The 57,671-nt window shown below is 72.2% G+C and carries 48 protein-coding genes and 2 pseudogenes (1 of these 50 running past the window's edge); 25 read left to right on the top strand and 25 right to left on the bottom strand.

All coding sequences use genetic code 11. The features are described from left to right. From ABZX40_RS18645 to ABZX40_RS18635, 3 genes are all read right to left on the bottom strand, one after another. Positions 1 to 78, bottom strand: partial view of an FAD:protein FMN transferase gene (locus ABZX40_RS18645; RefSeq protein ID WP_355740025.1) — the beginning only. Its footprint begins 645 nt before the window's first position; the window shows 78 of its 723 coding nt (coding positions 1-78); it begins with the start codon at positions 76 to 78; its stop codon lies beyond the left edge, outside the window. 1 nt (position 79) lies between these two features. Beyond that, positions 80 to 826, bottom strand: coding sequence for an FMN-binding protein (locus ABZX40_RS18640; RefSeq protein ID WP_355740027.1), 747 nt, complete (start codon positions 824 to 826; stop codon positions 80 to 82). Positions 827 to 909: 83 nt separating this feature from the next. Continuing rightward, entirely contained in the window at positions 910 to 2,247 is a 1,338-nt protein-coding gene (locus ABZX40_RS18635) for a ferredoxin reductase family protein (RefSeq protein ID WP_355740029.1), read from the bottom strand. Between the two features lie 151 nt (positions 2,248 to 2,398). On the opposite strand from ABZX40_RS18635, the gene ABZX40_RS18630 reads away from it, so the two are divergent. Beyond that, positions 2,399 to 3,091, top strand: coding sequence for a response regulator transcription factor (locus tag ABZX40_RS18630; protein WP_355740031.1), 693 nt, complete (start codon positions 2,399 to 2,401; stop codon positions 3,089 to 3,091). Next, positions 3,088 to 4,524, top strand: a pseudogene (locus tag ABZX40_RS18625) (HAMP domain-containing sensor histidine kinase); the annotation flags it as partial. The gene ABZX40_RS18630 and the pseudogene ABZX40_RS18625, both read left to right, overlap by 4 nt. A gap of 633 nt (positions 4,525 to 5,157) precedes the next feature. On the opposite strand, the gene ABZX40_RS18620 reads toward ABZX40_RS18625, so the two are convergent. Next, positions 5,158 to 6,294, bottom strand: a complete 1,137-nt coding sequence (locus ABZX40_RS18620) for a PP2C family protein-serine/threonine phosphatase (RefSeq protein WP_355740033.1) — start codon at positions 6,292 to 6,294, stop codon at positions 5,158 to 5,160. A 468-nt stretch (positions 6,295 to 6,762) separates the two neighbouring features. Here ABZX40_RS18620 and ABZX40_RS18615 point away from each other — a divergent pair, with 468 nt between their 5' ends. Continuing rightward, positions 6,763 to 7,794, top strand: coding sequence for a lysylphosphatidylglycerol synthase domain-containing protein (locus ABZX40_RS18615; RefSeq protein WP_355740035.1), 1,032 nt, complete (start codon positions 6,763 to 6,765; stop codon positions 7,792 to 7,794). A gap of 164 nt (positions 7,795 to 7,958) precedes the next feature. Here ABZX40_RS18615 and ABZX40_RS18610 read toward each other — a convergent pair whose 3' ends face one another. The 5 genes from ABZX40_RS18610 to ABZX40_RS18590 form a co-directional block, all read right to left on the bottom strand. Continuing rightward, a complete protein-coding gene (locus tag ABZX40_RS18610) occupies positions 7,959 to 9,194 on the bottom strand; it encodes a PP2C family protein-serine/threonine phosphatase (protein WP_355740037.1) in 1,236 nt (411 codons plus the stop codon). Positions 9,195 to 9,310: 116 nt separating this feature from the next. Then, a complete protein-coding gene (gene msrB / locus ABZX40_RS18605) occupies positions 9,311 to 9,715 on the bottom strand; it encodes a peptide-methionine (R)-S-oxide reductase MsrB (RefSeq protein WP_355740038.1) in 405 nt (134 codons plus the stop codon). Positions 9,716 to 9,746: 31 nt separating this feature from the next. Further along, positions 9,747 to 11,138, bottom strand: coding sequence for a UDP-N-acetylmuramate--L-alanine ligase (gene murC / locus ABZX40_RS18600; protein ID WP_355740040.1), 1,392 nt, complete (start codon positions 11,136 to 11,138; stop codon positions 9,747 to 9,749). A gap of 173 nt (positions 11,139 to 11,311) precedes the next feature. After that, a complete protein-coding gene (locus tag ABZX40_RS18595; protein ID WP_355740042.1) occupies positions 11,312 to 11,785 on the bottom strand; it encodes an indole-3-glycerol phosphate synthase in 474 nt (157 codons plus the stop codon). Positions 11,786 to 11,935: 150 nt separating this feature from the next. Then, entirely contained in the window at positions 11,936 to 12,895 is a 960-nt protein-coding gene (locus tag ABZX40_RS18590) for a pyrimidine reductase family protein (RefSeq protein WP_355740044.1), read from the bottom strand. Between the two features lie 37 nt (positions 12,896 to 12,932). Here ABZX40_RS18590 and zapE point away from each other — a divergent pair, with 37 nt between their 5' ends. From zapE to ABZX40_RS18550, 8 genes and pseudogenes are all read left to right on the top strand, one after another. Beyond that, a complete protein-coding gene (zapE, locus tag ABZX40_RS18585; protein ID WP_355740046.1) occupies positions 12,933 to 14,114 on the top strand; it encodes a cell division protein ZapE in 1,182 nt (393 codons plus the stop codon). Positions 14,115 to 14,796: 682 nt separating this feature from the next. Further along, positions 14,797 to 15,378: a carbonic anhydrase gene (locus ABZX40_RS18580; protein ID WP_355740048.1), complete on the top strand. Its 582-nt coding sequence runs from the start codon at positions 14,797 to 14,799 to the stop codon at positions 15,376 to 15,378. An 8-nt stretch (positions 15,379 to 15,386) separates the two neighbouring features. Then, positions 15,387 to 16,895 carry a SulP family inorganic anion transporter gene (locus tag ABZX40_RS18575; protein WP_355740050.1) on the top strand — a complete coding sequence of 503 codons (1,509 nt, stop codon included), beginning with the start codon at positions 15,387 to 15,389 and terminating at the stop codon, positions 16,893 to 16,895. 289 nt (positions 16,896 to 17,184) lie between these two features. Next, positions 17,185 to 18,054, top strand: a complete 870-nt coding sequence (locus ABZX40_RS18570) for a slipin family protein (protein WP_355740052.1) — start codon at positions 17,185 to 17,187, stop codon at positions 18,052 to 18,054. Then, a pseudogene (locus ABZX40_RS18565) lies at positions 18,000 to 18,158 on the top strand (hypothetical protein); the annotation flags it as partial. The gene ABZX40_RS18570 and the pseudogene ABZX40_RS18565, both read left to right, overlap by 55 nt. Before the next feature lie 15 nt (positions 18,159 to 18,173). Next, the gene (locus ABZX40_RS18560) at positions 18,174 to 19,043 is read left to right on the top strand and encodes a polysaccharide deacetylase family protein (RefSeq protein ID WP_355740054.1); all 870 of its coding nucleotides are present in this window, start codon (positions 18,174 to 18,176) and stop codon (positions 19,041 to 19,043) included. 18 nt (positions 19,044 to 19,061) lie between these two features. Further along, the gene (locus ABZX40_RS18555) at positions 19,062 to 19,262 is read left to right on the top strand and encodes a hypothetical protein (protein ID WP_355740056.1); all 201 of its coding nucleotides are present in this window, start codon (positions 19,062 to 19,064) and stop codon (positions 19,260 to 19,262) included. 39 nt (positions 19,263 to 19,301) lie between these two features. Beyond that, positions 19,302 to 20,015: a peptidyl-tRNA hydrolase gene (locus ABZX40_RS18550; RefSeq protein ID WP_355740058.1), complete on the top strand. Its 714-nt coding sequence runs from the start codon at positions 19,302 to 19,304 to the stop codon at positions 20,013 to 20,015. A 149-nt stretch (positions 20,016 to 20,164) separates the two neighbouring features. Here the strand turns inward: ABZX40_RS18550 and ABZX40_RS18545 are convergent, their stop codons facing one another. Then, on the bottom strand, positions 20,165 to 21,256 hold the full coding sequence (locus ABZX40_RS18545; RefSeq protein WP_355740060.1) for a phosphotransferase: 1,092 nt from the start codon (positions 21,254 to 21,256) through the stop codon (positions 20,165 to 20,167). Between the two features lie 139 nt (positions 21,257 to 21,395). Here ABZX40_RS18545 and ABZX40_RS18540 point away from each other — a divergent pair, with 139 nt between their 5' ends. The 4 genes from ABZX40_RS18540 to ABZX40_RS18525 all read left to right on the top strand — a co-directional run bounded on the left by ABZX40_RS18540 (position 21,396) and on the right by ABZX40_RS18525 (position 25,839). Further along, complete coding sequence (locus tag ABZX40_RS18540) at positions 21,396 to 22,745, top strand: DUF692 domain-containing protein (RefSeq protein WP_355740061.1); 1,350 nt, start codon at positions 21,396 to 21,398, stop codon at positions 22,743 to 22,745. Between the two features lie 121 nt (positions 22,746 to 22,866). After that, positions 22,867 to 23,220, top strand: coding sequence for a hypothetical protein (locus ABZX40_RS18535; RefSeq protein WP_355740063.1), 354 nt, complete (start codon positions 22,867 to 22,869; stop codon positions 23,218 to 23,220). Positions 23,221 to 23,341: 121 nt separating this feature from the next. After that, positions 23,342 to 24,133 carry a TIGR04222 domain-containing membrane protein gene (locus ABZX40_RS18530; protein ID WP_355740064.1) on the top strand — a complete coding sequence of 264 codons (792 nt, stop codon included), beginning with the start codon at positions 23,342 to 23,344 and terminating at the stop codon, positions 24,131 to 24,133. 119 nt (positions 24,134 to 24,252) lie between these two features. Further along, the gene (locus ABZX40_RS18525; protein ID WP_355740066.1) at positions 24,253 to 25,839 is read left to right on the top strand and encodes an alpha/beta hydrolase; all 1,587 of its coding nucleotides are present in this window, start codon (positions 24,253 to 24,255) and stop codon (positions 25,837 to 25,839) included. Positions 25,840 to 25,870: 31 nt separating this feature from the next. On the opposite strand, the gene hemQ is transcribed toward ABZX40_RS18525, so the two are convergent. Both hemQ and hemG read right to left on the bottom strand, forming a co-directional pair. After that, entirely contained in the window at positions 25,871 to 26,596 is a 726-nt protein-coding gene (gene hemQ / locus ABZX40_RS18520) for a hydrogen peroxide-dependent heme synthase (RefSeq protein ID WP_355740068.1), read from the bottom strand. A 4-nt stretch (positions 26,597 to 26,600) separates the two neighbouring features. Next, positions 26,601 to 28,055, bottom strand: coding sequence for a protoporphyrinogen oxidase (hemG, locus tag ABZX40_RS18515; protein ID WP_355740070.1), 1,455 nt, complete (start codon positions 28,053 to 28,055; stop codon positions 26,601 to 26,603). 179 nt (positions 28,056 to 28,234) lie between these two features. On the opposite strand from hemG, the gene ABZX40_RS18510 reads away from it, so the two are divergent. Continuing rightward, a complete protein-coding gene (locus ABZX40_RS18510; protein ID WP_355740072.1) occupies positions 28,235 to 29,323 on the top strand; it encodes a DUF4349 domain-containing protein in 1,089 nt (362 codons plus the stop codon). Positions 29,324 to 29,369: 46 nt separating this feature from the next. Further along, positions 29,370 to 30,767 (top strand): FAD-dependent oxidoreductase, encoded by a 1,398-nt coding sequence (locus tag ABZX40_RS18505; RefSeq protein ID WP_355740074.1) that lies wholly within the window; start codon positions 29,370 to 29,372, stop codon positions 30,765 to 30,767. A 375-nt stretch (positions 30,768 to 31,142) separates the two neighbouring features. Here ABZX40_RS18505 and hemE read toward each other — a convergent pair whose 3' ends face one another. Next, a complete protein-coding gene (gene hemE / locus ABZX40_RS18500) occupies positions 31,143 to 32,228 on the bottom strand; it encodes a uroporphyrinogen decarboxylase (RefSeq protein ID WP_355740076.1) in 1,086 nt (361 codons plus the stop codon). Between the two features lie 130 nt (positions 32,229 to 32,358). Between hemE and ABZX40_RS18495 the strand changes: the two genes are divergently transcribed. From ABZX40_RS18495 to ABZX40_RS18475, 5 genes are all read left to right on the top strand, one after another. After that, complete coding sequence (locus ABZX40_RS18495; protein ID WP_355740078.1) at positions 32,359 to 33,036, top strand: DUF3000 domain-containing protein; 678 nt, start codon at positions 32,359 to 32,361, stop codon at positions 33,034 to 33,036. 397 nt (positions 33,037 to 33,433) lie between these two features. Further along, a complete protein-coding gene (locus ABZX40_RS18490; RefSeq protein ID WP_003972894.1) occupies positions 33,434 to 34,096 on the top strand; it encodes a response regulator transcription factor in 663 nt (220 codons plus the stop codon). 166 nt (positions 34,097 to 34,262) lie between these two features. Further along, positions 34,263 to 35,594 carry a ribonuclease D gene (locus tag ABZX40_RS18485; RefSeq protein ID WP_355740080.1) on the top strand — a complete coding sequence of 444 codons (1,332 nt, stop codon included), beginning with the start codon at positions 34,263 to 34,265 and terminating at the stop codon, positions 35,592 to 35,594. Between the two features lie 343 nt (positions 35,595 to 35,937). Further along, positions 35,938 to 37,155, top strand: a complete 1,218-nt coding sequence (locus ABZX40_RS18480; protein ID WP_355750780.1) for an acetyl-CoA C-acyltransferase — start codon at positions 35,938 to 35,940, stop codon at positions 37,153 to 37,155. After that, positions 37,152 to 39,287: a 3-hydroxyacyl-CoA dehydrogenase NAD-binding domain-containing protein gene (locus ABZX40_RS18475; protein WP_355750777.1), complete on the top strand. Its 2,136-nt coding sequence runs from the start codon at positions 37,152 to 37,154 to the stop codon at positions 39,285 to 39,287. The genes ABZX40_RS18480 and ABZX40_RS18475 overlap by 4 nt, the downstream gene beginning before the upstream one ends. A 189-nt stretch (positions 39,288 to 39,476) precedes the next feature. On the opposite strand, the gene ABZX40_RS18470 is transcribed toward ABZX40_RS18475, so the two are convergent. Next, on the bottom strand, positions 39,477 to 40,505 hold the full coding sequence (locus ABZX40_RS18470) for a hypothetical protein (RefSeq protein ID WP_355750774.1): 1,029 nt from the start codon (positions 40,503 to 40,505) through the stop codon (positions 39,477 to 39,479). A 65-nt stretch (positions 40,506 to 40,570) separates the two neighbouring features. On the opposite strand from ABZX40_RS18470, the gene ABZX40_RS18465 reads away from it, so the two are divergent. Then, positions 40,571 to 40,936, top strand: a complete 366-nt coding sequence (locus ABZX40_RS18465; protein WP_355750772.1) for an NTP pyrophosphohydrolase — start codon at positions 40,571 to 40,573, stop codon at positions 40,934 to 40,936. Positions 40,937 to 40,970: 34 nt separating this feature from the next. On the opposite strand, the gene ABZX40_RS18460 is transcribed toward ABZX40_RS18465, so the two are convergent. From ABZX40_RS18460 to ngcE, 10 genes are all read right to left on the bottom strand, one after another. Then, positions 40,971 to 42,476 carry a glycosyltransferase family 39 protein gene (locus ABZX40_RS18460; protein ID WP_355750769.1) on the bottom strand — a complete coding sequence of 502 codons (1,506 nt, stop codon included), beginning with the start codon at positions 42,474 to 42,476 and terminating at the stop codon, positions 40,971 to 40,973. Between the two features lie 39 nt (positions 42,477 to 42,515). Continuing rightward, entirely contained in the window at positions 42,516 to 44,027 is a 1,512-nt protein-coding gene (locus ABZX40_RS18455) for an amino acid permease (protein ID WP_355750766.1), read from the bottom strand. 221 nt (positions 44,028 to 44,248) lie between these two features. Beyond that, positions 44,249 to 46,168 carry a 1-deoxy-D-xylulose-5-phosphate synthase gene (gene dxs, locus ABZX40_RS18450; protein ID WP_355750763.1) on the bottom strand — a complete coding sequence of 640 codons (1,920 nt, stop codon included), beginning with the start codon at positions 46,166 to 46,168 and terminating at the stop codon, positions 44,249 to 44,251. A gap of 243 nt (positions 46,169 to 46,411) precedes the next feature. Further along, complete coding sequence (locus ABZX40_RS18445; RefSeq protein WP_355750760.1) at positions 46,412 to 47,704, bottom strand: sugar ABC transporter permease; 1,293 nt, start codon at positions 47,702 to 47,704, stop codon at positions 46,412 to 46,414. Further along, positions 47,701 to 48,492, bottom strand: a complete 792-nt coding sequence (locus ABZX40_RS18440) for an ATP-binding cassette domain-containing protein (protein WP_355750757.1) — start codon at positions 48,490 to 48,492, stop codon at positions 47,701 to 47,703. Before ABZX40_RS18440 ends, ABZX40_RS18445 begins: the two co-directional genes overlap by 4 nt. Positions 48,493 to 48,624: 132 nt before the next feature. Continuing rightward, entirely contained in the window at positions 48,625 to 49,731 is a 1,107-nt protein-coding gene (locus ABZX40_RS18435; protein ID WP_355750783.1) for a substrate-binding domain-containing protein, read from the bottom strand. Positions 49,732 to 49,864: 133 nt separating this feature from the next. After that, positions 49,865 to 51,064, bottom strand: a complete 1,200-nt coding sequence (locus ABZX40_RS18430; protein ID WP_355750754.1) for an ROK family transcriptional regulator — start codon at positions 51,062 to 51,064, stop codon at positions 49,865 to 49,867. Positions 51,065 to 51,271: 207 nt separating this feature from the next. Then, positions 51,272 to 52,222: a carbohydrate ABC transporter permease gene (locus ABZX40_RS18425; protein ID WP_355750752.1), complete on the bottom strand. Its 951-nt coding sequence runs from the start codon at positions 52,220 to 52,222 to the stop codon at positions 51,272 to 51,274. Between the two features lie 5 nt (positions 52,223 to 52,227). Beyond that, the gene (locus ABZX40_RS18420; RefSeq protein WP_355750749.1) at positions 52,228 to 53,154 is read right to left on the bottom strand and encodes a sugar ABC transporter permease; all 927 of its coding nucleotides are present in this window, start codon (positions 53,152 to 53,154) and stop codon (positions 52,228 to 52,230) included. Positions 53,155 to 53,222: 68 nt separating this feature from the next. Next, positions 53,223 to 54,722: an N-acetylglucosamine/diacetylchitobiose ABC transporter substrate-binding protein gene (gene ngcE, locus ABZX40_RS18415; protein WP_355750746.1), complete on the bottom strand. Its 1,500-nt coding sequence runs from the start codon at positions 54,720 to 54,722 to the stop codon at positions 53,223 to 53,225. A gap of 751 nt (positions 54,723 to 55,473) precedes the next feature. On the opposite strand from ngcE, the gene ABZX40_RS18410 reads away from it, so the two are divergent. Both ABZX40_RS18410 and ABZX40_RS18405 read left to right on the top strand, forming a co-directional pair. After that, complete coding sequence (locus ABZX40_RS18410; protein WP_355750743.1) at positions 55,474 to 56,601, top strand: alpha/beta hydrolase; 1,128 nt, start codon at positions 55,474 to 55,476, stop codon at positions 56,599 to 56,601. Between the two features lie 146 nt (positions 56,602 to 56,747). Beyond that, positions 56,748 to 57,191 carry an ALF repeat-containing protein gene (locus ABZX40_RS18405; RefSeq protein WP_355750740.1) on the top strand — a complete coding sequence of 148 codons (444 nt, stop codon included), beginning with the start codon at positions 56,748 to 56,750 and terminating at the stop codon, positions 57,189 to 57,191. Positions 57,192 to 57,422: 231 nt separating this feature from the next. Here ABZX40_RS18405 and ABZX40_RS18400 read toward each other — a convergent pair. Continuing rightward, the coding region (locus ABZX40_RS18400) for a hypothetical protein (RefSeq protein ID WP_355741705.1) at positions 57,423 to 57,671 on the bottom strand (249 nt) is incomplete at its 5' end.

Below are 57,671 nucleotides of genomic sequence, written 5' to 3'. Positions count from 1 at the left end.
GCCGAGCCCGTCCGGCACGCTCTCGTCGTCGATCCGCAGCGAGACCGGGAAGCCCATCACCTGCTCGACCCGGTGCATGTCAGACGCCCTTCGCGTCGAGCACGGCCTGGAGGGACTGCTTGTAGGCGTCGCTGGTGATGGTCGCGCCGGAGACGGTGTCGATGTCGGCGCCCTGCGCGGAGAGGGTGTCCTCGATCAGCTGCGGCACGGCGGCCGTGGTCTGCGGGTGGTTGGGCTGCTGGAGCATCCGCACGGCGCTGATGGTGTCCCCGTCGAAGGTCACCTCGACCTGGACCGGGCCCTTCTCGGTGTTGACCGTCGGCCCGGCGAGCGTCTCACTGACGGGCTCGGCGGCCGGTTCGTCGGCGGCGGGTTCATCGGCGGCGGGTTCATCGGCGGCGGGTTCATCGGCCGGTGCGTCCGCCTCCGCGGCCTGCGCGTCCAGGGCGGCCTGCAACGACTCCCGGTAGGCGTCGCTGGTGAGGGTGGCGCCGGAGACGGTGTCGATGTCGGCGCTCTGCGCCGAGAGCGTCTCCTCGATCAGGGTCGGGACGGCCGCCTCGGTCTGCGGATGGTCGGGCTGCTGGAGCATCCGCACGGCGCTGATGGTGTCCCCGTCGAAGGTCACCTCGACCTGGACCGGGCCCTTCTCGGTGTCGACGGTCGGCCCGGTGAACACGGTGCTGCCACCACCCGCCGCGGTCGCGGAGGGGACGGGCGCCGGGGCGGTCACGACGGTGGAGCCGGTGTCATGGGAGGGGGCGTAGCGCCACACCGGGATCAGTCCGGCCACGGTGAGGGCCAGGACGGGCAGTACTCGCTTCACGATCGATCGTTTCCTTGTCGTCGGCTCGGTCGGTGGGGGCGGCCGGGTCGGGCCCGCGCGCTGACGAACCCGCGGGTGGTGGGTCAGCCCGCCAGGCTGAAGCGCTCGAAGTGGACCTGCTGCTTCGGTACGCCCAGGGTCTTGAGATGGCCGATGACGGCCGTGGTCATCCCGGGCGGACCGCAGACGAACACATCACGTCCGGCGATGTCCGGGACGAGCCGGGCGAGGGACTCGGGGGCCAGCGGGTCGGGCCTGACCGGGCCGGTGACCAGGTGCAGCTCGGCACCCCGGTCCAGGGCCAGGCCGCGCAGCTCGTCGTAGAGGACGGCGTCCTTGTCGCTGGCGACCCGGTAGAGGACGACGGCGTGGCCGGGCAGCTCCTCCAGCAGGGCGCGGATCGGGGTGACGCCGACGCCGCCGGCGATCAGGACCGCGTCCGGGCGGGTGCGGTGCAGGGCGGTGAAGGCGCCGTAGGGGCCCTCGGCGAAGACGCGGGTGCCGGGCTTGAGGTGGCGCAGCGAGGCGCTGCCGTCCCCGGCGGCCTTGGCGGTCAGGCGCAGGGTGCGGCCGTCGGGCGCGGCGGACAGGGAGAACGGGTTGGCCTGCCACCAGCGGTCGCGGGTGAGGAACCGCCACAGGAAGAACTGTCCGGCGCGGGCGGGCAGCCGGTCCAGATCGCGGCCGGTCATATAGACGGAGACGACGTTGTCCGACTCGGGGACGACGGCGGTGACGACCAGCCGGTGGCGCCAGTTCCGCCACAGCGGCAGCACCGCCCGGCCGACGACGACCGCGCCGAGCGCGCCGCCCCACAGCAGGTACCAGTAGGCGGTCGCCAGGGACGAGGAGGCGAACGACGTACCGGCGGCGACCTGGTGGGTGAAGGCGAGGACCACCGCGAGATAGGTGTAGAGGTGGATGAAGTGCCAGGTCTCGTAGGCGAGGCGGCGCCGGGCCCAGCGGGCGGAGACCGCGCCGACCAGGATGATCAGGACGAGCGCGACGATCGCCCGCAGCACGCCCTCGACGGTCTCGGCGAGGTCGACGAGCTGGTTGACCGGGTCCAGACCGGCCGGCTGGGCGTAGCCGAGGACGATGAAGACGACGTGCCCGAGCAGCAGCCACAGCAGGGCGAAGCCGGTCCAGCGGTGCCAGGAGGTCAGCCGGTCCATGCCGATCCGGCGGTCCAGCCAGGGCAGCCGGGCCACCAGCAGCAGCTGGAACGCCATCAGCAGGGCGCCGTAGAGGCCGGTGAGGCGGCCCAGCACGATCAGCGCGTTGGAGGCGAATCCGCCCTGGACGAAGAAGTACGCGACGATGGCCGCGTTGGCGGCGAGGGCGGCGTACAGGCCGGTGCGGGCCACGACTTTCGGCCGTACACCCGTGGTGGGGGCGCGATGGGATGCGACGGTCGTCACGGAGGGCAACTCCTTGATCGGGGCTCGGTATCCCGAGCTTGCCGGGCGGGAGCTGTCGATCCCCTGTCGGACCACTTTCAAGTGATTATCGATCGCCGCCGGATCTTCACCGGGGTCTGGCGCGGACGGCCCGGTGCCGCAGTATGGACGCGTGGACAAAGTTCGAGTGCTGGTCGTGGACGACGACCCGCCGATCGCGGACCTGGTGGCGACCGTGGCGCGCTACGAGGGCTGGGACGCGATGACGGCCAACTCCGGCGAGGACGCGCTGCGGCTGGCCGGTGAGTTCCAGCCCGACATCGTGGTGCTGGATCTGATGCTGCCCGATGTGGACGGCTTCGGCGTGCTGGACCGGCTGCGCCGCTCCGGGACGATGGTGCCGGTGGTGTTCCTCACCGCCCGGGACGGCGTCGCCGACCGGGTCGCGGGGCTGACCCGGGGCGGGGACGACTACCTGGTCAAACCGTTCGCGGTGGAGGAGCTGATGGCCCGGCTGCGGACGGTGCTGCGGCGCAGCGCGGGCCCCGGCTTCCAGCGCTCGGTGCTGCGGGTCGGCGATCTGACGATGGACGAGGACACCCGTGAGGTGCGCCGCGGCGAGAAGTCGCTCACCCTCACCCCCACCGAGTACGAGGTGCTGCGCTATCTGATGCGCCGCTCCCCCACGGTTCTCACCAAGGCCCAGATCCTGGACCATGTCTGGGAGTACGGCTTCGGAGGGCGGTCGAACGTGGTGGAACTGGTGGTCAGCAGGCTGCGCCGCAAACTGGACGACGACAGCGGCGACCCGCTGATCCACACGGTCCGCGGCTTCGGGTACGTCATCAAGCAGGCCGCCGAGTGAGCCGCGCACCGGGCGGCCGGCTGCGGCAGGCGTACGACCGGCTGCGCCTGGGCACCCGGCTGGCGCTGGGCCTGGGCGCGCTGTCGCTGGTGGTCTTCGCCGTGGTCGGCACGGTACTGACCACGTACATGCACGACTACCTGGAGACCCAGCTCTCCGGTCAGATGGAGTCGGCGCAGGTGGTGCAGGCCGAGGACGCCGTCAAGCACGGCGCCGTCCAGCGCGAGACGTACATCGGCTGGTACCAGGCGGTGTACGACGTCTCCGGCGGGACCCCCGAGGCGCGCTCGCCCGCCGCCCTCCCGAACGACAGCAGCGCCTTCACCGCGCTGGCGGCCCGCTTCAGCGACGGCGACGTCAAGGACCTCTACGCCACCCGTTCCATCGAGGACCGGGGCAGCTACCGGCTGCGGGCCTGCGAGGTGGAGCCGGGAGTGGTGCTGGTGACGGCGGCGCCGAGGGACGGCATCGAGAACACCGTCACCCGGCTGATCACCGTCCAGGTCATCGCGTTCGCGGTGGCGCTGCTGGCGCTGGTGGTGTTCGGGCGGCGGATGCTGCGGCGCGGGCTGAAGCCGCTGAGCGACATGGCGTCCACCGCGCACGGCATCACCTCGCACGATCTGACCGAGTCCGCGGCCCGGCTGCCGCTGCGCGCGGACCGGCGGGGCGGCGGCCCGGAGGTGGAGGAACTGCGCACCGCGTTCAACACGATGCTGGAGCACATCGACGACTCCCTGGCGGTACGGGCGGAGGCCGAGCAGCGGCTGCGCCGGTTCGTCGCGGACGCCTCGCACGAACTGCGCACCCCGCTGATGTCGGTGCGCGGATACGCGGACCTCTTCCAGTACGCCCCGGCGAACGCGCCGGAGGAACGCGACAAGCATCTCTCCCGGCTGCGCGCCGAGGCCGCCCGGATGGGTGTCCTGCTGGACGATCTGCTGATGCTGGCCCGGCTGGACGCGGCGGAGGTGGAGGCGCCGGTACGGCTGGCGCCGACGGATCTGGTGGAGCTGGTCCGGCAGGCGGCGGACGCGTTCGAGGCGACCCGCCCGGACCATCCGCTCACCGTGACGACCGGCCCGGACCCGGTCCGCCTCCCGGTGGACGCCCAGCGGCTGCGCCAGGTCCTGGACAACCTCCTGGCCAACGCCGCCGTCCACACCCCTGCGGGAACCCGGGTGGCGATCGGGGTGACGGTGACACCCGGCGAGGCCCTGGTGACCGTCACCGACAGCGGCCCGGGAATCCCGGCCGCCGACCGGGAACGGGTCTTCGACCGCTTCTACCGCGTCGACAAGGCCCGCACCCGCGACCGCGGCGGCAGCGGCCTGGGCCTGTCGGTGGCAGCCGCCCTGATCCGGGCCCACGGCGGCAGAATCGAACTGACGAGCACTCCAGGGGAGACGGTTTTCCGGGTACGGCTGCCTTTGCGGGGGGTTGCGCAGGACGGGGCGGCCGGTCCGGACGGTCCGGGGGCGTCGGGCGCTCTTGGGGTGCCGGGTGGGCGGGGTGGTCAGGGCTTGCCGGGTGGGGCGGGTACGCAGGGGGCGCCGGGTACGCAGGGCAGTCGGGGGACGCCGGGCACGCCCGGTATCTCGGGCACGCCGGGTGCGCCCGGCACTCCGAGGGCACCGGGTGCGCCAGTCACTCAGGGTGCGCCGAGCGGTCCGGGCACGCAGGGCGCTCAGGGCACGCCGGGGCCTTCCACGGGGTTGCCGGAGGCGTCCGCACCCGCACACCCACCCACGCGGGCCGAGCGCCCGTTGCCCCAGCACTCGGGCTCGACCTCACGCTGAACGGCGGGCCGGGCACGCCCGGTGAGCCGGGCACGCAGGGGGCGCCGGGCACTCGGGGGGCGCCCGGTACCTCGGGCACGCCGAGTGGGCCGGGTACTCCGAGGGCACCGGGTGCGCCAGTCACTCAGGGTGCGCCCGGCGCCCAGGGCACGCCGGGGTCATCCACGGGGCCCTCGCCGGAGGCGTCCGCACCCGCGCGGGCCGAGCGCCCGTTGCCCCAGCACTCGGGCTCGACCTCACGCTGAACGGTGGGCGGGGCCGGAGCCGTCATGTCTCGGCGCTCCGCCCGCGCAGGCTCGCCGCCAGTAGGGCCACGTCGTCCTCCGCGTGGGCCGCGTCCAGGCGGGTCAGGACGGTGTCCAGGATGGAGTCCACGTCCTCCGTGCCGGTGAAGCGGACCGCGGCCAGGCGGTTCAGGGAGTGGTCGATGTCCTCGTCCCGACGCTCGACCAGCCCGTCGGTGAACAGCAGCAGGGTGCGGGCCGGGTCCAGCGGGTAGGTGACCGCCTCGTAGCCGCCGAGTCCCGTGCCCAGCGGCGGGCCGACCGGCACCTCCAGCAGGGTGGTGCGGCCGTCGCCGCCGATCACGGCGGGCGGCAGATGCCCGGCGCTGGCCAGCGTGATCTGCTCGCGCACCGGATCGACCCGGGCGATCAGACAGGTGGCCGGGCGCCGGTCGGGCTCCCCGGCGGCGATGTCGTCGAGCTGGCGCAGCACCCGGTGCGGGGGCAGATCGGCGGAGGCGATGACCCGCAGGGACTGCCGGTAGGCGGTCATGTCGACGGCGGCCTCCACCCCGTGCCCCATCACGTCCCCGACGACCAGCAGCGTCCGCCCGAAGTGCAGTCGTACCGTCTCGCACCAGTCGCCGCCGACCAGGGCCCGTTTCCCGGCCGGGAGATGGCGGATGGCGACATCGAGGTTGGGGTGCGGGCGGCCCGGCTCGGCGAGCAGCGCCCGCTGGAGGTCGCCGACGACATGGCTGACCCGGTGGTGTTCGCGGGCGTGCCGGATGTGGGAGGCGGCGCGTTCGGCGAGGAGGGCGAGGGCCTCGGCCTCGTGGCGGATGAAGGGCAGGCCGCTGCGGGCGCACACCAGGACGCCGAAGTGCTGCTCGCCGGAGGCCAGCGGCAGGCTGAGCGCGGGCCGGGCGCCCGCCCAGAACGCCCGGTGCCCGTCGCCCCCGGTACCGCGCGCGGCCGTGGCGGCGGCCCAGCGCGTGTCGGGCAGCAGGGACGGGTCGCCGTTGACCGCCTCGTACCCGGGGCCGGTGCCGCTCTCCCCCGGGATCCGCAGGACCGCCGCCGTGCAGCCGATGTGCGCGGCGGCGCCCCGGGTCAGTTCCTCGCAGGTGGTGACCTCGTCCAGGGTGGTCCCGATCCCGGCCATGACCACGCGCAGCACGGCGAGCCGCCCGGCCCCGACGGCACCGGGCGGAGGCGCCCCGCCTCCCGCCCTGTTCCGCCCGGCGGACGGGGGTCTTCGGACCGACCGCAGCCAGCGTGATACACCGCACACACCTAAAGGGTGGCAAATCACTTGGCGGAACGCACAGAATCCCGGCAGACCCGCACCAATGGGCCATCGGGTGGGGTGTGGCACGGCGTGCCCGCGGGGATGACCTCCGTGGCGGACCGGCGCAACGCCACGGCACCCGAGGCCGTGTCGCCCGTCCGCCCGCGCTTCGTCGGCTCCTGGACACCCGTCCGTCACACCGAGCGGGGACCTTTCCCTGGGGTCCCCGGCCCCGCTCCCCACCCGGTCCCCATCCCGGTCCCCCGACCGGGTCGCCCCGTCCCCCGCCTCCCCGCTCGCCTTGCATCCGTCCGCCCCCCTCACTGCCGGGCGTGATGCGGAAGGACGACGAACGCCGTGACGCTGATGCCGCTCGACGGGCTGCCCCAGCCCGCCCCCGCCACGGGCCCGCCCCCGGCCACCCCGCCCGCCCCCACCGGTCTGCGCTCCCCCGCCGTGGCACGGGCCGTCCGGCTCGCGATCAGTGTGCTGCCACTGCTGCTGATCGGTGCCTGGGCGGTGGTCGACTGGCGGTCCATGTACGACGGTGCCGCCCGGCTCGCCTCCGCCGACCCCGCCTGGCTGCTGATCGCCGGTGTCTTCACCGGCCTGGGCTGGGTGGCCGCCGCCTGTGTCCGGCAGGGCGCGCTGCCCGAGCGGCTGCCGCCGGGGCTGCTGCTGGCCTCGCAGTTCGCCGCGGGCGCCGCCAACCACGTCCTCCCGGCGAGCATCGGCGCGCACGCGGTCACCCTGCGTTTCCTCCAGCGCCAGGGCATCCCGCTGGCCCGGGGCACCGCGTCCCTGGCGCTGTACTCGCTGGTCAAGCCGGTCGCCAAGACCGCGGTGCTGCTGGTCTTCCTGATCGCCTTCCCCGACATGCTGCACTTCGGCGAGCTGCTGCCCGACACCTGGACCCTGGTGCTGATAGCGGGCGGGCTCGCGGCGGCCCTGACCACGACCGTCGTCCTCCTCGCGGTCGTCCCGTCGCTGCGCCGCCCGGTGACCGGCTTCCTGGGGACCGCCCTGACCGACGCGCGGGTGCTGCACACCCGGCCGAGCCGCTATCTGCCGCTGTGGCTGGGTGCCGCGGCCACCCCGCTGCTCCAGGGCAGTGTGATCGCCGCGGTCGGCTTCGCGCTGGGGCTGCCGCTGTCCTGGGCGCAGGTGGTGTTCGCGCTGCTGATCGCGAGCACGGCGGTGGGCGCGGTGCCCGCGCCGGGCGGGATCGGCCCGCTGGACGCGGCGATGGTGTTCACCATGACCGCGTTCGGCGCCCCGGTCGGCCTCGCCACCGCCACGATCATCGGCTACCGCGTCCTGACGGTGTGGATCCCGCTGCTGCCGGGGGCGCTGGTGCTGTCGGCGCTGGTGCAGCGGAAGGTGCTGTGAGGCACCACCGCACAGCGCAAGGTGCTGTGCGGCGGTATCGCACAGCGCAAGGTGCCGTACGGCGGTGGCCCGCCCGGAATGCCCAGAACCCGGGATGCCCGGAACCCGGAATGCCCCCAGAACCCGGGAAGCTCAGAACCCGGAATGCCCAGAACCCGGGAAGCTCAGAACCCCGTCCCGCCCGCCCGTGCCCCCAGCCGCGCCGCCAGCACCGCCACGTCGTCCTCCGCCTCGCGGGCGTCGAGGCGGGCCAGGACCGTGTCGAGCATGTCCTCCATGCCCGTGCCGGGCCGGAAGTCCAGCCCGGTGAGCCGGGCCAGGGAGTGGTCGATGTCCTCGTTTCGGCGCTCGATCAACCCGTCGGTGAACAGCAGCAGCGTCTGGCCGGGCGCCAGCCGATGGGTGGCCGGTTCATAGCCGCCGTGGCCGGTGCCGAGCGGCGGGCCGACCGGTACGTCCAGCAGCGAGACCCGGCCGTCGGTGCCGATCAGGGCCGGGGGCGGATGCCCGGCGGAGGCCAGGTTCACCAGCCCCCGCACCGGGTCCGTCCGGGCGATCAGACAGGTTGCCGGACGCAGGTCCGGCTCGCGCGCGGCGAGGTCGTCCAACTGGCGCAGCACCCGGTGCGGCGGCAGATCGGCGGAGGCGATGTAGCGCAGTGAGGAGCGGTACGCCGCCATGTCCACGGCCGCTTCCAGGCCGTGCCCCATGACATCGCCGACGACCAGCAGTGTCCGCCCGAAGTGCAGCCGTACCGTCTCGCACCAGTCGCCGCCCACCAGGGCCCGTCGGCCCACCGGCAGATAGCGCAGGGCGACCTCCAGGTTGGGGTGGGGGCGGCCGGGCTCGGCGAGCAGGGCGCGCTGGAGCCGGCCGACGACGGCGCCGACGGCGTCGTACTCGCGCGCGTGCCGGAGCGTCGCGGCGGCGCGCTCGGCGAGGAAGGCGGCCACCTCGGTATCGGCGTGGCCGAAAGCCGCCCCCTCACCGGCCTCCCGGGCGCAGACCAGCAGCCCGTAGCGGTGTCCGTGCGCGGCGAGCGGGACGACCAGGACGGGCCGGGGGCCGGTGCCCGGGGTCAGGGCCTCGCCGGGGGCGTGTCGCGCGGCCGGGAGGACGGCACCGGGCCCGGGGAGCAGGTCGGCGTTGCCGCCGACGGCCGTGTACGCGGGCCCGGAATCCTCGTGGGTGCGCAGCACCCCGGCGGCGGCGCCCAGCAGCGCGGCGGTCTCCCGGGCCAGTTCGGCGCAGGTGGTCGCCGCGTCGAGGGTGGTGCCGATCCGTGCCACGACCGGGCTCAGCAGGCTCAGCGGGGGAGGTGCGCCGCCGTCCCGGGACGCACCGGCACCGGTCGGGCCCACCGTGGCCGGCCCCTGCAACGATTCGAACGATCGCGCCACGCGCACCACTGTAGGAGGAGGGCGCGCGGACGCGGGTAACGCGGGGGTTACCTGGTTCCCGTCGATCGGTATCGATCACTCACGAAGGGCCGGCGCCCTCACACCTCCGCCCGCCCTCACACCTCCGGCGTCAGCCGCAGCGAGATGCTGTTGATGCAGTACCGCTGGTCCGTCGGGGTCGGATACCCCTCACCCTCGAACACATGCCCGAGATGCGAGCCGCAGCGCGCACAGCGCACCTCGGTCCGCACCATCCCGTGCGAACGGTCGGCGATCAGCTCCACGGCGTCCGTGTCCTTCGGATCGAAGAAACTCGGCCAGCCGCAGTGCGACTCGAACTTGGTGGCGGAGGTGAACAGCTCGGCCCCGCAGGCGCGACAGGAGTAGACACCCTGGGTCTTGGTGTCGGTGTACTCACCGGTGAACGCGGGCTCGGTACCGGCCTGGCGCAGCACCGCGTACTCCGCCGGGCTCAGCTCCGCGCGCCACTCCTCGTCCGGCTTCTCGACGTCGTACGACATGACCTTCAGCCCCTTACCTCGACTACCTCGGCTATTTCGACAGGTGGTCCAGCACGATCGGGCCCAGGTCGGTGACATCGCCCGCGCCCATGGTGAGAACGAGATCGCCGGGCTTCGCCATTCCCGCGATCACGGCCGGGGCCTCGCCCTTGTCGTGCACGGCGGTGACCTCGGCACCGGCCGCGCGGGCGGCCTCGATGATCAGCTCGCTGGTGACCCCGGGGAGCGGGTCCTCGCGGGCCGGGTAGATGTCCAGCACGACGGAGGCGTCGGCGAGCGCGAGGGCGTCGCCCATCTCCTTGCCGAGTTCCTGGGTGCGGGAGAACAGATGCGGCTGGAAGAGGACCAGGATCCGGCCGTCCCCGGCCGCCGCCCGCATGGCCTCCAGATCGGCGGTCATCTCGGTGGGGTGATGGGCGTAGGAGTCGATCACCTGGACGCCCGCCGCCTCGCCCTTGAGCTGGAGGCGCCGCTTGACGCCCGTGTAGGCGCCGAGCGCGGCGGCCAGTTCCCCGGCCGGCACCCCGAGCGCCACCCCCGCGGCCAGCGCGGCGACGGCGTTGTGCGCGTAGTGACGGCCGGGCACGGAGACCGTGAAGGTCAGCTCGGCCCCGTCGATCACCACCGTGACCTCGCTGGTCAGCCCCTGCGCCACGATCGAGGTGATCCGCACGGCGGCGTCCGCGGACTCCCCGTACGTCACCACCCGCAGATCCCGCCCGGCCAGCCGGCGGGTCAGTTCCCGGGCGCCCTCCTGGTCGGCCGCGATCACCAGGGTGCCGCCCTCGGTGATCCGGTCGGCGAAGGTGACGAAGGAGTCGTGGATCTCCTCCATCGAGGCGTAGTTCGCGTGATGGTCCAGCTCGACATTGAGGACGATGGCGACCTCGGGGGCGTACTTGTGGAAGCTGCGGTCGCTCTCGTCCGCCTCGGCCACGAAGATCTCGCCGTCGCCGTGCAGCGCGTTCGAGCCGGGCGCGTCCAGGTCCCCGCCGATCGCGTACGACGGCTTCAGCCCCAGCTCGGTCAGGGAGACGGCCAGCATCGAGGTGGTGGTGGTCTTGCCGTGCGTCCCGGCGACCGCGATCGGGCGCAGCCCGGTCATCAGCGCGGCCAGCGCGTCCGACCGGTGCACCACGGGGATGCCCAGCTCGGCCGCGCGCACCAGCTCCGGGTTGTCCGCCCGGATCGCCGACGACACCACGACACCGCTGGCGTCGTCCGCGAGATGCCCGGCCGCGTGCCCGATGTGCACCACGGCCCCGAACCCGCGCAGCGCCTCGGCGGTCGCCGACTCCTTGGCATCACTCCCGGCGACGGCGGCCCCGCGCTGCGCGAGGATCTTCGCGATCCCGGACATCCCGGCCCCGCCGATCCCGATGAAGTGGGGCCGCTCCATGGCCTGGGGGATACCGGGTGCCATGCGTGTACTCCTCGTGCAGTTACGTGCAGTTACGGGTTACGGGTGCGGAAATCGCGTTCAGCCTATCCAGCTGGGGGCGCCCCTGATGCCGCCAGGGGCGTGGGGAACTGCGCGACCAGCCACAAACCACCTGAACCCGGCGAACAACCCCAGAACCCCCATTCACCCGCCCCCTACACCTTGCTGTGCGAGAACAGCTTCAGCACCGGCACCCCCACCTTGTGCCGCGCCCGGGACGCCCAGTCCCGGTGGAAGAACTCCTCCACATAGTGGGGATCGGTCAGCACGATCACCTCGTCCGCCCCGATCTCCTCCACCAGCCGCTTCAGCTCGTCCAGCGGATGGTTCTCGATCAGTCGCCCCTCCGCCGCGCTCCCCGACGTCCGCAGCGCCTGGAGGGAGACATCCAGCGCCTGCTGCCCCTCGCCCCGCGCCTGCGCCCCCTCCGGGGTCTCCCGCTCCCGCGCCGCCTCGTCGAGTTCGCCGAGCGCGAGGTCGTCGATGGCCCGCAGCAGCCGGTCCGCCTGATCCCCCCGCGGCTGGAGAAGGACGTGGAAGGCGACCGACTCGTCCCCGTGCAGGGTCGTGACGAACTCCACGTCGGCGGACGTCAGGGCCTTCTCGATCATCAAAACGCTTGTGAACACCAGACGCCCCTTCTGTTCGAGGGCTCGAAGCCCTCCGTCCTGCGTGGGCCGCTCAGGGCCCTGCGGAAACCATCCTGCCCCGTGATCGCACGGGTACTGCCTGTCTAGTGTGCCCACCGGAAGGTAAACGGAACGGCAGATTCCGCTGATTTACGGCCGACGGTAACGACCGAACAAAAACCCGGCCTCCTCCAGCAGGGACACCAGTTCGAAACGGGCCGGTACGGTCACCCCGGGCCCCCCGGCGATCCGCTGCGCGTCCCCCGCGGTGAGCAGCGGCGCCACCGTGAGGCACAGCTCGTCCAGCACCCCGGCCGCCACGAACTGCCCCAGCAGCCGCGGCCCGCCCTCGGTCAGCAGCCGCCGGTACCCCCGCTCGCCCAGCGCCGCCACGGCCCGCGCGGGGTCCACCCCGGCACCGTCCCCGGCGATCACCACCAGGGCCCCGGCCCGCTCGGCCGCCGCGATCCGCTCCGCCGGTGCGGCGGCCCCGGTGAGCACCAGCGTGGGCACCAGCGGCGAGGTGAACAGCGGCAGCGAGAAGTCCAGGTCGAGACTGGCCGAGACCACGGCGATGGCGGGCACCGGCGCCTGTCCGGCGGCGGCACGCCGGGCCGCGAACTCGGTCCGCGCGCGGGCCGGGCGGTACTGCTCCTGGCGTACCGTTTCTGCGCCGACGACCACGGCATCCGCCAGCGCCCGCAGGGTGCCGAAGACGCGCATGTCCGCGGGATGGGAGATCGGCTGCGACCGGCCCTCGTGCTGGGCGGCGCCGTCGAGGGTGGAGACCATGTTGGCCCGCAGCCAGACGGAGGGTGCCGGGACCGCGGGGGGCTCCGAGCCCTCCGGATGCTCCGGGCCCTCCCGATGCTCCGAGCCCTCCCGATGCTTCGGGCCCTCCGGGCGTTCGGGGCCCTCAGAGTGCTCGGCGCGCTCCAGGCGCTCGGCGGGCTCCAGGCGCTCAGCGCGCTCCAGGCCCCCCGGATAGGCATACGCGTCGGCGAGGGCGTCGAGGCTCCACTCGCCGGTCCCTCCGTCCACCCCCTCCCCGGGGGCACCGCCCCGCGCGGCGGTCGGTGTCTGGTCGGTCACAGGGAACAGGCGTCGCATGCCGAGCAGTGTTCCACGCCGCCTACCATGGTGAACCGTGTCGTCCTCCCCCGCCGCCCCCGCCCCCGGCCCCGGTCCGATAGCCGACGCGGCCCCGCTGTCCCTGTGCGCCCGTGAGCCGCGCGTCCCCGCGGACCGGCTGGTCGCCGAGATGGTCCCGCCGCCCCGCTTCGACTCGGTGCGGTTCGCGACCTACCTCCCCGACCCGGACCAGCCCAGCCAGACCGAGGCCGTCCAGGTGCTGGAGCGGTTCGCGGCCGGGCTCACCGGAACCCCCGGATCGGTCGGTGCCCGCCGCGGCTTCCTCGGCTTCGGCCGGGCGAGGGCGGCGAGCGGCGGCGGAAGGACGGGCGGCGGCGCGAAGGCGAACGGTAGGGCGAAGGGTGCCCGGCAGTCGGCCACCGCCGGTGGCAGCCCCCTCGGGGTCTATCTCGACGGCGGCTACGGCGTCGGCAAGACCCATCTCCTGGCCTCCCTCTGGCACGCCACCCCGGCCGAGCCCGACCGCAAGGCGTTCGGCACGTTCGTGGAGCTGACGAACCTGGTGGGCGCCCTGGGCTTCCAGCAGACCGTGCAGACGCTCTCCGGCCATCGGCTGCTCTGCATCGACGAGTTCGAGCTCGACGACCCGGGCGACACCGTCCTGGTCTCCACCCTGCTGGGCAAGCTGGTGGACGCGGGTGTCGCGCTCGCCGCCACCTCCAACACCCTGCCCGGCAAGCTCGGTGAGGGCCGGTTCGCCGCCGCCGACTTCCTGCGCGAGATCCAGGGCCTGTCCGCGCACTTCCGCGCCCTGCGCATCGACGGCGAGGACTACCGCCACCGCGGTCTGCCCGAGGCCCCGGCGCCGTACTCCGACGAGGTCGTCACCAAGACGGCGTACACCACGCCCGGCGCCTCCCTCGACGCCTTCCCCGCTCTGCTGGAGCATCTGGCCCGGGTGCACCCCAGCCGCTACGGGGCGCTGACGGACGGGGTGGCGGTGGTCTGTCTGACGGATGTCCGGCCGGTTCCCGACCAGTCGACGGCGCTGCGCCTGGTGGTCCTCGCCGACCGGCTGTACGACCGGGAGGTGCCGGTGCTGGCGTCGGGGCTGCCGTTCGACCGGCTGTTCAACGACGAGATGCTCAACGGCGGTTACCGCAAGAAGTACTTCCGGGCGATCTCCCGCCTCACCGCGCTGGCCCGCGACGGCCGCGCCCTCACCACGGCTGGTTGACGCCCCTTCCCCCGCATCCTCGCCCCCTCCGGCCGAACCCTGATCTCCCCCCCTCCGGCCGAACTCTGATCCACCCTCCGGCTGAACTCCCGGTCGTCCGTTCGGGAACCCGCCCGTACCCCGTGCCCAGCGGCGGGTCCGTACCCTCGCGACACGCCGCCGAGGGCGTCGCCGCCCGCCCGCGACACGCGATCAAGGGCAGTATCACGCCAGCCGACCCGCACTTTTGAGGCTCTCTCCCACCCGAAACGCGGAGTTAACCCTGCAAACAACTTCGCAGGGTTAACGTGTTTCTTGACCAGCAATTGACCAACCGTTGGTCTGTGTATGGGGCGCGTAAAGGGGCGTAAGTGCGAGGTAAGACGGGTGATACGGCACAGTCGCCGGGTTCCGTCCTGCCCCGCGCGCCCCGGCTCTCCGCGTTCGCGGTGAGATTCGCGACCGTGCACACGGTCCGTCAAACCGAGGCCAATGCCTGGCCCGGCAATCCACCGAGACGGCCGTCCATACCGAGTTCACCGAACTCACCGAGCCGCTGAGCGGGACCAACCCCGCTCACCGGCCGAGAGGAACCCTCCGCCCTCCCCCTCTCTTTCCGAGGGCGCGGGCGGACATCCCCTCCCCCCGTCCCGTAAGTCCGACGCGCACCCCCCACAGCGCGCGCCAGGAGGAGACACGAACCATGCAGCCCCTCATCGACAACGCCCGTACGTTCGGACAACGCCCTGAGGAGTTCGCCCAGCTGGCCCAAGGCCAGTCCCCCCAGGTGCTGTTCATCACCTGCTCCGATTCCCGGGTCGTCCCGGCCCTGATCACGGGCGCCCGCCCCGGCGAGCTGTTCGAGCTGCGCACCGCGGGCAACATCGTCCCGCCGTACGCCTCCGAGCGGCCCACCGGCGAGGCGGCCACCATCGAGTACGCGGTCCAAGTGCTCGGCGTCCGCGACATCGTGGTGTGCGGCCACTCCCACTGCGGCGCCGTCGGCGCCCTGGTGCGCGGCGACGACCTGGACGCCGTACCCGCCGTGCGCGCCTGGCTCGGGCACGCGGCCGAGGAGCCGCGCTCCGGTGACCCGGCCGATCCCACCGTCGCCGCCGGAGTGCAGCACCATGTGCTGGCCCAGTTGCTGCGGCTGCGCTCCTATCCGTGTGTGGAGACCGGGCTGGCCGAGGGCCGGCTCACCCTGCACGGCTGGTACTACGAGGTGCACACCGGTGCCGTGCGGGCCCACCGTGCGGCCACCGACACCTTCGAGGCCCTGTGAGTCCTGTGATGACCCCCAACCCTCACTCGCAGGACCCCCACCTGTCCCTGCCCCCGTCCCCTGCGGCCAGGTACCCCCACCTCAAGCAGGACTTCGCGGCCTCCCTGGTCGTGTTCCTGGTCGCGCTGCCGCTCTGCGTCGGCGTGGCCGTCGCCTCCGGTGTCCCGGCCGAACTGGGTCTGATCACCGGCATCGTCGGCGGCATCGTCACCGGCATGATGCGGGGCAGCAGCCTCCAGGTGTCCGGCCCCGCGGCCGGTCTGACCGTGCTGGTCTTCGAGGCCGTCCAGGAGTTCGGGCTGGCGGCGCTCGGCGCGATCGTGCTCGCGGCGGGCGCCCTCCAGCTCCTGATGGGCGCCCTGAGGCTGGGGCGCTGGTTCCGGGCCATCTCGGTCTCCGTCGTGGAGGGCATGCTCGCCGGGATCGGCCTGGTGATCATCGCCGGGCAGCTCTACGCGGCGGCCGGGATGCCCGCCCCGGCCTCCGGCCTGGACAAGCTCACCGGCCTCCCGGAGGCCGTCGTCGAGGCCCTGGGCAGCACCAGCGCCCTGATCTCGCTGGCCGTCGGCGCGGGCACGATAGCCGTGCTGGTGCTGTGGCGGCGGGTTCCGGCCAGGGCTCGGGCCCTGCCGGGCGCGCTGGCCGCCGTCCTGCTCGCCACGCTGGTCACCCTGGTGCTCGATCTGCCGGTGGCGACGGTCGAGATCCAGGGTCTGCTGGACTCCGTCCAGCCGCCTGGGCTGGACGCGCTCGGCGGGCTGGCCACCCCGGCGGTGCTGGGCACGGTCCTGGCGTTCACCCTGATCGCCTCCGCCGAGAGCCTGTTCAGCGCGGCGGCGGTGGACCGGCTGCACAGCGGGCCGCGCACCCAGTACGACAAGGAGCTGATGGCCCAGGGCGCGGGCAACGCGGTGTGCGGGGCGCTGGGCGCGCTGCCCATGACAGCGGTCATCGTGCGCAGCTCCGCCAATGTCCAGGCGGGCGCCAAGACCAAGGCGTCCCGGGTGCTGCACGGCGTCTGGCTGCTGCTCTTCGCGGCGCTGCTGCCGCAGGCGCTGGCGCTGATCCCCATACCCGCGCTGGCCGGCATCCTGGTCCACGCCGGCTGGAAGCTGATCCCGTTCCGCCAGATCGGCTCGCTGTGGCGGGAGCACCGCGGCGAGGCCCTGATCCTGGTGGTCACGGCGGTGTCGATCGTCGCCGTGAACATGTTCGAGGGGGTGCTGATCGGGCTGGCGCTGTCCGTGGCCAAGACCGCCTGGGAGGCGTCCCACCTCAAGCTGGAGGTGGTCGACAAGGGCGCCGGACCGGTCCAGGCGTATCTGTCGGGCAACGCGACCTTCCTGCGGCTGCCGAAGATCCTCGACAGTCTGGAGGCCCTGCCCCAGGACCGCCCCGTGGAGCTGGACCTCTCCGGGCTGCACCATCTGGACCACGCCTGCCGTACGGCCCTGGAGAACTGGGCGGAACGGCACAGCGCGGCCGGGACGGAACCGGTGAAGGTGACGGCGCAGTGAGCCCGCGCTGACGCCGTCCGGCGATCGGAGTGTCCGGCCCGGGGCCCTCGCGCCTCCGGGCCGGACACGCCTTTGCGTTCATCCTTGGCCGTCCTGATCAGCCCTCCCTGACCAGCCTTCCCTGATCGGCGATCGGCCTTCCTTGATCGGCCTTCCCTGATCACGGAGGGCCGATCACCCCTCCCTCACCCCTCCCTTATCCCTCCCCTCCCTCCTCGGGCATATCGTTGAAGAGACGGCGAAAACGGACCTCTGTACCTCGGTAGCTCCGCACTACGAGGAGGTCGAGATGCTCGAAGCACTCCTGGTGACCCTCGCGACCGTCGGTTCGGTGGGGGCCGTGTACCTCGCCTCTGCCGCCCGGGTCGTCAAGCAGTACGAACGCGGTGTGGTCCTGCGGCTCGGCCGGCTGCGCGGCGGGGTACGGGGGCCGGGGCTGACGATGATCGTCCCGTTCGTGGACCATCTGCACCGGGTGAACATGCAGATCGTGACCATGCCCATCCCCGCCCAGGAGGGCATCACCCGCGACAACGTCACGGTGCGTGTGGACGCGGTGGTGTACTTCAAGGTCGTGGACGCGCCGAACGCGCTCATCACGGTCGAGGACTACAAGTTCGCGGTGTCCCAGATGGCCCAGACCTCCCTGCGGTCGATCATCGGCAAGAGCGAGCTGGACGATCTGCTCTCCAACCGGGAGAAGCTCAACCAGGGCCTGGAGCTGATGATCGACAGCCCGGCCGTCGGCTGGGGGGTGCAGATCGACCGGGTCGAGATCAAGGACGTCTCCCTGCCGGAGACGATGAAGCGCTCCATGGCCCGCCAGGCCGAGGCCGACCGGGAGCGCCGCGCCCGGGTCATCAACGCCGACGCGGAACTCCAGGCGTCCAAGAAGCTCGCCGAGGCCGCCCAGCAGATGGAGGCCACCCCGGCCGCGCTCCAGCTCCGGCTGCTCCAGACGATCGTCGCCGTGGCGGCGGAGAAGAACTCGACGCTGGTCCTGCCGTTCCCGGTGGAACTCCTGCGCTTCCTGGAGAAGGCGCAGCAACCGGCGGACCCGCCGAAGAGCCCACCGCAGAACCCACCGGCGGACCCACCGAAGAACCCACCGCAGAGCCCACCGAAGAACCCGCCGCAGAGCCCGGAAATCTCCCCGTAGCCCTCACCCCTGCCGCCGAGGGCCCGCCCTTAGCCCGATCGGCCCCCGCCCCTCCCCCCACACTCCGCACACCCCTCACAATGCGCAATTTATCGTATTTGTAACGTTACGTTCGTCGGATGATCCTCCCTGCCCGGCGAACGTATCCCCGCCCCCACCGCCCCCTCGCGGCCTGCGTCCTGGCCGCCGCCCTGCTCTCCTCCCTCGCCGCCTGCGGTGACGACTCCGGCGGCGCCGCCCCGAAGGCGCACCCCGCCCCCTCGGCCCCCTCCCGTCCGCCCACCCTGGCCCCCGGCCCCGGCGGGCTGACCCCCGTCTTCCACAGCGCCGCCCGCACCCGGGACAAGACCGTCGCCCTCACCTTCGACGCCGATATGACCGCCGATCAGGGCGACCGGGCGGCCTCCGGCGAGCACTTCGACAACCCGGAACTGGTCGCCACCCTGCGCCGCCTCAAGGTGCCGTCGACGGTGTTCATGACCGGGCGGTGGGCCGAGGAGTACCCGGCGCAGGCCCGCGCGATCGGCCGGGACCCGCTGTTCGAGGTCGCCAACCACTCCTACAGCCACTACGCCTTCACCGGCGACTGCTACGGCCTGCCGACCGTCGCCCCGGACCGGATGGCGGCGGATGTGGAGCGGGCGTTCACGGCGTTCCGCGCGGCCGGGGTGCCCGATCCGATGCCGTACTTCCGTTTCCCGGGCGGCTGCTACGACCGGCGGGCGCTGCGGGCGCTCAGCGCCACCGGGGTCACGGCGGTGCAGTGGGACGTGGTGAGCGGTGACGCGTTCGCGACGGACGCGGACGCGGTGGCCCGGCAGGTGCTGGACGGGGTGCGGCCCGGGTCGGTGGTGGTGCTGCACTGCACGCGCAGCGCGGCGCCGGTGACCGAGGACGCGATCCGGACGATCGTGCCGGAGCTGCGCGCCAAGGGCTACCGGTTCGTGAAGGTGTCCGAGCTGATCGGCTCGGGCACGGCCCGTTCCTGACGGTCCTACGCTTAAGGCATGAGCGAGGACCGCACCGGCGGCGACGACCGCGATTACTGCCTCATCGACGCGGCCCGCCCGCCGAAGGCCGACGGGCCGCCGTTCGCGGAGTGCGTGCTGTGCCGGGAGCCGACCGAGTACCCGGAGTCGTACCGGGGTGTCACGCTGTGCCCGGTGTGCGAGTGGCAGGAGGCGCAGCGGACGGCCTGCTCGGGCTGACCCGGCGGGCGCCGAGGCCGGTCAAGTACCCTGCGGTCCGTGAGTGAGAGCCCCTTCCGGACAGAGCCCGGTGACCGTGACACGGCACGGCAGTTCGTGCTGCCGCTGGTCGTACGGATCGAGCGGGGCGCGCCCCCGCCGCGCACGGACGCGCTGGAGACGGCGGCCCGCGCGGTGCTGGTGATGCTCGCCGACCCGCGCTCGCTGGGCGGCGGGGAGTGGGCCGGGGCCATGCGGGACTGGCAGGACGCCCGGATCCGCAAGGTGGTCCGGCGGGCCCGGGGCGCGGAGTGGCGCCGCGCGGAGGCCCTCCCCGGCATCACGGTGACGGGCAAGGCGGCCGAGGTACGGGTCTTCCCGCCCGTTCCGCTGGACGGCTGGCCCAAGGATCTGGCCCGGCTCCAGGTCTCCGGCACGGATCTGGACGACCCGGAGCCTCCGCCGGGCGCGGACCGGGGGGCGCCGGTGCTGTGGCTGAGCCCCGAGGTGGAGATGTCGGCGGGCAAGGCGATGGCCCAGGCGGGGCATGGCGCCCAACTGGCCTGGTGGGACCTGCCGGACGCGGAGCGCGCCGCCTGGCGGGACGCCGGTTTCCCGCTGGCGGTGCGCACGGCGGACCCGGCGGAGTGGCGGGCCCTGACGACGTCCGGTCTCCCGGTGGTCCGGGACGCCGGTTTCACGGAGATCGCCCCGGGTTCCTGCACGGTGGTGGCGGACCACCCGGCCCTGCGCCGCGCCTCCGACGGCGGCTGACGGCGGCTGAGGATGCCGGGCCCCTACGAGCCTCCGGCCACGCCCAAGGCCCCCCAGGCCCCCCAAAGCTCCCCAAAGCTCCTGGGGCTTCCAGCGCTCCCGGGACTCCCGCACCCTGAACTTCCGGCCACTCCCAAGGCCCCGGGACCCTAAGCCTCCGGCCACTCCCAAGGCTCCCTGAGAAGTTCGCGGAGCGACCCCGCGCTCTGGGCCGGACCCGTCGCCGAGCGGGCGGTGTCCGAGCGGGCGGTGTCCGGGCGGGCGGTGTCCGAGCGGCTCGTGTCCAGGCAGATCGTGTCCGGGCGGGGGAAGAGCCGTCCCCAGGCCGAAGCGCGGCCGAGCGGAGCGAGGCGCGTGGCGGTCCGCAGCGCGTGCCGCAGTTCCGCCGCACCGAACCCGTCCCCGGTGAACGGCTCCAGGTAGGCGTCCCGCAGCCGGGGCAGTACGCCGGGCCCGTAGCGCTGGACGGCCTGGCGGGCGGGGACGAGGAAGCTGCACAGGGGGTGGGTGACGAGGGCGTCGCCCCAGTCGAAGAAGACGAACCGGCCGGGGCGGGGCCGGAACAGCTGGGCCTCGTGGAGGTCGGCGTGGTCGAGGGTGTCGGGGAGGCCGAGGGCGAGGAGTTCGGCGCACCACTCGGTGAGGCAGGGCCGGAGCGCGAGCAGCCGGGAACGGTCCTCGGGCGACAGCGCGGTGTTCGCGGTGACGAGCCGGTCGAAGAGGCCGGTCAGGGCGGTGGTGCGGGCGCCGGGGACACCGAGCCGTTCCAGGGCGTCGGCGTGCGGGGCGAGGGCGCGTTGCAGGGTGGCGTACTGGCGCAGCGGCTCCTCCCAGGCGCGCGGGTCGGCGGGCTCGCGGTCCAGGACCGTACGGAAGTCGTCGCCGCCGTCGGGGAGCAGGGTCCAGCCGTGGGCGGTGTGGACGGCGAGGGGGGTCAGCACCTGGTCCGGCACCCAGTCGGCGAGGGCGCGGCAGAGGGCGGCCTCGAAGGCGCCGGCCGGCGGACTTGCCTTGAACCACATCACCCCGCCGTCGGCGACGGTGAACCGGATGAGCACCGACCAGGGCCGCAGCCGTACCCGCCACTCCCCCGCCGCCGGGCGCCCGGCGGCGGCCAGTTCCCGCCCGGCCCAGGCGAGGGCGTCGGCCCGCCACCCGGGGTCCTCCCACGGAGTGACGGCGTCCGGATAGGCGCCGCGGTCGACGGCGGTGGGCAGGGCGGGGCGGGCATCGGCGGGCATCCGCCCATCCCACCACTGCGCCCGCCCGTCCCGAACCTCAAATATTGCTCTGAACCAGCGACCCACGGGGTTCACCGCGCTCCGGCAGGGCCATACCCCGACTCACCGGGATCGTGAGATGCCGTAGGAGGAGGGGGACATGGGGACAGCACAGGCGGAACGGGCCATCCGGGGAACGGCACTGGTCCTGGGGACGGGGATCGGGTGGCGGCCGGAGATCGCCGGTGCCGTGGAGCGGATGCCGGGGATCGACTGGGTGGAGGTCGTCGCCGAGAACGTGTGTCCCGGGCATCTGCCGGAGTCGCTGGTACGGCTGCGCAAGCGCGGGGTGACGGTGGTGCCGCACGGGGTGGCGCTGGGGCTGGGCGGGGCCGAGCGGCCCGACGCCGGGCGGCTCGCGGCGCTGGCCGAGCGGGTGGCGGCACTGGGGGCGCCGCTGGTCACCGAGCACATCGCGTTCGTCCGGGCGGGCGGGCCGCTCACCGCGTCGCCGCCGCTGGAGGCCGGTCATCTGCTGCCGGTGCCGCGCACCCGGGACGCGCTGGACGTGCTCTGCGCCAACGTCCGGATCGCGCAGGACGCGCTGCCCGTGCCGCTCGCCGTCGAGAACATCGGCGCGCTGCTGTCCTGGCCCGGCGACGAGATGACCGAGGGGCAGTTCCTGTACGACCTCGCGGACCGGACCGGCGTACGGCTGCTGATCGATGTGGCCAATCTGCACACCAACCATGTCAACAGCGGTGCCGATCCGGGCCAGGCGCTGGCCGAACTGCCCCTGGAGGCCCTCGCGTACGTCCATGTGGCCGGGGGCTTCGAGCGGGACGGCGTCTGGCACGACAGCCACGCCCACCCGGTGCCGCGCCCGGTCCTCGACCTGCTCACCGACCTCGCCTCCCGGGTCGCCCCGCCGGGGGTGCTGCTGGAGCGCGACGAGGACTTCCCGGCGGAGGGGGAGCTGGAGCGGGAGGTGGAGAGCATCCGGGCGGCCGTCGCCCAGGGGCGGCGGAAGGGGGCGGCGGCCGTGGCGCCGGTGTGGGGGACGCGGATCGACGAGGAGGCTCCCGGCACCGACGGGGCCCGGCAGCGGGTCGGGCTCGCGCAGACCGCGCTGCTGTCCGCGCTGGTCGCCGGGACGCCCGCGCCGGAGGGGTTCGACCGGGCCCGGCTGCGGGTGCAGTCGCGGGCGCTCGCCGGGAAGCGGGCGGATGTGGTGGCCAAGGTGGCGCCGGAACTGCCGGAGATCCTGGGAAGCGCGTACCGGGGGGCCTTCCTGGCGTACGCCCACCGCCGTCCGATGGCGGGCGGCTACCGGCGGGACGCGCTGGACTTCGTCCGGCATCTGCTGCGGGACGGGGAGGGGGCGCGGGAGTCCCGTGCGTCGCGGGAGTTGCGGGAGTGGCTGCTGGACCGGTCGGGGCCCACACCGAGGGCGACCGGGCGCGGCGCGCGACTCGCGCGAGCCACCCTGCGGGTACTGCCCCGGCGTTGAGGGGGCGGCGGCGAGCGGGCGGGCGGCAGTAACATGCCCATCCCCCATATATCCGCCCCCTCTCCCCTCCCCCCTCTCCCCCAGAAGCGCACTGGCGTGCGGTGCCGCTCCAGGACGCGCCATGCGCCCCCCGGGCCGGGGCATCCTCAACGGCACCGGTCTGATCCTGCTCTGCCTCTCCGCCACCCTGGCCGCGCTGTTCATCCCGCTGTGGTGGTACGACGACGAGTGCGCCGCCGCCGCCGATCCGCTCGCCGCGCAGACGCTGTCCACCCGGTACGGCCCGCTCTCCGCGCAGGACCAGCGGCTGTCGGCCGACCTCGGGGAGGTCCGCCGCTGGGGCCCGGAGGCGGGCCGCCAGGCGCACCACGGACGCCGTACGGGGTGCGGGCGCTGGAGGCGACGGGACACATCGACTACCCGGCACTGGCGGGCGACCCGGGTCCCGGGGAGGTCGTCCCGTTGGCGTCGGTGACCTCCGTGCCCGCCCCGGGCGGCTCCTGAGGCATGACGGGCTCCGTCACATACGCGCGACGCGCTGTCCGGATGATGAACAGGGCATGGCGTTCTCCACCCCTCTGGCATAGAAACGCGGCATGTTCTGGGTGCTTCTGCTGCTTCTGGCCTGGGCCGTCGCCGGTGCGGCGTGCACCCGGCTGTGTCTGTCCGCGGCCCGCGCGGCGGACGCCGGCCCGGACGCCGGGCGGGGGCACGAGCTGACGCTGTACGAGGCGGCGTTCCTGTCCGGCGGCCCCGCGCGGGTCGCCGAACTGACCCTGGTGTCCATGGCCCGCCAGCGCCGGCTGCTGCTCGCCCGCACCGGCTGGGCCACGGTCGTCGATCCGCGCGGACGGGACGAGATGGAGCGCACGGTGATCGGCGCGATCGGCCCCGAGGGGCAGTCGCCGATAGCGCCGGTGCGGACCGCGACGGCCGCCGCCGACCCGGTGCGCGGTCTCGCCGACGGGCTCGTCCGCGCCGGTCTCGCGGTGCCGGACGGCGCCGGGTCCACGGTCGCGGCGGGGGTACGGCAGGTGCGGGGCGCGGCGGTGGTGGTGGCCGCGCTCGGGGCGGTCGCGCTGCTGATGCCGGGGCCGACCGAACTGCCGCGCCATCTGGTGGCGCTGTGGTTCGCGCTGCCGCTGACCCTCACCCTGAGCTGTCTGGCCCTCGCCCGGATCGAGGTCCACCCCTACTCGCACTGGGCCTCCCCGGCCGGGCAGCGTCTCATCGGCACCCTGGCCCGGCGCACCGGCCGCACCGCCGCCACCGGGGACGACCGGGCGTTTCTGACCTCGGTGGCCGTGCTCGGGGTGCACGCGGTGGGCGAGCCGGATCTGCGGGCGGCGTTCGCGCACCGGGAACGCCACCTGGACCCCGGCGACTAGGGCTGTCGGGGGGCGCATCGGCGTGTTGGCCCGCGCCACGCGCCGCCGGTGCTTGCCTTCCCCCCACCTCGCACCAAACATCCCTTCTGTCACCACCGTGCTCCGAAGGGATACCTCGTATGCGAGCCGCCGTGCTCCACTCGGCCGCCGGGGCGCTGCTGCTCGGCGCTCTGACCGCCGCCCCGGCCGGTGCCGCCGCCCCCGGGCTCGCGGGTGCCGCCGAGGCGCACGGCACCCGGGTCGCCGCCGAGCGGGCCCGCGCGGCCGGGGTCACCTTCGGACCCTGCGCGGACGCCCAGGACCTGCCCGGCGCCATGGAGTGCGGCAAGGTCGCCGTCCCGCTCGACTACGCCGACCCCGACGGCACCCGGATCGAGCTGGCCGTCAGCCGGGTCGTCGCCACCGGTACCGATCCCGGCAACAGCAAGCGCAAGGTGCCCCGGCAGGGCGCCCTCGTCTACAACCCGGGCGGCCCCGGCGGCTCGGGCCGCTACTTCCCGCTGATCGGCATGCTCCCCGAGTGGAAGCGCCTCGCCGCCGCCTACGACCTCGTCGGCTACGACCCGCGCGGGGTCGGCGGTTCGGCGCCGCTCTCCTGCCAGGACCCGGCGGGGTTCTTCAAGGGGCCCAGCCAGTCCCCGACGCATCCCTCGGCGGCGTACAAGAAGGAGCGGATCGCGCGGGCGCAGACGTACGCGCGGGGCTGCGCCGAGCGGTCCGGGAGCGCGCTGCGGCACTACCACTCCCTCAACAACGCCCGCGATCTCGACGTCATCCGCGCCGCGCTGGGCGAGGAGAAGCTGACCTTCATGGGGTCGTCGTACGGCACCTACTTCGGCGCGGTGTACGCCACGCTGTTCCCCACGCATGTGCGGCGGATGGTGTTCGATTCGGCGGTCGATCCGGATCCGTCGAGTGTCTGGTACCGCAACAACCTGGCCCAGTCGGCCGCGTTCGAGGGCCGCTGGGCCGACTTCCGGGCCTGGGCCGCCCGGCACGACGCGGTGTACGGGCTCGGTGCGACGGCGGACGCGGTGCAGGCCAGCTACGAGAAGGCGCGGGAGCGGCTGGCCGCCGAACCGGCGGGCGGCGAGGTGGGGCCCGGCCAGCTCCAGGGGATGTTCCTGGAGGCCGGGTACTACGACGACCACTGGCCCTACCGCGCCGAGGCCCTGTCGGCGTACCTCAAGGGCGATCCGCAGCCGCTGATCGACATCGCGGCGCCGGTCGAGGAGGCGGCGGCGGAGGCGGAGAACGCGAGCGCGGTCTACACCGCCGTCGAGTGCAACGACGCGCCCTGGCCGACGGACTTCGCGGTGTGGGACCGGGACAACACCCGGCTGGCCCGGGTGGCACCCTTCGAGACCTGGGACAACGTGTGGATGAATCTGCCGTGCGCCTACTGGGAGGGGCCCCGGCAGACGCCGGTGGATGTGCGGACCGGGCCCGGTGAGCTGCCGCCGACGCTGATCGTGGCCGCCGAGCGGGACGCCGCCGCGCCCTACGAGGGGGCGGTGGAGCTCCAGCGGCGGCTGTCGGGGGCGGTGCTGGTGACCGAGCGGGACGCGGGCTCGCACGGGCTGGTCGGCGGGCCGAACGCCTGCGTCAACGGGTATGTGGACGCGTATCTGCTGGAGGGGCGGCTTCCGGTGCGGCGCGCCGCGTGCGCACCGCACCGTGAGCCGAGCCCCGGCAAGGCGAAGTAGGGCCTGCGCGGTGACGCCTACGAGGTGACGCCTACGCCAGCCCGGCGACCAGGTCGGCGACCGACTTGCGGCGGCCCGTGTAGAACGGGACCTCCTCGCGGACGTGCATCCGGGCCTCGGAGGCGCGCAGATGGCGCATGAGGTCGACGATCCGGTGCAGTTCGTCGGCCTCGAAGGCGAGGATCCACTCGTAGTCGCCGAGGGAGAACGAGGCGACCGTGTTGGCGCGGACATCGGGGTAGCCGCGGGCCATCTTGCCGTGGTCGGCGAGCATCCGGCGGCGGTCCTCGTCGGGCAGCAGATACCAGTCGTAGGAGCGCACGAACGGGTACACGCTGATGTAGTCGCGCGCGGTCTCGTCGGCGAGGAAGGCCGGGATGTGCGAGCGGTTGAACTCGGCGGGGCGGTGCAGCGCCATGTTCGACCAGACCGGCGTCAGCGCGCGGCCGAGCCGGGTGCGGCGGAAGAGGTTGTACGCCTCCTGGAGCTGGTCGGCGGTCTCGGCGTGCCACCAGATCAGCAGATCGGCGTCGGCGCGCAGGCCGGACACGTCATAGGTGCCGCGGACGGTGATGTCCTTGGCGGCGAGCTGGTCGAACAGCTCCTGGACCTCTTCGGCGTACCCCGCGCGGTCCTCGGGCAGGGCGTCCTTCAGCTGGAAGACGGACCACAGGGTGTAGCGGATGACCTCGTTGAGGTCCTTCGCCAGCTTGCCCTTGTTCGGAATCCGGTCGGTGGTGGGGGCGTCGTCACTCATGCGGCTATTCTCCCGCTCCGCCGTGCGGGCTCCGCACCGGGGCCGCCGTGAGGCCATGCACGCCCTCCGGGGCGCCGTCCAGCAGGTCCACCGCCGCGTGGGCGCTCGCGATGCAGGCCGGGACGCCGACCCCGTCGTAGACCGCGCCGCAGACCGCGAGGCCGGGCAGGGCGGCGATCCGCTCGCGGATACGGGCCACGCGCGCGTGGTGGCCGACGGGGTACTGGGGCAGGCCGTCCGTCCAGCGGGTCACCGCCGTGCCGACCGGGTCGGCGGTCAGTTCGGTGGCCGCCCGCAGATCGTGCCGGGCGACGGCGACCAGGTCGGGGTCGGGGCGGCCGAGGATCTCCGTCTCGCCGTACCGCCCGACCGAGGCGCGCAGCACCACCGTGTCCGGGTCCTCGGCGGCGATCCAGGCCCACTTCTGGGAGGCGAACGTGGACGCCTTGATGGTGTGGCCGTCGACCGGCGGGACCAGGAAGCCGCTGCCGCCGGGCAGCCGGACGTCCGCGCGGCGGTAGGCGAGGGTGATCAGCGCCATCGAGGCGTACTCGACGGCCGCGAGGTCGGCCGCGGCGGCGGGTGCCTCGGCGCGCAGCAGCGCGGCGGCGGCCGGGGCGGGCAGGGCCACGACCACGGCGTCCGCGCGCAGCTCCCGCCCGCCGGTGACGACCCGCCAGCCGTCCGCCGCCCGGCGCAGCTCCGTCACGGCGGCGCCGGTGGCGATCTCGCCGCCCCGCGCGCGGACCGCCTCGGCCACCGCGAGCGGCAGGGTGCCCACCCCGCCCTCGATGCCCATGAAGACCGGCCCGGCCGCCGCCGCGCCCGCCGCCTTCGCCTGGATCGCGCGGACCGCCTCCGTCAGCGAGCTGTGGGTCCGGGCCGCCTCGAACAGCTGGGGCACGGCCGAGCGCATCGACAGCCGGTACGCGTCACCCGCGTAGACCCCGCCGAGGAGCGGCTCCACCAGCCGGTCGACGACCTCGCGCCCGACCCGGCGGGCCACGAACTCGCCCACCGCCACATCGTCCCCGACCTCCGTGCGCGGCAGGTCGGCGTCCTGGGCGATCCGCCGCAGGCCGTCCTCGGAGAGCACGCCGGACAGCGCCTGCGCCGTCCCCGGCACGCCCATCACATGTCCCTTGGGCATCGGCCGGAGCGCCCCCCGCGTCCACAGCGACGCGGAGGCGGTGGCGGGCGGCTGGAGCCGGTCGGCGAGGCCCACCTCACGGGCCAGCGCGACGGCCTCGGGGCGCCGGGCGAGCAGCGACTCGGCGCCCAGATCGACCCGGACCCCGGCGATCTCGCCCGCCAGCAGCTTGCCGCCCACCCGGTCCGCCGCCTCCAGGACCGTCACCGAGGCGCCGCGCCCGAGCAGCCGGTGCGCGGCGGCGAGCCCGGCGATCCCGGCCCCGATGACGACGACATGCCTGGTGCGGAGGGCTGTGGTGCTGGTCATGGACCCAGCCTCTCAGACCCCACTGACACTCCGGCCCGCGGACCCCTCAAGGCCAGGCCCCGCCCCGTGCCCGGTCCGAGTCCCGACCGTGACCGCATCGGGACCGGCCGCCCCCAACGTCCCGGGCCGCTCGGGCGTCGAAGGAGCATCTGTTCATCACGATCCCCGGGGGGGCGCACATGCGCACACTGCCCGCACCGCACACCCATCGACCGGACCGGGCCGTACGGCCGTCCGCGCGGCGCCCGGCCCGGCTGCTGGCGGGCGTCCTGCTCGCCGCCGCGCTCGGCCTCGCCGGATGCACCGGTGCCGGCGACACTGCGGACAGCATGGCCGACGGCGGTTCGGGCGACGGCAAGGCGGCGGCCGACGGGGCGGCGCCCGGAAGCCTGGACGCCGGTTCCGGGGAGGCCGACGCGGGTGCCAGAGCCGATGAGGCCCAGGCGTCCGAGAAGTCCGAGGAGTCCGCCCCCGACCTCCCGGCGACCCACGTCATCCGTACCGCGTCACTGACCGTGCAGGTCAAGGATGTGCCCAAGGCGCTGCGCGAGGCCCGGTCGGCGGTCGAGGGCGCGGGCGGCCATGTCGGCGAGGAGCACACCACCCGCGACGAGGACGACGCCGAGTACACCGATGTCACCCTGCGGGTGCCCGCCGAGCGCTACGACGAGATCCTCGGCGATCTGGAGGGCGTCGGCTCGGGCAAGCTCCTGGAACGGTCCACCAAGGCGGAGGACGTCACCGACCAGGTGGTGGACGTCGAGAGCCGGATCCAGTCGCAGCGGGCCAGCGTGACCCGGATCCGGGAGCTGATGGACCGGGCCGAGCGGCTCAGCGATGTCGTCACCCTGGAGGGCGAACTGAGCCGGCGTCAGGCCGACCTGGAGTCCCTGCTCGCCCGTCAGTCCTCCCTGGAGGACCGCACCACCCTGGCGACCATCGCCCTCACCCTCACCGAGACCCCGGTCGACCGGGACGCCAAGGACGACGACCCCGGCTTCCTGGACGCGCTGTCCGGGGGCTGGGACGCGTTCGTCTCGGTGCTGCGCTGGCTGCTGGTCGCGCTGGGCGCGGTCCTGCCGTTCGCGGTGTCGCTGGCGCTGCTGCTCCTGGTCTGGCTGCGGATCGTACGGCCCCGGCTGCCGCGCCGCGCGGAGCCCGCGTCCGCGTCCGCCGTGGCCGCCACGGGCACGCTGCCGCACGCCCGTCCGGTGACGGTGGACGGCAGTGCCGCGAAGGCCCCGGAGACGGGAGCGGAGGAGGAGTGACGGGGCGGCCGGGAACCCCGCCGCCGGGGCCCGTAGCGTGGAGGGCATGAGCAGCAACGGGGCGCGGAGCGCGCGGGAACGACTGGTCGTGATCGGCGGTGACGCCGCGGGGATGTCCGCGGCGTCCCAGGCCCGGCGGCAGAAGGACCCCGACGAACTGGAGATCGTGGCCTTCGAACGGGGCCACTTCAGCTCCTACTCGGCGTGCGGGATCCCCTACTGGGTCGGCGGTGACGTACCCGAGCGGGACGATCTGATCGCCCGCACCCCGCAGGAGCACCGGGACCGGTCCATCGATCTGCGGATGCGCACCGAGGTCACCGAGATCGACGTCCCGGGCGGGCGGGTACGCGCGCGGGACGTGGATTCCGGGGCCGAGTCCTGGACGTCGTACGACAAACTCGTCATCGCCACCGGGGCCCGGCCCGTGCGGCCCGAGCTGCCCGGTATGGACGCGCCCGGTGTCCACGGGGTGCAGACCCTGGACGACGGACAGGCCCTCCTGGACACCCTCGCGGCGACCCGCGGACGGCGTGCCGTGGTCGTCGGTGCCGGGTACATCGGCGTGGAGATGGCCGAGGCGATGATCAACCGCGGGTACGAGGTGACGGTCGTCAACCGGGGCGCCGAGCCGATGGCGACCCTGGACCCCGACATGGGGCGGCTGGTCCACGAGGCCATGGAGGGGCTCGGCGTGACCATGGTCAATGACGCCGAGGTGACCCGGATCCTCACCGGGAACGACGGGCGGGCCCGCGCGGTGGCGACGGCGTCCGCCGAGTACCCGGCGGATGTGGTGGTCCTCGGGATCGGGGTCCGGCCGGAGACCTCGCTCGCCCGCGCGGCCGGGCTGCCGCTCGGCGAGCACGGCGGGCTGCTCACGGATCTCGCGCTGCGGGTGCGCGGGCACGAGAACATCTGGGCCGGCGGGGACTGCGTCGAGGTGCTCGATCTGGTCTCCGGGCAGCAGCGGTACATCCCGCTCGGCACCCACGCCAACAAACACGGGCAGGTCATCGGGGCGAACGTGGGCGGCGGTTACGCCACGTTCCCGGGGGTGGTGGGGACCGCGGTCAGCAAGGTGTGCGATCTGGAGATCGCGCGGACCGGGCTGCGGGAGAAGGACGCGCGGCGGGTGGGGTTGCGGTTCGAGTCGGTGGTGATCGAGTCGACCAGCCGGGCCGGGTACTACCCGGGGGCGTCCCTGATGACGGTGAAGATGCTCGCCGAGCGGCGCACCGGGCGGTTGCTGGGTGTGCAGATCGTGGGGCGGGAAGGGGCGGGGAAGCGGGTGGATGTGGCGGCGGTGGCGTTGACCGCCGGTCTGAGTGTGGAGCAGATGACGATGCTGGATCTGGGGTATGCGCCGCCGTTCTCTCCGGTGTGGGATCCGGTGCTTGTTGCTGCGCGCAAGGCGGTGAGCAGGGTGCGGGGGGTGGGGTGAGGGGTTTGGGGTTTGTGCCGGGTGCGGGTGGGTTGTGGCTGGGTGCGCAGTTCCCCGCGCCCCTGAGGGCGTGGTCGTGGGCGGGGTTTTGAGGGGCGCGTGCATTGGTGTCGGGCGGGTGCGGGTCGGGGGTGGCTGGTCGCGCAGTTCCCCGCGCCCCTTGAGGGGGTTGCTGGGGGCCGGGTTTGAGGGGGCGCATGCCTTGGTGTCGGGCGGGTGCGGGTGGGTTGTGGCTGGTCGCGCAGTTCCCCGCGCCCCTTGAGGGGGTTGCTGGGGGCGGGGTTTTGAGGGGGCGTATGCCTTGGTGTCGGGCTGGTGCGGGTCGGGGGGCTGGTCGCGCGGTTCCTCCCCCAGAGGGGGTACCCCCAGCGACCCTTAAGGGCGTTGGGCTGTTCGGTGTTCTGAGGTGGTGTGGACGTAGTCCACCAGGCGGGTGAGGGCGTCCGGGGGGGTGGAGGGCATCACGCCGTGGCCCAGGTTGAAGATGTGGCCCTCCAGGGTCGTCGCCGTGTCCAGTACCTCGCGTGCCTTGGTCTCGACCGCCTGCTGCGGGGCGAACAGGACCGTCGGGTCCAGGTTGCCCTGGAGCGCCTTGCCAGGGCCGACCCGGCGGGCCGCCTCGTCCAGCGGGACCCGCCAGTCGACGCCGACGACATCCGCTCCGGCCTCGCCCATCAGGCCCAGCAGCTCACCGGTGCCGACGCCGAAGTGGATGCGCGGGACGCCGTAGCCCTCGACCGCGCGGAACACCTTCGCGGAGGCCGGCAGGACCGAGCGACGGTAGTCGGCGGGGGCGAGGGCGCCGGCCCAGGAGTCGAAGAGCTGGACGGCGCTGGCGCCCGCCTCGATCTGCACCTTCAGGAACGCGGCCGTGATCTCCGCGAGCCGGTCCAGCAGATCCGCCCACAGCTCCGGGTCGCCGTACATGATCGACTTGGCGTTCTCGTAGGTGCGCGACGGGCCGCCCTCCACCAGGTAGCTCGCCAGGGTGAACGGGGCCCCGGCGAAGCCGATCAGCGGGGTCGCGCCCAGTTCGGCGGTGAGCAGGCCGATGGCCTCGGTGACGTAGGGGACGTCGTCCGGGGTCAGATCGCGGAGCCGGGCGAGATCGGCGCGGGTGCGGATCGGGCGCTCGACGACCGGGCCGACGCCGGGCTTGATGTCGAGGTCGATGCCGATCGCCTTGAGGGGGACGACGATGTCGCTGAAGTAGATCGCCGCGTCGACGTCATGGCGGCGGACCGGCTGGAGGGTGATCTCCGTGACCAGGTCGGGCCGCATGCACGAGTCCAGCATGGCGACGCCCTCGCGGACCTTGCGGTACTCCGGCAGGGAACGCCCGGCCTGGCGCATGAACCACACCGGGGTGTGCGGCACCGGCTCACGCCTGCACGCCTTCAGGAAGGCGGAGTCGTAGGTGGCTGTCGGGGGCTGGCCCGTGGGGCGTCCGTTGGCACTCACGGGGTCAGTCTCCCACGGGGTGCGGTGGGGGTCCGCCGAGGGGACGCGGGCCGCCGCCGGGCCCGGCGGGGCGGGGTGGCCGGGGTGTCTTGCCCTGCGCGCGGGCCCCGTTCCGCTTAATCTTCCCCGCATGGCTGCGGCTCAGGGACGACTGTCGGACGGCGCTGGCGGAATGGACGAACCGAAGGACAACGGGGAGGGCTCACTGATTCCGGACGGCACGGCCCCGCCGCCCTTCACGGCCGCGGTCGACGCGCTGCGCTCGGCGCGGCTGCGCCCGCAGCTGGAGATCGAGGCGGTCCCGGCACCGAAGCGGCTGGCGCCGTTCGCGTACGCGATGGAGGCCACGGTGGTGGACGGCGAGCAGGATCTCGCCGACGGCCGGCTGGTGCTGCTGCACGATCCCGACGGGCACGACGCCTGGCGCGGCGCGTTCCGGCTGGTGACGCTGGTGCGGGCGGAGCTGGAGCCGGAGATGGCGGTGGATCCGCTGCTGCCGGATGTCTGCTGGTCCTGGCTGACCGGCGCGCTCCAGGCCCGCGGGTTGACGTACGGCGAGGCGAGCGGGACGGTCACGCGCGCCGGTTCGCACTACTTCGGCGGGCTCTCCGCGCGCCCCGCCGTCTCCCAGATCGAGATCCGCGCGTCCTGGACGCCGCGCGAGGGGCTGGGCGGGGTGCCGGACACGGGTGCGCATCTGGCCGCGTGGAGCGATCTGCTGGCGCAGGTGGCGGGGCTGCCGCCGGCCGGTCCGGGGGACGCGTCGGTGGTGACGCTGCCGCAGCGGCGGGGGCCGCAGTCCCGATGAGCGGCGCGGCGCGCTGACGCCACGCCGTCCGGTATCGGTGAGGAGCGTGAGGGGCACGTCCGGTGGACGTGCCCCTCACGCATGTCCCGGCCCCCGTCGGCCGCCCCTCCCCCGCCGCCTCCCCCGCCGTCTCTCCCTCTCGCCCGAACGCCGGGTTTCTATACCGTCACTTTGTCGATTCGGCCACTTTCGGCCACTCAATTGGCCCCGACCGATCCGATTCGATCTTCGGACGATCGACCGCGTGTCCGAATTGCACGGATTGTTACTCACTGGATCGTGATCATTCTCTAAAGGACCACGGGTTTGCTGCCGAAGACCTCAGTGACCTTGAAAGCACGGTTCGTACCGGCTTCATCCCCACGAGCCGGCCCCGTCCCGCACCCCAGGAGGCCTGGTGTCCGTTCTTCTTGAGCAGCCCGCAAGCCTGGTCGCCTACCGTCCGAACAAGCCCACCGCGATGGTGGTCGTGGCCGATCCGCGCGTCCGTTCCACCGTCACCCGGCATCTGTGGGCGCTCGGCGTCCGCGATGTCATCGAGGCGTCGTCGGTGGCCGAGGCGCGGCCCCGGATCGGCAACCCGCGTGACATCTGTGTCGCGGACGTCCACCTGCCGGACGGTTCCGGCCTCACGCTCCTTTCGGAGACCCGCGCCGCGGGCTGGCCCAACGGCCTCGCCCTGTCCGCCGCCGACGACATCGGCGCGGTGCGCAACGCCCTGGCGGGCGGTGTGAAGGGCTATGTCGTCACCGGTACCCGCACCAACGTCGGGCTCCCCACCCGCCCCGGTGCCGCCCCCATCGGAGCCGCCGCCGCCCGGCTGCACCGCCGTCCCCCGGGCGCCCCGAGCCACCCGGGCGGCTACCGCGAACTGTCCGGCCGTGAGGTCGAGGTGCTGCGGCTGGTCGCGGAGGGCCAGTCGAACAAGGCGATCGGCGTCTCCATGGGCCTGTCCGCCCTGACCGTCAAGAGTCACCTCGCCCGGATCGCCCGCAAGCTCGGCACCGGCGACCGCGCCGGGATGGTGGCCGTGGCCCTGCGCACCGGCATCATCCACTGACCCCGCCGCCCCTCCTCCCGTGCACGTGCCCCTGCCCCTGACATCCACCCCCCGCCACCGCCATGAACCCGGCCTTTCACCGACATGACTGGTTTACGACCCTCGCGCGCCCGTCGACGGAACGTTCCGTCGGCGGGCGCCGTCCGTACACGGATACCCTTGACAGGTGACCGACGCCCAAGACACCGCAGCAGCCAGTTCACTGCGAACCACCGGGGGCGCCCCTCCGGACGACGGCGGTACCACTGCTCCTGGGGCGCCGACACCGCTGCTCGAACCGCGTGACGGCATTCCGCCGGTGATCGCGGACGCCGATTCCCTCGCCGCCATGATCGCCGCGTTCGCGGCCGGGTCCGGCCCCGTCGCCGTGGACGCCGAGCGGGCCTCCGGATACCGCTACGGGCAGCGGGCGTATCTGGTGCAGCTGCGCCGTGAGGGCGCGGGCACCGCGCTGATCGATCCGGTCGCCTGTCCGGATCTGTCGGGCCTGGGTGAGGCGCTCTCCGGTGTGGAGTGGGTGCTGCACGCCGCCACCCAGGATCTGCCCTGTCTGCGCGAGATAGGCATGCTGCCCAGCACGCTCTTCGACACCGAGCTGGCCGGGCGGCTCGCCGGGTTCCCCCGGGTGGGGCTCGGCGCGATGGTCGAGAGCGTGCTCGGCTTCGTGCTGGAGAAGGGACACAGCGCGGTCGACTGGTCCACCCGCCCGCTCCCCGAGCCCTGGCTGCGCTACGCGGCGCTGGACGTGGAGCTGCTGGTGGATCTGCGGGACGCGCTGGAGAAGGAGCTGGACCGGCAGGGCAAGCTGGAATGGGCCCGCCAGGAGTTCGCGGCCATCGCCGCCGCGCCGCCCGCCGAACCCCGCAAGGACCCCTGGCGGCGTACGTCCGGGATGCACAAGGTGCGGCGCCGGCGGCAGCTCGCCGTGGTGCGCGAGCTGTGGCAGACCCGGGACCGGATCGCCCAGCGGCGGGACGTCTCACCGGGCAAGGTGCTGTCCGACGCCGCCATCGTGGAGGCCGCGCTCGCGGTGCCGACCACCGTCCAGGCGCTGAGCGCGCTGAACGGCTTCGGGCCGCGGACCGGGCGGCGCCAGCTGGAGCAGTGGCAGGCGGCGGTGGACCGGGCCCGTGCGCTGCCGGAGTCCCGGCTGCCGCAGCCGGGGCAGGCGGTGACGGGGCCGCCGCCGCCGCGGGCCTGGGCGGACAAGGACCCCGAGGCGGCGGCGCGGCTGTCGGCGGCGCGGGCGGGGGTCACGGCGCTGGCGGAGCGGCTGGGGTTGCCGCAGGAGAATCTGATCACGCCGGATACGGTGCGGCGGGTTTGCTGGGAGCCGCCGGCCGCTGCCGCGGATGTCGAGGGTGTGAGTGCGGCTCTGGTGGGGTTGGGGGCTCGGGAGTGGCAGGTTGAGTTGGTGGCGCCGGTTTTGGTGAGTGCGTTTTCCGCCAAAGCGGGGGGTGGGGAGGGCTCCGCCGAAGCGGGGGGTGGGGAGGGGTAGGGGTGGGGGGGTGGGTGCGGGTCGTGGGGGGTTTTGCGCAGTTCCCCGCGCCCCTGAGAGGGGGGTGGGAAGTCCGGACGGGTGGCGGGTGCCGGTCGTGGTGGCTTTTTTGCGCAGTTCCCCGCGCCCCTGAGAGGGGGGTGGGAAGTCCGGACGGGTGGCGGGTGCGGGTTGTGGTCGCTTTTTTGCGCAGTTCCCCGCGCCCCTGAGAGGGGTGTGGGTTGTGGGGGTTTTGGGTGGTTCTCCGTGTTCCTTTCGGGTGGGGGGTGGGCAGCTACGTTACTGGCAAGTAGCATGGTGGTGAGCAAGCGCTCAGCGTCCGCATTTCTGGAGGAGAGCCATCGTGCCTCGTACCGTCAGGGACGTCGTCTTCGTGGACGGCGTCCGTACCCCGTTCGGCAAGGCGGGCCCGAAGGGCATCTACCACGAGACCCGCGCCGACGACCTCGTCGTGAAGGCCATCCGGGAACTGCTGCGCCGCAATCCGAACCTGGACCCCGCGAAGATCGACGAGGTCGCCATCGCCGCGACCACGCAGATCGGTGACCAGGGGCTGACCCTGGGCCGGACGGCCGGGATCCTCGCCGGGCTGCCGCAGTCCGTGCCGGGCTACTCCATCGACCGGATGTGCGCGGGCGCGCTGACCGCCGTCACCACCACCGCGGGGTCCATCGCCTTCGGCGCGTACGACGCCGTCATCGCCGGTGGTGTCGAGCACATGGGACGGCACCCGATGGGTGAGGGCGTCGACCCCAACCCGCGGTTCGTGAGCGAGAAGCTGGTGGACGAGTCGGCCCTGTTCATGGGCATGACCGCGGAGAATCTGCACGACCGCTTCCCGGGCATCACCAAGCGGCGCGCGGACGAGTACGCGGTGCGGTCGCAGGAGAAGGCCGCCAAGGCGTACGCGAACGGGAAGATCCAGCAGGACCTGGTGCCGATCTCGGTGCGCAACACCAACCCGGAGGTGGGCGAGACGGGGTGGGGGCTGGTCACCGCCGACGAGCCCATGCGGCCGGGGACGACGCTGGAGAATCTGGCGGGCCTGAAGACGCCGTTCCGGGTGCACGGGCGGGTCACGGCGGGCAACGCGGCCGGGCTGAACGACGGGGCCACCGCCTCGATCATCGCCGCCGAGGACTTCGCCCGCGCCCACGGGCTGCCGGTGCGGATGCGGCTGGTGTCGTACTCCTTCGCGGGGGTCGAGCCGGAGGTGATGGGCTACGGGCCGATCCCGGCGACCGAGAAGGCCCTCGCCCAGGCGGGGCTGTCCATCTCCGACATCGGGCTGTTCGAGATCAACGAGGCGTTCGCGGTCCAGGTGCTGGCCTTCCTGGAGCACTACGGGATCGCGGACGACGACCCGCGCGTCAACCAGTACGGCGGCGCCATCGCCTACGGCCACCCGCTGGCCTCCTCCGGGGTGCGGCTGATGACCCAGCTCGCCCGGCAGTTCGAGGAGCAGCCCGAGGTCCGCTACGGCCTCACCACCATGTGCGTCGGCTTCGGCATGGGCGCCACCGTCGTCTGGGAGAACCCGCACTTCGAGGGGGACAAGTGAGCACCACCACCGCAGAGCTGTTGAAGGGCGCGGCCGGGCTGTTCCCCGACGAGGTCGTGACGCAGGCGCACGTACGGCATCTGGAACTGCCGTCCGGGGCCGGGCGGTTCGCCCTGATCACCCTGGACAACGGGTTCGACCACACCAAGCCGACCACCTTCGGACCGGCGTCGCTGGCGAACCTCGCCACCGCGATCGACCAGGTCGAGAAGGAGGCCGCGGCCGGGGAGATCACCGGCGTCGGCCTCACCGGCAAGCCCTTCATCTTCGCCGTCGGCGCCGACCTCAAGGGCGTCGAACTGGTCAAGGAGCACGCCGACGCGTTCGCCATCGCGAAGGGCGGCCACGATGTCTTCAAGCGTCTCGCCGGTCTCGCCGTGCCGACCTTCGCCTACTACAACGGCGCCGCCATGGGCGGTGGCGTCGAGGTCGGGCTGCACTGCACCTACCGGACCGTGTCCAAGGCCGTGCCCGCGTTCTCGCTCCCCGAGGTCTTCCTCGGTCTGGTCCCCGGCTGGGGCGGCTGCACCCTGCTGCCGAACCTGATCGGCCCCGAGAACGCGATCTCGGTGATCGTCGAGAACAGCCTCAACCAGAACCGGCAGCTCAAGGGGCAGCAGGTCCACGACCTCGGGATCGCCGACGCGCTGTTCGAGGGCGCCGACTTCCTGGAGCAGTCACTGCTCTGGACCGCCCAGGTCCTCAAGGGCGACCTCACCGTCGAGCGGCCCGCGATCGACCGCGGCGAGGGCTGGGACCGGGCCGTCGCCCACGGCCGCCTGCTCGCCGACGGCAAGGTGCACGGCGCCGCCCCGGCCGCCTACCGGGCCCTGGACATCATCGCCGCCGTCAAGGACGGCGACCTCCAGAGTGGCTTCGACGCCGAGGACAGCGCCCTCGCCGACCTCATCATGGGCGGCGAACTGCGCTCCGGGATCTACGCGTTCAACCTGGTCCAGAAGCGCGCCAAGCGGCCCGCCGGGGCGCCCGACAAGAGCCTCGCCCGGCCGGTCACCAAGGTCGGTGTCGTCGGCGCCGGGCTGATGGCCTCCCAGCTCGCGCTGCTCTTCCTGCGCCGCCTCGAAGTGCCGGTCGTGCTGACCGACATCGACCAGGAGCGGATCGACAAGGGCGTCGGCTATGTCCACGCCGAGATCGACAAACTGCTCGGCAAGGGCCGGATCAAGCAGGACCAGGCCAACCGCCTCAAGGCCCTGGTCACCGGCACCCTGGACAAGGCCGAGGGGTTCTCCGACGCGGACTTCGTGATCGAGGCCGTGTTCGAGGAGATCGGCGTCAAGCAGCAGGTGTTCGCCGAGGTCGAGGCGGTCGCCCCGGCGCACGCGATCCTCGCCACCAACACCTCCTCGCTGTCGGTGACGGAGATGGCCTCGCAGCTCAAGCACCCCGAGCGGGTCGTCGGCTTCCACTTCTTCAACCCGGTCGCCGTACTGCCGCTGCTGGAGATCGTGCGCGGCGAGCGGACCGACGACGCCTCGCTGGCCACCGCGTTCGCCGTGGCCCGCAAGCTGAAGAAGACCGCTGTGCTGGTCAAGGACGCCCCCGCGTTCGTCGTCAACCGGATCCTGACCCGCTTCATGGGCGAGATCCAGAACGTCATCGACGAGGGCACCCCGGTCCCGGTCGCCGAGAGGGCGGTCGAGCCGCTGGGGCTGCCGATGTCCCCGCTGGTGCTGCTGGAACTGGTCGGCCCGGCGATCGGCCTGCATGTCTCCGAGACCCTGCACCACGCCTTCCCCGACCGGTTCACCGTCTCCCCCAACCTCAAGGCGGTCGTCGAGGCGGGCAAGCGCGGGTTCTACGTCTACGACAGCGGGGCCCCCGTGCTGGATCCCGAGGTCGCGGGGCTGCTCCGGCAGGGGGACGCGGTGCTGACGGAGGAGCAGGTGCGGGAGCGGGTGCTGGACGCTGTCGCCGAGGAGATCGGGCTGATGCTGGCGGACGGGGTCGTCGCCGAGGCGCAGGACATCGACCTGTGTCTGATCACGGGGGCGGGATGGCCGTTCCATCTGGGCGGGATCACGCCGTATCTGGATCGGGTGGGGGTGTCCGAGCGGGTGAATGGGGCGCGGTTCCTGGAGCCCGGGGTGGCTAGCGTGCCGGGCGCGTAGCGGTTTTACGCCGGTTCCCTGTACGTGGGTTGTATGGGGGGCCGGCGTTTTTGTTTGTCGTCATAGTGCGGGTGAGTGGGGGCTTGTCGCGCAGTTCCTCCCCCAGAGGGGGTACCCCCAGCGCCCCTAAAAGCCTTGGGGGCGGCGGCCGTTGGAAGGCTTCGCCCGCCCCGCCCATTGCCACCACGGTCACGGGATTTCCTGCCATGCCGCCAGGGCCAGGCCCGGTTCGTTCTTCTGGCGGGAGATCCGCAGAACGCCCTCCGGTGTCACCGTCGCCGCCACCACCCTGCCCTCCTCGTCCGTGGTCAGGGACACCCTCGTGTCCGTGGGGAGTGGGGGGCCGGACTCGGTCCACCACAGGCCCGCGGACTCCTGTTCGGTGGGGTACGCGGCGAAGGCGATCCTGCCGGAGGCCGAGCGCTGGGCGAGGATCGTGCAGTCGTGGCCGTCGAGGTCGCAGCGCAGGGTCGCGACCGGGCCGGGGCCCGCCGCCGGGAGGAGGGGGACCGGGTCCTCGCCGGGGCGCCAGGCGTGCAGGGTGCCCTGCGGGTCGGCGTAGTACAGGGTGGTGTGCTCCTTGGACGTGGGCAGGGCGCTGAGCGTGCCCGGTTCCACCTCCGCCCGCAGGGGGTCGCCCGGTTCGGCGCGGGCGCCGGCCTCCGCCTGGTGCCAGCGCAGGATGCCGTCGGGGTTGGTGGCGTACACCGCGACGAGGCCCGACTCCGCGGTGACGGCGACGAGTTGCTCGTGCACCTTGGAGCCGCGCAGGTCGTGCCACGCGTTCCAGCCGCCGCGCGACTTCTGGTTGACGGTGTGCACGCCGAGGCCCCGGTTGCGGACGAAGACATAGGCGCGTCCGGCCTCGTCGACGGCCACGGCGGGGTCGCCGGTGCGCGCGCCCTGCCGGTTGGGGTGGCCGACGGGCAGCCAGTCCAGCGGGGCGAGCAGCGGGCGGAAGTGTGTGGAGTGGACCAGGCCGTGTTCCTCGCCCCGGGTCGGCCGCCAGGCCGCCAGATGGGTGTAGCCGTCGGCGCCCCGGGCGAGCGCGAAGCCGCCGTGCAGGCGCTGTTCGCCGCCCACGCGGCGCACCGGGCCCCAGGGGCCGCCGGGGGCGCTCTCGGCGCGGCACAGGACCGCCTCGTCGGTGGAGAGATAGACGCTGAGCCGGCCGTCTCGGCCGCGTATGAGCCAGTCGCCGTTCACTGTACGGACCATTGACACGACCCCACCTTAATGCGGTGGCGGGGTGAAGCCCGCGCGGGTCGTGCGACCCTGACCTCATGAGTGACGGCCTGCTGGTGATCGTGGACGCGGCGAACGTGGTCGGGTCGGTGCCCGACGGGTGGTGGCGGGACCGGCGGGGGGCGGCGGAGCGGCTGCGGGACCGGCTGGCGGCGGACGGGGTGCCGGGGCGTCAGGGGCCGGTGGAGATCGTGATGGTGGTGGAGGGGGCCGCGCGAGGGGTCGCGTCGGTGGCGGGGGTGCGGGTGGAGGACGCGCCGGGCAGTGGGGACGATCACATGGTGGCGCTGGTCGCGGCTGCGGCGGGGCGGAAGGTGCTGGTGGTGACGGCGGACCGGGAGCTGCGGCGGCGGGTGGTGGAGCTGGGGGCGGAGGTCGCGGGGCCCCGGTCGGTGCGGGGGTAGTCCCGCTGCTGGGGGGGGTCAGCGGAGGCGGGGGTCAGCGGAGGCGGGCGTAGAGGATCGCGCCGTCGACGCGTTCGACCTCCTGGTAGCGGGCGGTGAGCAGACGGCGCAGGGTGGGGACGCGGTGCGGGGCGTAGGGCTTGCCGCGGGAGTCGTCGACGATCAGGGCGGGGGCGTGCGCGGCGAGTTCGGCGCGGAAGACGGGGAGGGTGCCGGGGACCGCGTATGCCTCACCGACCTGGGGGCCGTCCCGGCCGCCGCTGTAGTTGGTGAGGAGTCCGGCGGTGAGATAGCGGGTGGCGGGGGTGCGGTGGGCGAGCCAGTAGGTCTCCGGGTGCATGCCCCAGATCAGGACGGTGTCGCCGGGGGTGGTGCGGCGGGCGGTGGCGTCGGCGAGGCGCTGGGTGTGGGCGAGTTCGGGACGGGGGGCGACCAGGCCCCAGGTGAGGAAGAGGGCGCAGCAGCAGGCGGTGAGGGAGAGGGCGCGGGTGCGGCGGTCGCGGGGGGTGTGCTGGAGGGCGGCGGTGGCCAGCAGGGCGAGCGGGGGCAGGAGTTGCAGATAGTAGTGGCCGAAGAAGTGGAAGCCGGCGCAGACGGCGGCGGCGGAGGCGGCGAGCCAGAGCCACAGGTCGCGGGTGGCGGGGCTCCGGGTGCGGGCGAGGGCGGGGAGCAGTGCGGCGCAGGCGGCGGCGAGGAGGGCGGCGTTGCCCAGGGCGCGGCCCAGGACGTGGAGTTCGGAGCCGGTGAGGGAGGCGTAGGCGCCGGAGCCGGTGACGGTCCAGAAGAGGAAGCCGCCGGGGTCGGTGAGCAGGGCGGCGGCGAGGACGGGCGGGACGGCCCCGGCGGTCAGGGCGAGCAGGGCGCGGCGGTCGGCTGCGGTGGAGCGGTGCCAGAGCCACAGCACCGGCAGCAGCACCGCTCCCCCGGTCTGTTTGACCAGGAAGGCGGCGGCGACCGCGAGGCCCGCCGGGAGCCAGCGGCGGCGGTCGGCGCACCACAGGGCGGCGGCCGTGCAGGGCAGCATGAACACCTCGAACCCGGCGGCCTGGGCGTCCTCGGGGTTCACGCCGATGGAGATCAGCAGATAGAGGACGCCCGCGGTGCGTCCGGCGCGGTCGCCCCAGCGGCGGCGGGCCAGCGACACCAGCAGCACGGCGGTGAGGAGATGGGCGGCGACGGCGAGGACGCGGACGCCGGTGAGGGTGTCGGAGCCGGTGAGCGCGAAGGCGCCCTGGTAGAGCAGGGGCACCAGGGGCGGTTTGCGGTCGACGACGGTCTCGTAGAGCGTGCCGCCGTGGGCGAGCAGGCGGGCCTGGACGGCGAGATAGCCCTCGTCGGGGCTCCACAGGGGGTGGCGGAACGAGGGCAGGCGGGTGAGGCAGGCCAGCGCGGTGAGCGGCGGCAGCAGCCGGGTCCAGTAGCGGCCCGTCCGCGCGGGGGACTCGGCGGGGGTCTCGGCGGGAGACGGGGTCGCGGGGATCGCGGGGATCACGGGGGCGGCGCACACGCTCCGTACGCTATCCGGCCCCGTACGTCCCATCGAAGCAGGACATACGGGGCCGGGAGGGATCGGGGAACGTTACTGCGCGTCAGGTGAGGGTGGGGTGGCGGGCTCGTCCTCGCCGCGGGCCAGGCGGCTGTGGGTGCGGCTGTAGAGGAAGTAGACGATCACCCCGAGGAGCATCCAGCCGCCGAACCGGATCCAGGTCTCGGCGGGCAGGTTCAGCATCAGCCACAGGGACGCGGCGACCGACACGATCGGCAGCCAGGGCACCCAGGGGGTGCGGAAGGAGCGGGGCAGGTCGGGGCGGGTGCGGCGGAGCACGACCACGCCGATGGCGACCACCACGAAGGCGAACAGGGTGCCGATGTTGACCAGTTCGGCCAACTCGCTGAGCGGGGTGAACCCGGCGACGATCGCGATGATCACCCCGAGCAGGATGGTCGGCCGGTACGGGGTCTTGAACCGGGGGTGGACGTAGGAGAAGAAGCGGGGCAGCAGTCCGTCCCGGCTCATCGCGAAGAAGACCCGGGTCTGGCCCAGCAGCAGGATCATGCAGACGGTGGTGAGGCCGACGGCGGCGCCGAAGCTGATCAGCCCGGCGTACCAGGGATGGCCGGTGGCCTTGAAGGCGTCGGCGAGGGGGGCGGTGACGGAGAGTTCGCTGTAGTGCTGCATACCGGTCACCACGATCGACACCGCCACGTACAGCACCGTGCAGATGAACAGGGAGCCGAGGATGCCGCGGGGCATGTCCCGCTGGGGGTTGCGGGTCTCCTCGGCGGCGGTGGCGACGACATCGAAGCCGATGAACGCGAAGAACACCACGGACGCGGCGGTGAAGATGCCCATCACCCCGAAGTTGGAGGGCGCCCAGCCGACCATCAGCTGGATCAGCGGCGCCTGGAGGTCGCCGCCCGCCGGTACCGGCTGGGACTCGGGGATGAACGGGTCGTAGTTGCTGCCGGTGATGAAGAAGGACCCGGCGATGATCACGATGAGCACCACCGCCACCTTGATGGCGACGACGATGGAGGTGATCCGCGCGGACAGCTTCATGCCGAGCACCAGCACGAAGGTGAGGACCAGCACCAGGGCGGCGGCGAGGATGTCGAAGCCGAAGCCCGTCGCCCCGTCCCGGGAGCCGAGCGACGCCGGGAGTTCCCAGCCCGCGTTGGAGAGCAGCGAGGCGATGTAGCCGGACCAGCCGACCGCGACCACCGCCGTGCCGAGCGCGAACTCCAGCACCAGGTCCCAGCCGATGATCCAGGCCGGGAGTTCACCGAGCGAGGCGTAGGAGAAGGTGTAGGCGGAGCCGGCCACCGGGACCGTGGAGGCGAACTCGGCGTAGCACAGCGCGGCCAGCGCGCACACCACACCGGCCACCACGAAGGCGAGGGCCACCGCGGGTCCGGCGTTGTTCTTGGCGACCGTCCCGGTGAGGACGAAGATGCCGGTGCCGATGATGACGCCGACGCCGAAGACCGTCAGGTCCAGTGCCGACAGCGACTTTCTCAGCGCGTGTTCCGGCTCCTCGGTGTCACGGATGGACTGCTCGACCTTCTTCGTCCGGAAGAGGGTGCTGCTCACGGGTGTACCTCCCACGCTTGCCGTCCCCGACATGATCGAGAGGGGGTGGCCTGCGTATGCCCCGGCACGAGCGGCGTCACGCGAATGGGCCGGTTCCACCACCCGTGCCGGGGAGGGAACCGGCCCGTTCGGGTGTCCGTACGGCGTGGCGTCTGGACGGGGCGCGGGAGTCGGTCGCGGGGGTCAGTCCCGGGCGTCGGTCGTGAGGGTCATGGCGGGGGTCAGTCGCGGGCGGCCTCGACCTCATCCGCCGCGGCCTGGCCGTACTTGCCGTCCAGCTTGGCGACCAGGCCGGTGACCTGCCGGGCGATGTCCGGCGCGGTCAGCCCGATCTCGGCCATCACCTCGGCGCGCGAGGCATGGTCGAGGAAGCGGGGCGGGATACCGAAGTCGCGCAGCGGTACATCCACCCCGGCGTCCCTGAGGGCCTGGGCGACGGCGGAGCCGACCCCGCCGACCCGGGAGTTGTCCTCGACGGTGACGACGACGCGGTGCCGCTCGGCCAGCGGGGCGAGGGCCTCGTCCACCGGCTTGACCCAGCGCGGGTCGACGACGGTGGCGGAGATGCCCTGCCGGTCCAGCAGGGTGGCGATGTCCAGGCACATCGGGGCGAGGGCGCCCACGGAGACCAGCAGCACATCGGGGGTCTCGGTGCCGGGCTCGCGCAGTACGTCCATGCCGCCGACGCGGCCGACGGCGGGGACGGCCGGGCCGACGACGCCCTTGGAGTAGCGCAGCACGGTCGGCGCGTCCTCGACGGTGACCGCCTCCCGCAACTGCGTCCGCAGCTGCTCGGCGTCGCGCGGGGCGGCGATCCGGAGGCCCGGCACCACCTGGAGCATGGACATGTCCCACATACCGTTGTGCGAGGCGCCGTCGTCGCCGGTGACGCCCGCCCGGTCCAGGACGAACGTCACTCCGCACCTGTGCAGGGCGACATCCATCAGCACCTGGTCGAAGGCGCGGTTGAGGAAGGTGGCGTACACCGCGAAGACCGGGTGGACGCCGCCGGTGGCGAGACCGGCCGCGGAGACGGCGGCGTGCTGCTCGGCGATGCCGACGTCGTAGATCCGGTCGGGGAACTCCTCGGCGAACTTCTTCAGGCCGACCGGCTGGAGCATGGCGGCGGTGATGGCGACGATGTCCCCGCGCTCGCGCCCCAGCTTGACCATCTCGTCACCGAAGACCGAGGTCCAGCTCGCCGCGGACGCCTTGATGGGGAGGCCGGTGTCGGGGTGGATGGGGCCGATGCCGTGGAAGCGGTCGGCCTCGTCCTGCTCGGCGGGCTCGTAGCCGCGGCCCTTCTCGGTGAGGCAGTGCACGATGACCGGGCCGCCGAACCGTTTGGCCCGGTTCAGCGCGGACTCCAGCGCCTCGATGTCGTGCCCGTCGATCGGGCCGACGTACTTCAGACCGAGGTCCTCGAACATGCCCTGCGGGGCGATGAAGTCCTTGAGGCCCTTCTTGGCGCCGTGCAGGGTGTCGTACAGGGGCCGCCCGACGACCGGGGTGCGCTCCAGCAGGTCCTTGCCCCGGGCGAGGAAGCGCTCATAGCCGTCGGTCGTCCTCAGGGTCGCCAGATGGTTGGCGAGGCCGCCGATGGTGGGCGCGTACGACCGCTCGTTGTCGTTGACGACGATGACCAGGGGGCGGTCGCCGTCGGCGATGTTGTTGAGCGCCTCCCAGGCCATCCCGCCGGTCAGCGCCCCGTCGCCGATCACGGCGACGACATGGTCGTCCCTCTTCAGCAGCTGGTTGGCCTTGGCGAGGCCGTCGGCCCAGCCGAGGACGGTGGAGGCGTGGCTGTTCTCGATCACATCGTGATCGGACTCGGCGCGGGAGGGGTAGCCGGAGAGCCCGCCCTTGGCGCGCAGCCGGCCGAAGTCCTGGCGCCCGGTGATCAGCTTGTGGACATACGCCTGGTGGCCGGTGTCCCAGAGCACCCGGTCCTTGGGCGAGTCGAACACGCGGTGCAGCGCGAGGGTCAGCTCGACCACGCCGAGGTTGGGGCCGAGGTGGCCGCCGGTCTTGGCGACGGCGTCGACCAGGAAGCTCCGGATCTCTCCGGCCAGCTGGTCCAGCTCCTCCGGGCTGAGCCGGTCCAGATCGCGCGGTCCCCTGATGCGGGTCAGCAGCGGCACCCGTGCCTCCTTGCAGTAGAGCTGTTCGAGCTGTTGCCGGGCTCGTCGAGTCTAATCTTCCGCCCCGAGCGCCGACGCCCGGAGAGTGCGTCATACATCACGCGATCGGCTCTACCCATAAGCAGCCTTCCGTATGACATACAGAATCCCCGGCACCGTGTTCGATACCGGGGACTGTATGCGCCTAAGGGGCGAGGGGAACTGCGCGAAGAGCGACCACGACCCGCACTCGCTCCCCTGAGATCAGGCCCTACCCGCCGTCTTCTGCGTACGCCGAGTCACCGAGTCGATGACAACCGTGGTCAACAAGACGCCCGCCGTGATCATGTACTTCACCGGCTCCGCGATCGACTCCAGCTGCAACCCGTACTGGATGGAGACGATCACCAGCACACCCAGCAGCGCGTTCCACGTCCGTCCGCGTCCGCCGAACAGGGACGTGCCGCCGATCACCGCCGCCGCGATGGCGTTCATCAGCAGGTCGCCCGCGCCCGCGCTCTGGTTGGCGGAGGCGATCTTCGACGCCAGGAAGAGACCGCCGATCGCCGCGAACCCGCCGGAGATCGCGAACACCGAGATCCGTACGGCGGTGACATTGATACCGGCCCGGCGGGACGCCTCCACGCTGCCGCCGAGCGCGAAGACCTTGCGCCCGTAGGAGGTGCGCCGCAGCACGAAGTCCGTGGCGACCAGGAACACCAGGAAGATCACGGTGGCCAGCGGCAGCCCCTTGTACTGGTTGTACATAAAGGCCGCGGCGAACGAGATCACCGCGAGCAGCACGGTCCGCAGCAGGGTGTCGCTCATCGGCCGGGACGGCACCCCCGCGGCCTCCCGCCGCCGGTTCCCGAGGAACGACGTCACGAAGAACACGCCGGTGACGACCGCGGCCAGCCCGTACGCGGCGGCGACATCGGTGAAGAAGTACGTCGTGAGGTTGCCGATGAAGCCGTCGCTGTCGAGGTTGATCGTGCCGTTCTCGCCCAGCGTCTGGAGCATGAAGCCGAGCCAGAACAGCAGCCCGGCCAGGGTGACCGCGAAGGCGGGGGCGCCGAGGACCGCGAAGAAGAAGCCGTGCGCCGCGCCGATCAGCGCGCCCGCGCCGATCGCGAAGAGCACCGCGAGCCACTCGGGCCAGCCCTGGTTGACGGCGAGGACGGCCGCGATGGCGCTGGCGGCGCCGCTGACCGAGCCGACGGAGAGGTCGATCTCGCCGAGCAGCAGCACAAAGACGATGCCGACGGAGATCATGCCCGTGCCGACCATGGTGACGGTGATGTCACTGATGTTCTGCGCGGACAGGAACGCGGAGTTCATGCTCTGGAAGACGACACAGATCACGATCAGGCCGATGACGACCGGGATGGAGCCCAGCTCACCGGCGCGGATCTTCCGCTTGAACTCGCCGAGGTACCCGGCGAGGCCCTGCTCGCGCACCAGCAGCCGGGGATCGACGGCGGTCACCGCGGCGGCGGCGGCCTCCGGGTTGTCGACGACCGTGGGCGCCGGTTCGGGCGTCTTGTCGAGGCTGGTCACTTCGATACCTCCCCGGTCGTGCGCGCCGCACGGCGGGTCACGGCATTGTCGGTGGCGCCGGTGATGGCGGAGATGATCTCCTCCTGGGAGGTCGTCTTGACCTCGAAGACGCCGTTGTTGCGGCCCAGGCGCAGCACCGCCACCTTGTCGGCGACGGCCTTGACATCGGCCATGTTGTGGCTGATCAGCAGGACGGCGAGGCCGCGCTCGCGCAGCCGCTCCACCAGGTCGAGCACCTGGGCGGTCTGCTCGACGCCGAGGGCGGCGGTGGGCTCGTCCAGGATGACCAGCTTGGGGGCGCCCAGCATGGAGCGGGCGATGGCCACGGTCTGGCGCTGACCGCCGGAGAGCGAGGCGATCGGGATGCGGACGCTGGGGATGCGGATCGACAGCGTCTGGAGCAGCTCGCGCGAGCGGCGCTCCATCTCGACCTCGTCCAGCACGCCGAAGCGTTTCAGCTCGCGGCCGAGGAAGAGGTTGCCCACGACATCGATGTTGTCGCAGAGGGCGAGGTCCTGGTAGACGGTCGCGATGCCCAGGTGCTGGGCGTCGTGCGGCCGGTTGATGGAGACGGACCGGCCGTCCCACTCGATGGCACCCTCGTCGATGGGGTGGACTCCGGCGATCGTCTTGACCAGGGTGGATTTTCCGGCGCCGTTGTCGCCGACCAGGGCGACCACCTCACCGGCGTGGACCTCAAGCTCGACATCGGTGAGCGCCTGGACGGCACCGAATCGCTTGGAGACCCCGCGCAACGCCAGCACGGGCGTAGCGGTCACGTGAACCATCTCCTTCGCCGCCTGACCCGGCGGAAGGTTTGTGCGAAGACTGGGGGTATGGGGGGGAAGTGTTCCGTCCGGCGCCCCGCACTGGCTTTGCGGGGCTGGAAGCGGGGCGCCGGAGGAGCAGGGGTGCGGCGGTCAGCCGCCGATGCCGGCCGCGTCGCAGGCCGCCTTGTACTTGGCGGTGCAGATCTCGGCGGCGGTGTAGACGCCGTCCTTGATGACGGTGTCGTTGATGTTGTCCGCCGTCAGCGAGGTGACCGGGACCAGGACGGACGGGACGTCGGTGGCGCTGTCGCTGGAGACCTTGTCCTTGGCGATGGCGGCGAGGTCCTCGCCCTTGGCGAGCGCGACGGCCATCTCGGCGGCGGCGTCGGCCTCGGGGGCGTACGGCTTGTAGACGCTCATGAACTGCTCACCGGCGACGATCCGCTGCACGGCGGCCAGCTCGGCGTCCTGGCCGGTGACCGGGACATCGATGCCGGCGGCCTTCAGGGCGGTGATGATGCCGCCGGCCATGCCGTCGTTGGCGGAGTAGACGCCGACGATCTTGTCCTTGCCGATCGCCGAGATCGCCGCCTCCATGTTGGCGTTGGCGTTGTCCGGCGACCATTCCTTGGTGTCGTACTCCTTGCCGATCTCCACCTTGCCGTCGAGGACGGAGTGCGCGCCCTCCTTGAACATGGCGGCGTTCGGGTCGGTGACGGAGCCGTTCATCATGACGATCTGGCCGTCGCCGGCCTTGTCGCCCAGCTCGGCGAGGAGGGCCTCGCCCTGGGTCTTGCCGACCTCGACGTTGTCGAACGAGGTGTAGGCGCTGATCGGGCCCTCGGCGAGGCGGTCGTAGGCGACGACCTCGATACCGGCGTCGACGGCCTTCTGCACGGAGTTCTTGATCGCCTTGGCGTCCACGGCGTCCAGGATCAGCACGTCCACCTTGTTGGTGATCATCGTGTCGACCTGCTGGGCCTGGAGGTTGGCGTCCTGGCGGGCGTTGTTGTACTGGATCTCCGCCTTGTTGTTCGTCAGCTCCTTGATCTTCTTCTCGATCAGGGGCCGGTCGAACTTCTCGTAGCGCGCGGTCTTGTTCTCCGGGAGGAGAAGGCCGACCTTGATGTCATCGCCCTTGGCGGCGGCGGAGCTGCTGGAGTCGCTGCCGGCGCCGTCGGCTTCCTCGGCGCTGCCACAGGCGGCGAGCGAGACGGCCATCGCACCTGCTGCGACGGCTACGGCGGCGCGACGCATACGCGTGTTCACTTCAGAAACCTCCCTGACGAGGCCGCGTCGTTGCGGCCGAGGTGGCTGGAAGTCAACTCGGCCGTACGTACGACGTCAAGAAGTAAATCCTTAACGAGATGGCAACGGTGCCATACGTTATCTAAGTGAAGGCAGGCGCGGAACCGGCCAATGAGCCATCCAGAAGCGCCGAATCACCCATCTCGCCGAGGGCGAGGGCGAGGGCGCCGAGCACCTCGGCCCGGCCGCCGAGTGCCCCGGGGAGTACGGAGAGTTGGCGGGCGGCGCTGGGGATGGCGTAGCGGCCGACGGACTCGCGGATGGGGCCGAGGACCAGCTCACCGGCCTCGGCGAGATCGCCGCCGAGGACGACCCGGCTGGGGTTGAGCAGATTGCAGAGGTTGGCGACCCCGCTGCCGATGTGCCGTCCGACGTCGGCGATGACCCGGCGGCAGCCCGGATCGCCGTCCCGGGCGAGGCGGACCACGGTCTCCATGGTGAGGTCGCCGCCATGGCTGGAGTGCAGCAGCGGGAGGACATAGCGGGCGGCGGTGAAGGTCTCCAGGCAGCCCCGGTTGCCGCAGCGGCAGACCGGGCCGGACTCGTCGAGGGTGATGTGCCCGATCTCCCCGGCGGTGCCGCCGGGTCCCCGGTAGATCTTCCCGTCGATCACCAGACCGGCCCCGACACCGCTGCTGACCTTGATGTACGCCAGATCGCGGACGCCCTTGCCGGCGCCCCAGACCAGTTCTCCGAGGGCGCCGAGATTGGCGTCGTTGTCGATGTGCACCGGGACGCCGAGCCGCCCGCGCAGTTCCTCGGCGGGGCGGGTGCCGGTCCAGCCTGGCAGGATGGCGGTGGAGCCGAGCGTGCCGGACTCCACATCGATCGGCCCGGGTACCCCGAGCCCGAGCCCGGCGATCTTCGTACGGTCCACTCCGGTCGCCGCGATCAGCCGGTTGACCAGGGCTTCCGCCGCGTCGAAGCCCTGTGGCGCGGAGGCGTCCACATCGAGGGGCTCGGCCTCCTCGGCGAGCACCTGGTGGGCGAGGTTGCCGACGGCGACCCTGAGGTGGGTGTGCCCGAAGTCGACGCCGATCACGATCCCGGCGTCCCCGCTCAGGGAGACACTGCGGGCCCGGCGGCCCCCGGCCGAGGTGGGGGTGACCTCGACGGTGCCGCCGTCCTTGAGTTCGCGCACGATGTTGGAGACGGTGGCGGCGGACAGACCGGTGGTCCGGGCGATCTCCGCCTGCGTGAGTGATCCGGCCAGCCGTACGGCCCGTACGACCCGCTCCAGGTTGGCTCGGTGCAGCGACGACTGCGACCCCGGAGTCTCCACGACGACCTCCCGCGCACGGGGTCGCGCCGATGGGACCCCGTCTATGTCCAACTAGTGAACTATTAGCTGACCTGTTTTGGTCACCTCCCGTCAAGAGGTTGAACTTGATCCCCGTCGCCGGACATGCCTGACACGCCGCTGCCCTGGGCGGGGAGCGGCGTGTCATTAACCGTTTGCGGAGTGTCACTTCATGGCGTTACCGGCGGGTCACTTCAGGGCGCCCGCCGTGAGCCCCTGGACGACCTGGCGCTGGAAGACGATGTACGCGGCCAGCACCGGCAGCATCGCCATCACCAGCCCGGCGAAGAGCCCGGACCAGTCGCCCTTGTAGCCCTGGCTGACGGCGAGCTGGACCAGGCCCTGGGTGAGGACGCGTTTGTCGGGGTCGGTGTTGAGGACCGTGGGCAGCATGTACTGGTTCCACTGCCCGAGGAAGTTGAAGATCCCGACACTCACCAGCCCCGGCTTGGCCATCGGCAGCATGATCTGGAAGAACGTCCGCGAGTGCGAGGCGCCGTCGACGAAGGCGGCTTCCGCGATCGAGGTCGGCAGGGTGCGGAAGAACGCGGTCAGGAAGAACACCGTGAAGGGCAGCGAGTAGGCGATGTAGACCAGGATCAGCCCGTGGATGGTGTTCAGCAGGCCCATGTTGTTGACCACGTAGAACAGGGGGACCAGGGCCAGCATGATGGGGAAGCTCATCCCGCCGACGAACAGGTAGTAGAGGAACCGGTTGCCGGGGAACTCGAAGCGGGCCAGCACATAGGCGGCCATGGAGCCGAGCAGCAGGGTGCCGATGAGCGAACCCCCCACCACCAGGACGGTGTTGAGGAAGTAGTCGCTCATATTGGCCTCGGTCCAGGCCCGCGACCAGTTGTCGAAGTGCAGCCGGTCGGGGAGCGACCAGGGCGAGGAGAAGATCGAGCGGTCGTCCTTGAAGGAGGTCATCACCGCCCACAGCAGCGGCATCACCACCATGATCGCCCAGATGATCAGGACGCCATGGGAGAAGACATTGAGGACGGAGCCGTCCTTCTTCTTCTTGACGGGCGGACCCGCCGACGGGGTGCCCCCGCCGTCGGTCTTGGCGAGGGTCACGGCACCGGATCCGACGGGCTCGGCGGGGGGCCCGGCAGCAGGGCTCTGGGTCGTCTTCATCTGTCTCAGTACTCCAGCCGCTCGCGCCGGCCCAGCCGCATCACGGCGGCGGCGAACACCAGGGTGACGACGAGCAGGGCGACGCCGATGGTGGTGGCGTAGGCGGCCTGACCGTCCCGGAACGCCTTCTGGTAGACGTACAGGACCATCACGGTGGTCGAGTAGTCGGGGCCGCCGGGGCCGACCGTCATGATCTGCACGACGGCGAAGGACTCGGCGCCCAGGGCGAGGATGCCCATATAGACCCAGCCGGACTGCACGGTGTCCCACAGCAGCGGCAGGGTCACCTTGAAGAAGGTGGTGGCCCGCCCGGCGCCGTCCAGCAGCGCCGCCTCGTACATCTCCGCCGGGATGGAGGCCATGCCCGCGGAGAAGAGGACCACGAAGAACCCGACCGTGGACCACACCAGCACCGCCATCACGGCCCACAGCGCCAGATTGGGGTCACCGAGCCAGAGCGGCTGGATGCCGTCCAGCCCGATCCCCCGCAGGACGGAGTTGATGGCGCCGCTGTCCGGGTTGTACGCGAAGGCGAACAGCAGGGCCACGATCGCGATGGACAGCACCTGCGGGAAGAAGTACACGATCTTGTAGAAGGACGAGCCCCGGACCCCCGTGATCGCGGGCCCGCCCTTCCGCTTCCGGCCGCCCACATTGATCATGAAGGCGAAGAACAGCGCCAGGCCGATCGTCACCAGCGGCACCAGCAGCGCGAACAGCAGGCTGTGCTGCAACGACTTCCAGAAGATCTCGTCGTCGAGCATTCTTTCGTAGTTGTCGAAGCCGACCATCTTGAAGTCGGGACTCAGGCCGGTCCAGTCCGTGAACGAGTAGTAGATGGACTGGATGAACGGCCAGACGACGAAGAGGGCGTACAGCGCGAGGGGTGCCGCGAGGAACCCCACGATGAACCGGTACTTGCCGTGCTGCATTGCTACCGACCCCGATCTGTGCGCGGGTGCCGCCGCTGGTGACGGATCCTCACCTGATCACTACCGCCCTACTGGTGCTTGTAGTGCTTGATGGAGTCGTCCTTGGCGGCCTCGTCGGCATAGCCCTGGATCTTGTTGATGGCCTCCGCCGGGGTGAGCCGCCCCGCCATCATCTCCCCGAGCCCGCCGACACCGATCTGCTCCTTCTGGAGCTTCACGTACCAGTCCTGGAGCCGCGGGTTCACCACGTTGTCCCCGGCGAGGTCCAGCGCCGCCACACCCGACTTCAGCCCCGGGGTCAGCTCGACCCCGTCCGTGCCGCCGTCGTAGGCGGTCAGCGACTTCACCTTGCCGGTGAAGTTCTTGGACGACGCCTCGCTGAGCATGATCCTCAGCTGCTCCATGCCGCCGGGGGCGTTCTTCGCCTGGGCCGGGACGATGAAGGGCTCACCGCCGGACGCCCAGATGGTGCCGAAGGGCATCTTGTCGGAGCTGTCGATGCCGGTCGGCGCGGAGACGGCGAGGTTGAAGTCGGCGGGGATCACGTTCGCCGACTCGTTCTCCACCCAGGAGCCGTTCGGCAGGAACAGCGCCTTGCCCTCGGCCCACGCGGTCTGCGACTGGATGTGGTCGAGCCCCGGGGTGCCCTTGAGTACATATCCCTTGGCCTGGAGCTCGTAGTACGCCTCGAAGCAGGTCTTGACGGCCGGGTGCTTCCAGGCGTTCGGCTCCAGGTTGTCGATGGCGTCCAGCACCTCCCGCCCACCGACCTTGCCGATCATCGGGTACAGCGAGAACGGGATGTAGTACGGGTACTTGCCCGCGTACGTCCAGCCCGCGATGCCCTTCTTCTTGGCGGCGGCGCAGACGGCGAGCATCTCGTCCCAGGTCTGCGGGTACTCGACCTCCAGCGAGTCCAGCGCCTTCTGCGAGTACCAGACGCCGTAGACCGTGTAGGCGTAGTACAGGATCCACACCGGGTCGCCGTCGAACTGGCCCATCTCCACGATGCCGGGGCGCAGGGTGTCGCGGACCTTCTTCGCCGGGTCGTCGTACGAGGCGGCGTCCAGCAGCGGGGTGAGGTCGGTGAGCTGGTTCTTGCCGACCAGCACACCCATGTCCATCTGCTCGGCGCCGGAGTTGTCGATCAGGTCCGGCGGGCTGCCCTGGTTGAAGCGGGGCTGGAGGGTGGACTGGATCTTCTGGGTGGCGGAGAACTTGACGGCGGCCTCGGGGAAGGCGGTCTCGTAGATCTTGACCGCGTCCTCGGCGTACTCCTTGCCGAAGCCGCCGTCGAAGAGGACGAACTCCATCCCGGCGGAGTTGTTGACCCCGAGCGGGTTCTTGTCGGTCTTCTCCCCGGACTCGGCCTTCTCCTGACTGTCCCCGCCACCGCCGCTGGCACACGCGGAGAGGAAGCTCATCGTGGGGACGGTGATCAGGCCGAGCGCGGCGGAGCGCTTGATGAGGTTGCGGCGACCGACGCCACGCTCTTCACTCCGGTTCTCGTGGTGGGGCTCGCTGTGGTGCTCGTTCTGGTTCTCGTTCACGCCGGAAAGGGATCCCATGCTCAAGTCCTCGCCTTCTCCAGGACTCAGGCGGTGAACCGGATCACTTGCCGGGCACCGCGATCGGGTCGAGCTGGTTCGTGCACGAAGGGTGGTGCGGGAAGAGTGGTGCGGGAAATGGGGGGTGTGCAGGGCTTACGGGCTTGCGGGGCGTACGGGCCGTGCGTGGTCGTTCTCGTGGTCCTGCTCGTGATTCGAGGGTCGTACGAGACGCACCGAAACAGTGCGTGACATGCCGCGTTCCCCAGGACGAACACCGCCTGGTGGCCGACAGGTATAGTCCACTTCCGGGGGCCGGAGCAAGATCGAGCGCAGGGTTCGACGGTGGTCTTTTCCGAGTTGAGACCTCCCCGACATGTGCGATCACTGTGGACGACCTGAGCCCGTCCGCCTCCTTTTCCGTTCCGCTTCGCCATCCGGGTCACCGGCCAGCGGATTCCGGTCACCGACGATCGGACTGCGGCGAGGGCGAGTCCGGAGGGCTCGGAGGACCCGGTGAGTCCGGCAAACCCGGCGAGTCCGGTGAACCCTGTGAGCCCGGCGAGCCCTGTGAGCCCGGCGAGCCCTGTGAGCCCGGCGAGCCCTGTGAGCCCGGCGAGCCCGGCGGCGACCGGAGCCGATGTGGACCCTCACCCCCCGTCGATCACCGATGAAACGGCTGGCAATCCCCTGTGAAATGGGGCGCTTCTCTCATAGGAAGCCGAGCTACCTTCAAACGGATAGATTCATCCATTTCACAGGAGGCTCCCCCATGTCCGCATCCCTCGCGGCCAGGAACATCGCCGGTGTCGTGCTCCTCGGACTCGGACTCGCCGTCAGTTCCACCGGGACCCCGGCCGTGGCGGCCACCGCCGCGGCGCAGCTCGGCCCCTGCCCCACGCCGACCGAGGCGCCCGGAGTCACCGGGCCGATCCCGGTCGCCAGCTCGGTGAAGCCGACGGACACCAGCACCAGCACGGTGATCGTCCCGGACGGCCCGCAGATGCAGTGCAGCACCACCCCGCCGACGCTCCACGAGGACATCACCTACTCCACCCCCACCACCAACGGAGTGGAGACGGACCTCCAGCTGGACCTCCAGGTCCCGGCCACCCCGGGTGACAAGCCGCTGGTCGTCTACCTCACCGGCGGCGGCTTCGTCACCGCGAACAAGACCGCCAACCTGGGCCAGCGCACCTATGTGGCGGACCAGGGCTACGCGGTCGCCAGCATCGAGTACCGCACCACGCGGACCAGCGGGGCCACGTACGAGGACGGCCTCGCCGATGTGAAGTCCGCGATCCGCTATCTGCGGGCGCATGCCGACGAGTACGGCATCGACGCCGACAAGGTCGCCGTCTGGGGGCAGTCGGCGGGCGGGTACCTCGCGGCCATGGCCGGGGCCACGAACGGGATCAAGCGGTTCGACATAGGCGAGAACCTGAACCAGAGCAGTTCCGTGCAGGCCGTCGTGGACGAGTTCGGCGCGAGCAACCTGGCCGCCGTCGCCGACGACTTCGACGCCGCGACGAAGGCGACGTACATGGCACCCGGCAGCTTCATCAACAACTATGTCTTCGGGGTCGGTTCGACCCAGACCGTGGCGACGAACCCCGCCGCGAACCGGGCCGCGAACCCCGCGACCTATCTGCGCAGGTCCTCGTCGGCCCCGGTCATCCTGCTCCAGGGCGACCAGGACCAGATCATCTCGCCCAGTCAGTCCCTCATCTACCTCAACGACCTCAAGGCCAAGGGCGTCGAGGCGACCCGCTATGTCGTCCAGGGCGGCAACCACGGCGACATGTCGTTCCTCGGCGACCCGGACGCCGGCCAGCAGTGGTCCACGCAGAAGGTGATGGACGTGATCACGGGCTTCCTGGACAAGAAGATCGACCGCTAGGCCCCGCGCTTGCCGGTCGCGGTGGTGTCCGCCACCGGCAAGCGTGATCGTCGAAGACTGCCCGACCAGGACACTGCGGCGGCGTGCTCGCCTCGGCGTGGATACCGGCGGCCCACTCCTTGTACATGACAAAGGTGGTTGACCTGATGCGATCGACCCGTACGATCCTGGCTCTGGCCGCGGGTGCTCTGGCCCCGGTGCTGCTGTTCACCACGCCGTCCCTGGCCGCGCCCGCACCGGCCGCGCCCGCGATCACCGTCGCGACGGCGGACTCTCCCTACGACGAGATGGACGCGGACGACCTGCGGGTCGAGATATTCCGGATCCTCGCCGACCCGGACAGCGGCCGACGCGTCATCGCGGAAGCGAACGCCCTCCTCGACAACGGCACCGTGGAGGAGATGCGCGCCTGGCTGGAGACGGGCTATCGCCTCGCCCAGGCCGAGGACGACCGGGTCGCCATCTTCCGGATCCTCGCCGACCCCACCATCAGCGCCGCCCTGCGCGCCGCCGCCAACGCCGCCCTCACCGACGGCACCCCGGAGGCGCTGCGGCACTTCCTGGAGGTCGGGCGGTACGAGGTCGGCTGACGACCGATCCGGAATCACGACGGATGACAGATGACGGGCGGCGGGCGGCGGGCGGCGGGCAACCGGGTCCCGCCGCCCGTTCATCGTCCCTGTGCATGTCCATGCGCCAGGACCACGGACATCACGAACGCGAAGACGGACGACCAGACGAGGAGCATGAGGGCTCCGCTCCAGAGGAGGCCATCGGAACTCCTGGGTGGCCGGGCCTTCTCCTCGGTGGTCGGGGGCGGTTCAGTCACGGGTGAGGCCCGTGGGCGGGGCGGGGACGAGGCCCGCCGGGAGGTGGGTGCGGCGGGCGAGTCGGGCCCGGATCAGACGATCCCGCTCCGGGCGGCGGATGTTGTCGGGGTCGGCGGTCCAGGGGCGGCCGGGTTCCAGGGGGCGCAGGAGGTAGCCGACGACCTCGCCGATGTCGTCGGTGGCGGTGTCGAGGACGGTTTCGCCGGTGAGGGGTCGGTGGGGGCGGTCGGCGAGGATGCT

Source organism: Streptomyces sp. NPDC004610 (assembly GCF_040609715.1).
Lineage (GTDB): Bacteria > Actinomycetota > Actinomycetes > Streptomycetales > Streptomycetaceae > Streptomyces.
The sequence above is the reverse complement of the archived record's forward strand: the minus strand, read 5'-3'. Positions and strand labels throughout refer to the sequence as shown.

Coding starts and splice junctions, on each gene's coding strand:
- ABZX40_RS18440 (WP_355750757.1), bottom strand. CDS start 48,492: ATGGTTCACGTGACCGCTACGCCCGTGCTGGCGTTGCGCGGGGTCTCC.
- ABZX40_RS18510 (WP_355740072.1), top strand. CDS start 28,235: ATGCGCACACTGCCCGCACCGCACACCCATCGACCGGACCGGGCCGTA.
- ABZX40_RS18580 (WP_355740048.1), top strand. CDS start 14,797: ATGCAGCCCCTCATCGACAACGCCCGTACGTTCGGACAACGCCCTGAG.
- ABZX40_RS18460 (WP_355750769.1), bottom strand. CDS start 42,476: ATGGGACGTACGGGGCCGGATAGCGTACGGAGCGTGTGCGCCGCCCCC.
- ABZX40_RS18505 (WP_355740074.1), top strand. CDS start 29,370: ATGAGCAGCAACGGGGCGCGGAGCGCGCGGGAACGACTGGTCGTGATC.
- ngcE (WP_355750746.1), bottom strand. CDS start 54,722: ATGGGATCCCTTTCCGGCGTGAACGAGAACCAGAACGAGCACCACAGC.
- msrB (WP_355740038.1), bottom strand. CDS start 9,715: ATGTCGTACGACGTCGAGAAGCCGGACGAGGAGTGGCGCGCGGAGCTG.
- ABZX40_RS18525 (WP_355740066.1), top strand. CDS start 24,253: ATGCGAGCCGCCGTGCTCCACTCGGCCGCCGGGGCGCTGCTGCTCGGC.
- ABZX40_RS18540 (WP_355740061.1), top strand. CDS start 21,396: ATGGGGACAGCACAGGCGGAACGGGCCATCCGGGGAACGGCACTGGTC.
- ABZX40_RS18425 (WP_355750752.1), bottom strand. CDS start 52,222: ATGAAGACGACCCAGAGCCCTGCTGCCGGGCCCCCCGCCGAGCCCGTC.
- ABZX40_RS18410 (WP_355750743.1), top strand. CDS start 55,474: ATGTCCGCATCCCTCGCGGCCAGGAACATCGCCGGTGTCGTGCTCCTC.
- ABZX40_RS18535 (WP_355740063.1), top strand. CDS start 22,867: ATGCGCCCCCCGGGCCGGGGCATCCTCAACGGCACCGGTCTGATCCTG.
- ABZX40_RS18575 (WP_355740050.1), top strand. CDS start 15,387: ATGACCCCCAACCCTCACTCGCAGGACCCCCACCTGTCCCTGCCCCCG.
- ABZX40_RS18545 (WP_355740060.1), bottom strand. CDS start 21,256: ATGCCCGCCGATGCCCGCCCCGCCCTGCCCACCGCCGTCGACCGCGGC.
- ABZX40_RS18560 (WP_355740054.1), top strand. CDS start 18,174: ATGATCCTCCCTGCCCGGCGAACGTATCCCCGCCCCCACCGCCCCCTC.
- ABZX40_RS18435 (WP_355750783.1), bottom strand. CDS start 49,731: ATGCGTCGCGCCGCCGTAGCCGTCGCAGCAGGTGCGATGGCCGTCTCG.
- ABZX40_RS18495 (WP_355740078.1), top strand. CDS start 32,359: ATGGCTGCGGCTCAGGGACGACTGTCGGACGGCGCTGGCGGAATGGAC.
- ABZX40_RS18470 (WP_355750774.1), bottom strand. CDS start 40,505: ATGGTCCGTACAGTGAACGGCGACTGGCTCATACGCGGCCGAGACGGC.
- murC (WP_355740040.1), bottom strand. CDS start 11,138: ATGGCACCCGGTATCCCCCAGGCCATGGAGCGGCCCCACTTCATCGGG.
- ABZX40_RS18570 (WP_355740052.1), top strand. CDS start 17,185: ATGCTCGAAGCACTCCTGGTGACCCTCGCGACCGTCGGTTCGGTGGGG.
- ABZX40_RS18405 (WP_355750740.1), top strand. CDS start 56,748: ATGCGATCGACCCGTACGATCCTGGCTCTGGCCGCGGGTGCTCTGGCC.
- ABZX40_RS18465 (WP_355750772.1), top strand. CDS start 40,571: ATGAGTGACGGCCTGCTGGTGATCGTGGACGCGGCGAACGTGGTCGGG.
- hemG (WP_355740070.1), bottom strand. CDS start 28,055: ATGACCAGCACCACAGCCCTCCGCACCAGGCATGTCGTCGTCATCGGG.
- ABZX40_RS18555 (WP_355740056.1), top strand. CDS start 19,062: ATGAGCGAGGACCGCACCGGCGGCGACGACCGCGATTACTGCCTCATC.
- ABZX40_RS18590 (WP_355740044.1), bottom strand. CDS start 12,895: ATGCGACGCCTGTTCCCTGTGACCGACCAGACACCGACCGCCGCGCGG.
- ABZX40_RS18420 (WP_355750749.1), bottom strand. CDS start 53,154: ATGCAGCACGGCAAGTACCGGTTCATCGTGGGGTTCCTCGCGGCACCC.
- hemQ (WP_355740068.1), bottom strand. CDS start 26,596: ATGAGTGACGACGCCCCCACCACCGACCGGATTCCGAACAAGGGCAAG.
- ABZX40_RS18530 (WP_355740064.1), top strand. CDS start 23,342: ATGTTCTGGGTGCTTCTGCTGCTTCTGGCCTGGGCCGTCGCCGGTGCG.